Source organism: Lysinibacillus sp. FJAT-14745 (assembly GCF_001275675.1).
Taxonomy (GTDB): Bacteria; Bacillota; Bacilli; order Bacillales_A; family Planococcaceae; genus Lysinibacillus.
Window position 1 is genome coordinate 432,697 of record NZ_LITM01000006.1, and the last position, 57,116, is coordinate 489,812.

Genomic DNA, 57,116 nt, shown 5'->3' on the forward strand with positions numbered 1-57,116 from the left:
GATGCCCATCTTTTCCTCCGTTTACGTTTGGAAACAGGTCATTGATTTTGTCATCCCCGGATTTTGGTGATGAGCCGAAAAACACCTTAGATGTTATTTGTTGTGCAAAGATTAGAATATTTAGCATCGTTGATTTCTTGCGCTTTCTGATGTGCAATTTGTCACTGAATCGGAAAGGCGTTGAAGGGCATAAATGGTATGAAATACTGTTAAACAAAAAACCTGATTTCATACCGTACAATGGTTTTGTAGAGTGGGAACTCATACCTGGTTGTTGGTTACAAGTAGCAGAAGGTAATCTTACTGAAGGAAATCAATTGCTGCTAGTCAGTTATTGATACGTAGTGGTAAATCTGCAGATACTTTACTAGGTAAGTTGGAAGACGAGCTAGGGAAAATTGATCACTTTGTCGATCAAGCACTGTATTACTCGCGTCTTGATTCTTTTTCAAAAGATTATTTAATTCAAGCAATTTCGTTAGAAACTGTAACGGGAGCTAGTATGAAAAAATACGCCAAGAAGTTTATTGCAAAACGTCTTCAATTTGAACGTACAAACTTGCAGCTTCTTGTTGAGAGTGACACAAAATGGTTATCATTTATCGTGGATCAGATTGTTGCCAATTCATTAAAGTATACAAATGACTATGGGCAAATTAAGTTTATTGGAGAAGAAGACGAAAATGAAAAACGTCTTATTATTCAAGATAATGATATTGGTATTAAAGCTTAAGATATTGGACGTGTATTTGAACGCGGATTTACTGGATTAATGGGATAAATACCAAATCACTGGATTGGGCTTATATTTAGCTAAACGCCTATCCTAAAAATTAGATCATGATATCTCTATTGAATCAAAAGAGGATGAATACACTAAAGTTATCTTACATTTTCTAAATTCATTCTTTTTGTTACATAAAGGATTAAAGGTATTTTTGAAGAAATTATATAATGTAGCAGTTGCAGGCGTGTTGATTAGGAAAAAATAAGTTTATTATTGAGCGATAAAAGGATTTTTTCGTTACCACTTTCCCGATATATTTACATTTTAACTGATTTCCGCTACGGGCTACTCGACTCCCGCGGGAAAGCGAGTAGCCCGTAGCGGAAATCAGCCTCTTTGGATGTATAAAAATGGTTAATCAACACACCTGTAGCAGTTGTTAAAATTTTTTATGGAGGCGGACTATGAAGACGGAAATTATTATAACCGTAGTTATAATTTTAGGAATGGTAATCTTAATAGACAAAATATACGGAAAAATTAATATAGAAAATTATTCTCCGATTTGGGAGTATTTTTCTAAAGCACTTCTCTATGGGTTTATTGCTAGCGTTACATTATTCTATGGAAAGGAATCGCTAAGAGATGTTAATGCACTAGAATGGGCCATCATTGCAGTTTCAGCAATAGAAGGAACAGGGAACTATATTAATTATGTAAAAGAATCAAAAAGGAGAAAAGAAGAAAAAAGAAAGACTTGAGGTAATCAAACTTAGATACATAATGAAATAATTCTTCAACTTAATAGAGTCGCTGATTAAAAAGGGATTGATGCTCTTTTTGTAAGTGAAAGCAGAAGATACAGTAAGTTGGTATTTCGCTAAAGTAGAGCAGAGTCATTTTTAATTTAATTTAATTTAATTTAATTTAACCCACCAGTACCAATGAGTTGCCACATACACTCCGTACACTGTGAAGCGGTGACGTTGCTGGAGTTAGTATAAAAATTGATTAGTTCGAATTCCTATTATCGGAATTCTTTTTAGTTTGTGGAACATATTGGACTTAAGGGCAGATTAGTAGACGGTGGGGGACAGCAATAGAGGAACACTTTATTTATTGAATAAAAATATTATGTAAACTGTTAGAAGGAATTTGAAGATTTGATATGAAGTGTAATAATTTAATCAGAACATCCAAAAGAGTATGAAAATCTTACACATTTCATTGAGATTTTCTTCTTTAAATAATCGAAAGTCAAAACTGTCTATCTGCAATGACAATCATAAGATAGGTTCAAATTCCTTGTATCCTGATATCCACAAGTAAGGGGCAAACAGAAAAAATCACCCATGTCATGACGAGTGATTTTTGAAAATCTATTTCTATTAAATGTTTAAGTTCATAACAATTTGCTCGCCAATACGTCCCATTCTTCTTTCCCCGTTATCGACAAAGCCAACTTTTAAATACAAATTTTGAGCCGGAATATTTTTATGATTAACAACTAAAACAACTTCATTATATTCTTTAAATTCCCTCTTCATAAATTCAGACAATGCTAGCATCCCTTTTTTAGCGTACCCATTTCCTTGTTGTTTATGGTCAATAGATAATGCAGTCAGCAGCATAGCTTGTGGATTATGAGAGTACTCTTTTACTCTTTCTGTTGCGTGCAAGACAAAAAATCCTACAGGTATATTGTCACTCAAAATAACAATCGGATATTGTCCAACCATTTCTAGAGAAATCTCTTTTGGAAGGGCAGTAAATTGACTTTGTTCTTCCGGAAGTTCAAAGTCATTCAATATATCTACATAATTTTTTGAGAAATGTACTAATTCAATGGTGTTCGTTTTTTGCATAAAATTGCCTCCTTTTTTATCATTTTAATATCAGAACAAATGTTCGTCAAGAGACTTGGTTTATAAATGGTAAATAATGATAAAAATGATGCCGGCTAGAAACAATAGATGAGAGGATGTAATAGAACAATGAGGACGAAAGGGGTCACTAGACGACAGTAATCCTCGGTGTCAATATAGGAGATCACAATTGTTAATCAACAGGCGTGATAATCTTTAGAAGAAATGAAGGATATTTCAAACCCCACAATAAAAATGATTAGGGCACAAAAAATGAATAAAGAAAAAAATAAAAAAATTGTTGTAACGAATCAACAAATTTTTGGATATATAGATGATTGGCTTTCAAAAGACTTGATTCAGAATAGCAAAATTCTCATTAGAAAGGAGGTAAATCGTGGATAAAGAAAATATATATCAAGAATATGGGGATTTTATTTTTAGGTATTTATTAACTCTTACAAATGATGGTCAATCTGCTGAAGAATTAACGCAAGAGACGTTCTATCAAGCCATTAAGTCCATTGAAAACTTTCATAATAACGGAAAAGCAAAATTTTCAACGTGGTTATGTTCAATCGCGAAAAACGTGTGGTTACAAGAAATGAATCGCGAAAAAAACAAGCACCAGTTAGTGAACTCACTAAGTGATGAAACTCCTATATTTTATAATTTAGAAGATGAATATTTTAGAAATGAAGACAAAATTAATTTTTATAAAAAAGCTCAACAACTGAGTGAGATAAACCGTGAAATACTTTATCTCAGATTATTAGGTGATTTATCTTTTAAAGAGATTGGCTTCATTTTGGGAGGAACAGAAAACTGGGCAAGAGTAACATTTTATCGTGCAAAACAACAAATCAGAAAAGGCGGGGAAAATAATGAATCATAGCGTTTTTAGAGATTTAATCCCGAGCTACATAGAAAATTTAACAAGCGAAGAGACAAATAAACAAATAGAAAAACATATGGAACAATGTGAGGATTGCCAACAGTATGTAAAGGAAATGCAGGAAAACCTGTTGGTAGAACGTACCCATGAGCAAAAAAAGGAGGATAAAAATATCGATTATTTTAAAAAGGTGCGATCAAAAAATAGGAAAAAGATTTTCATTATTGTAGGATCACTACTATCCATTTTCCTTATTATATCCATTGGTTGTTTCTTCCTCTTTGCCCACATGTGGATAGCAGATAAAAAGGGCATACAAACAACCGTCCAACAACAAGGTACAACGGTTACATTGTCCTTTCAAACGAAAAATGACAATCGTTATCCTTTATCGATGATACATAGGGGACAGAAGTATATCTATGAGATCATTATTTATGAAAAGTGGAATGATTTTTCAGAACCAGCCAGGATTTTAAAAGATGGAAGTAATGTCACGTTTACATTTTTAGATGAAAATACATTATTACTGGACAATGGTGAAGAAAAGAAACTGACAGACGAAGACAAAATACTCATTCAATATAAAAATAGTACGGAAGAGATACTATTAAAGGATTTATACGATCCAGAAAATAAAAGAAAATAATGTGAACATGAATAAGAAAAGAATAGTTGCTACATGAATCCTAGATTATTCACCGACCAATATAAAATCCCGCAGAAAAGCTTTTTACTGCGGGATTCTCTTTTTCACTTAAAGTATTTTAATTTTTTCATTATACTTGATTCTATGCTTTCCCTCACCCTATCTAATTCCAATAGGGAAGAGGATTATTCAATTGTATGTAATCGTCCAAGTCTCCATGTACAAACAATAAAGTAACTATAATCGTTAATATTAACGATAAAATAGACATCATTCCCCATTTATCATCACCAGGGACCCTCACATTAAATCCAATTTGAGCGATAAAAAATAGGATGTTGCTCATAATCGATAGATGAATCAGTCCAGAAATATAATTATTTACCGCTCCTGTCCAAAGTGGTACTCCCCAACCCTATATCCTATCCATATATCACTATTGCAAAACTCTACAAGAGATGGTGGTGTACCTATAATTGCACCCATTGTAGCCTATTCAGATCACCATTAAATACCTTTATACAGATTTGAGAGATATTGTGTAATGAGAAAAGGGATATTAATATAGATTTAAAGAGGTGCAAAATTTGGGGGAATGAAAAATGATTTTACTTAAATATAAAGTAGAGGAAAACGAACTAACAATGCTAAAAGAAGTTTATCAATCAGTAGGATGGATGAAACATGACGAACGCATCATAAAAAAAGTTTTCAATGCAAGTACACACCAAGTTTTCGCAGTAAAAGATCATCAAATTATTGGGTTTGCGAGAGCTCTTTCAGACGGTGTATTCAATGCTGCTATTTATGATGTTGTCGTCCATAAAGATTATCAGGGAAGAGGAATTGCCAGAATGCTTTTAGAGGACATCATTCAGCAATTAGGGAATGTTTCTTGTATTCAGTTAATTGCAACAACAGGAAATGAACCTTTTTATGAAAAGATCGGCTTTAAAAAATTGAAAACGGGTATGGCTCTATACAAAAATCCTCAACTAGCCGAGGAGTATTTGGAAAGAAATAATCATTAGAACGGCGGAAGGAGGAGGAAGCTGGCATTGTTTCGATTAGGAAAATAATAACTAAAACATTATAATAATAGGGTGAAATTTGAAATAGAGGAGAATGATGTATGGGTGATTTTCTTGATTTATATCATTTAGTTGAAATAGACGAGTTTGAAGAAGTAAAAGATATTTTAAACGGGAATCCAAGCTTAGCTTTAGGTAATGATGAATATGGTTTTACTTTATTGCATGCTGCTGTAAGTGCTGAAAATCCAGAACTTATTAAATATTTAATTGACCTAGGTGTCGATGTAAATTCGAGAAATGATGAGGGGATTTCTCCATTACATATAGTACTTTACCCCGAAGTAGCTGAATGTCTATTAGATCATGGGGCATTAATAGATATTACCGCAAATGATGGAAATACCCCTTTACATACGCAAGTTTCAAATGGTGAGGAAAGTATCGATATTATTCAACTACTTCTAAAAAGAGGAGCAAATCCAGAAATCAAGAATGCTTTTGGAAAAATTGCTTTAGATATAGCTAAAAGCAGGGAAGAAACACTCATCATTAAAGAATTATTAAAAAATAGCTAAGTCCATAAAAAAAGCTGTAGCGTACGGCATCGCTACAGCTCAATATTGCTTATTGACTTGCTTAGGTTAGTCAGTAACAAGATTATATCATATTATAAGGAAAAATAAAAATAACAGCAGCAATAGAACCAAAAGAGCTTAAAGATATTCAAAAAATGACTTATGGGATGTTAAATATCAAAAGAAGTAAATTGGACCAGGATGGAAGAAGGGGAGTTTATAATGCTTTATCCATATAGAAATGACGCTAGAAAAACACTAATTCCTTATTTAAAATCGCTAGATGAAAAATTTTGGTTTATACAATCCGATACTTATCCAAACACACTTGCTTGGGTTATTGCTCATATTGCAAGTAGTGAGGATTACTGGATCAATGAAATTGCCATGAAAAATACATGTATGTTAAACCTAAACGAAAAAAGTTCAGCGAAGGAAATATTGGATGGTTATATTCAGATAAGGCATTATACTGATGAAATTTTACACTCAGTAAACTTATCCGAGCTAAATACGTTAATGGATGTACCGAACTTTAATGATGGATGGAAACCTCCTTCAGAACCAACGTTGAACTGGGTATTTAATCATGTATATATGCATGAAACTTATCATATCGGACAAATTGGACTTATAGCTCATCTTAATGGATTTCAAAAACCATTATTTTGAAGTGTGAATAAATAGGATATTAAATGTAGCGTAGTATCCGAGAATTGGCCCAAGAAGTAAAGAAACAAAATGTTCTTTGTATCTGGTTCAAGTTCAACATGAAAATTATACATAGGGACATCTTGATAATTCAGTTTGGGTCTACTAGATAGCTTACTGAATTAGATTTTCACAAATGTATATTCGTCATTAATAACTTCCAGTATTTTGATTCTATCTAATGTATGGATGAAATTAAAAAAGGTTTCGCCAATTTTTTATATATAAGATAGGAAAGTATAAAAGGGTCACTGGACCAGAGTGACCCAAGCCAACAAATCTGGGGAGCAAAGCTAAATTAGCTTTACACTACTATTATTATGATTTGATAACTATTTTGTATAGTGAATTGTCTGAGAAAAAAGATTAAAAAATAAAAAGGCCGAATAAGTTAATCGTACAGACAATTAAGATGAAAATAGATTGAGGGATTATTTGAAGAATTAGTGATGTGGTATCGGGATTAAACCGTGCTTATAGATAGTTAGAGGTTTATTACGTGACCGGATAAACTATTTACAACTGCTAAGATTATTTGAGAAAACGCTTGGTCCTAGCTTTCACTTTTGAAATTAGAGAGTCGTACTGGTACTTCAACGTTCTTCATTTTAGCCATAAGGGCATTAAATCTTCCTATCCACTTCGGACTTAACTCTTATAAAGTAATTTAGATTTGGTTGAAGAAAAGCTACCATCCATTCAAATCTTCGAAAACAGAGAAGGAGCAAATATTTTTAAAAGAAGCGATAAGGATAGATCAAAATAATTGTAAACAAACCCAGACAACGACGAAGAAATAAGGTATGCAAATTAAGTATTGAAAATACAAGTTGATGAATTACTAATATGACAAAGTCACTCATTTTGAAAATAAAGATGAGTGACTTTTCATTTTTTTAAAACAATTCTAGTTATCTGATGGAGCATCGACTTGGTCACTATTTGTTCGATACTGCAATTTTCTCTACATATGAATACACATAAGATCATATAGATAAAGGTAGCAAAAAAATAGATCTCTCCAGTCGATTGATTTGAAAATTAAGAAAATCTTCAGTTTTTTCTAAGAAATAGATTAACTTTATTGTATATACTTATAAAAACAGGAAATTAATGAAACCGTTTGAATATTTAAAACGTATTGGTAGTAGGAAAGAATATTGAAGTAGGTGAAGACGTGGCATACACCATTTACATAGTATTAACAAAAACAGGTACATTATTATCAAAAGCTATAGGTATGTATACTGGAAAAGAGATGAATCATGCGTCCATTGCTTTTGATGATGAGCTCTTTGAAATGTATAGCTTTGGACGTAGACAATTAAACAATCCTTTAAGTGGGGGTTTTTTGCAAGAGGATGCAGAAAGAGGGCTATTTGAAACAGCTGATTGTGTAATTTATCGTTGTAGAATTTCCCACTATCAATACTTAGAGATGATGAAAATCGTACGTTATATGTATTGGAATCGTGATCGCTATAAATATAATTTTATTGGGCTCTTTGGCGTTATGATGCGAAAGGAGGTACGAAGAGAGCGTGCTTATTTTTGCTCACAATTTGTAGCGACTCTTTTAAAGGTTGGTGGGCTGAAAGTTTATCAAAACCCAGCATTAATGACACCTCATTGTATCGCACAATTACCTTATTTAGAAAAAGTATATGCTGGGAAGCTAGCAGACTATTTACAAAGTGTACGTTCACCAGCAATGTTATACGGTTAAGGTGAAACCTCGAATCATTCTAATTATTTTTCACCCTCGCTAACATGAAGCCGCGGCGTATCTATCTAGATATCCTCCGAGGCTTCATACTTTACGGTCGTTCTAGGTTGATATTCATACAGATTAACATTGAATATGGTGCTTAAGTCTCGATGATTTACTCGATGTCCATCACCGATTAATGAACATAAAACTATTCCGTTATAAAATTAAAGGTAGTCAAGTTGGGTATTATTCTCTTTGGAGTATATTATATACTTTAAAGTAGAATCTGAAGTGAATATAATTTCACTTCCTTCAGCAAATGTTTTTGTAGCGAAAGCAAAGCGTCAGCTACAGAAGTCTTCCACCTCTATAGATGGTGAGATGAATACGGGTTGAAGTTACTTTTCAGCGGGTGGCCAAACAACTGCTAAAAGGGAGTTGAAAAAATACATAGGGGGCGTTATTGATGAGTGAAGAATTAAATGCATCTGGCTGGGATGCGATTGACCAGGAATTATTAAAAGTTTATGGAGAGCAAGAGCCGAAGCATTATGGAACCGTTATTCCCTATTTATTAGGGGGCGAAGATCCGCTTGAAGGAATTAGTGCGTATAAGAGTGAGACACCAGTTCCACACTGGCATTTTGTCACTTATGGATTTTCCGAGTTATATGAAAAAGAATCAGAAAATGCTGAATACAGCGGATATGGGTTTGAGTTAACATTTCGTCTTGCCCGAAATGAAGATGAGGAGGAGCCACCAGCGTGGGTGTTAAATTTGCTACAAAACATGGGAAGATATGTGTTTAACAGTGGCAATGTTTTCAGATCAGGTGATTACTTGGATGCTAATGGTCCAATTTGCCAAGGTGCGGACACGCTTTTAACGGCGCTTGCCTTTACGTTGGATCCTGAATTGCCTGCAATTGATACACCAAATGGACAAGTGGAGTTTATTCAAATGGTAGGTATTACAGGCGATGAGCTTGAGGCGATGCAAACATGGAATACAATAGGTGTGCTAAATGCTGGTCTTGAGTATATCCCGAGCTATGTTACTGATTTATCTCGGGCATCACTTTTACAGATCCCATCCATTGCAGAAGCGGTAGAAAAAGGGATGGAGAAAGAGGGCTCTAGTACCGGCTTTTTATTCGTAGACCAACTGGCTTGGGAGCAGGGTAAAAAGGGATTATTCAGCAAACAACCTAATAAGTTTACGCTAGGGGCAAAGCAAGCAGGAATAATCGGTAAACTATTACGCGGGCGGATTTTAAAAGGGGAAAACCTGACCTTAGTTAGTCAAGAAATCCGAGTTGTATTTGAGCCAGGTGAAAAATGTGGGTATAGCGTGGAGGAAGCGGATGTTACCATCACATTAAATGACAAGGCAGTTATGGAACTCAATCAAAACTTGATGCCACAAGAAAAGGAATTTGAAGTATCCTCTATACCGGGGCTTTCCATTCAAATTGCAAAAACGTATATTAAAGATCAGCAAGGAAACGTTGTGGAAACAATCGGATGATAAAATATAGTCTCCCGCTAAAACGAACAGTATATCCAAATGATGTGCTTTAGGTTCGTAGTGGGAGATTTTTTTATAAATAGTAACGAGGGAGTTTAGCAAAGAGGCACGAAGAAAATTAATCTTTTAAATAATCAAATCTAATGCTCAAAAAGATAGGTTTGAATGAACTAGAAAAAGTATTAAATGTAGGAGATTTGTGCGTATGAGAGTAGAGGCTAAGCTTCTCAAGCAGTTAAAACAATTGAAGATTGTAAGTGAGCAGACTGCAGAATGGCTAAATATTGAAATTTTTAATCCAGAACTTTTGGAGCGTGAGCAGTTAGGATATAGCATGGATCTTGAGGGTAACTCTCTTATTAATGATGAAGAGGGTTCATGGCAAGCTGATTGGCTTGTTATTGGGCATAGAAAACTGACAGGCGACCCGATTATTATAGAGACAGCCGAGCTAGGGCAACAACCAGTAGCTGTTCTCATGCATGGCATGGGAGACTGGAATGCAGGTAGTTATCTAGCAGGTTCAGTTTTAAATTTTCAAGAAGCTATACAGCAATTTATAGAGCTTATTGCTCAGAAAAATGATAATCAATCGACTTGGAAAATTACTTGTATGGAGCTTGAACAACTAATGACGAGGATTGTGTCAGCAGATGATTATGCCGATAAAGATTTATGGGAATCTCTATTAGACCCTGCTTTTCAAGCGGCTCAAGGCATGGAGGCTGATTTAATGAAACAAGTGTCAGAAATGAGTAAGTGTGGAATGACGATTAAAGAAATTGCCGGCGAGTTAAAGCTGCCATTGAAAGAAGCATATGGTTATTTGAAAAAGGTTAAAGAGCTTTAAGGTTGAAGTTGAAAAAATGAGCATCCATGTGAGATGACGGGGTACCGATTTTAAGTCAATGGCAACCTGGAGAGATATAGATAGCTACTCGCATGAAAAGATGAAGCACTACTTCGACTCCTATCTGTAAGGGGAATGACTTAAATGAAAAAACAGACGAAAAGAGCATTGAAAATCGTTGATATTGCCAAAGAGCCTTTAGAGAAAATACCGTACATTACCGCTGCATCAAAAGGAGAGGGTATTTCTTATGAATGGCTTCCTATTTATTGGGGAGAGATGCTTGAACTGCCAGAGGAGCTGGATGCGCTAATTATTGCTTCTGATTTACAAGGAATCGCAGGTCATAATCAAGAAACGATAGAAGAAGCTCCAAAGCTGCTTGGTGAGGAACTTGCGGAAGTGCTGTCCATTTTGTTTCAAATCCATTTGTCAGATTTGGACCAAGCCAAGGTGATGGTGTGCTTATGTGGGGACTTATACACTGACCTAACCAAAAGGGGTGCTAGCGGTAATCCTTTGCCTGTATGGAGAGCTTTTCAGAGTCAATTTGGATTTGTCACAGGCATCGCAGGAAATCACGATCTATTGACGAATAAGGAACAAGCTGAATTGGAATCTACCTCAGGTATCCATTACTTCTCGGAGGGGGGTACGATTATGTATGCAAATCTTGCAGTTGCAGGACTCGGAGGAATCATCGGTAGGGCGGATAAACCAAATCGGATGGGAGAAGCCGATTATTTGGCAAAACTCAGAGACATTATAAGACAAGTTCCCGACATCCTGCTACTTCATGAAAGTCCGAAGATTAGCGCACAAGGTCTGCCTGGTAATCCACATATTTGGAAGGAACTACAGAATGCTGCTGAGCTTTTGGTCTGCTGTGGCCATGTTCATTGGGATACACCACTTGTTGAAACGAATGATGGGCTACAAATTTTAAATGCGGATGGGCGTGCTTTTATTTTCACAGCGACGACGCTAGATTAGAAATGCTTTATAATGTATATGATTTTCACATAGTTTTAGGAAAGCAAAGATTAAGACAATTGGAAGAATTATAACTTGAAAGGGGTTTTAATATGGGGGCATGGGGATATAAGCCATTAGAAAGTGATGAAGGCTTGGATGTAGTAGATTTTTTAGAGGACTATATCCATAGTAATTTAGAATCAAATCATTTAGAGTTATCTGAGGTTATCAATGCGATGAAACGAGATGGGTTTTTTTGAGAGAGCTTCGATGAAATTGATTTCCTTTTCGATATAAGTGCAATGACGCTTGCAGAGCTCTATGTAATGTATCTTGATACAGGGAAATTATATGACGGTGAAGATGACTTTGAAAAAATACAGTCAATAAATGCGGATGAAGAATCATTGAAGTTTATATTAAGATCAGGCGTGTTGATTAGGAAAAAATAAGTTTATTATTGAGCGATAAAAGGATTTTTTCGTTACCGTTTTGCCAATATATTTCCATTTTAACTGATTGTAGCGTAGGGCTACTCGACTCCCGCGGGAAAGCGAGACAGACGAGACCCTGCACGGAGCGAAGCGGCTCGACGCTCGCCCGCAGGAAGCTTTGCTCTGTGCGAAAGCGAAGCGTCAGCAACAAAGCGAGTAGCCCGTAGCGGAAATCAGCCTCTTTGGATGTATAAAAATGGTTAATCAACACACCTGTATTAAGATATTTAACTGATATTAGAGCTGAAGTTCCAGATGCTGATGGTATTAGGGAAATCGTTGAATTATGGCGTGAATCAGAATGCTGGATTGAATGGAAATCTAACTTAGAATGGCTAATTAATAGAGTTGAAAAGGAAATAATCTATTCCTTAAAATAATATTGGTATAGGATACTCAGTTGTATAGAGCTAATTTCCTCCCTTGAATATTTAGATATTATCAAGGGAGGAAAAGCTTTACAAAGAAGCAGAGCTACGCAATAGCATATTTATCTCGTCTAGAGGGATGATTTTATTTCCCCCGTATACGATGTTATAGTGAAATCCCCATTCTCCTAATGCAATAAGATGATGTTGTTCATTTTTTCTTTTGATGAGAGCCCATGTTCCTAAATCGCTTTCCGTACTTGCACTTAGCAATATCCATTCGTTGTAATGGAACACATATATATCCCTAAACATCTGAAAAGAATCCAAATGACCAGAACCGACTGAATCAAACCAAATATCGCAAGCTTCTTTTACGAGAACAACATTCAGAATTCTGATTTCAATCCACGCGCATTCTTCATTTTTAGACAAAATCTGCTCAAAGCTGCAATGAACAAATGCTGAGGAATTGATTTCACTAGGATGCTCTTCCCATCCGTTAAAGTATGAGAGAGCAGGCATAAATAACATCCAAAAGCTTTCACCTACTGTCATCTGAAAAGGATAACGGACCATTACAATCCTTCTATCTCCTTTGAGAGGTGGATTGTTTGATCGTGCCCATATTTTTTCATCAAGAGCAGGTAAATTACTGGCTTGAAAATCGGACCATTCAATGCCCGCCTCAAATCCTACGATTTCGAAATTATTTTTGATTAATTTCATTTTATCAGGTATTTTATTACATGCAGAACATGGAAAGGCTATATTGTTATCAATCATTATAAATCACCATTTCATTTTGTTTTATTAATTGTAAAAGGAGAGATTGAATTTGCATTATGAATTTTGGATTATGATATCGATTTCAGAACTAGTTCATTATCCCGACGAATGGAAAGATGAATACATACCTCACCCGAACTTTAAAGCGATTATGGATGCTATTGGTATTCGTGCACCAATCGAGGATATTTACGAACGTTATTATAACCAGCCTGTACATACTGGTCATGTACTAGTCTTTTCCAATAAACATGAGCCAGGTACGTGTATTGTTTTTGACACTTATCGAGACGCAATGGACCAGAGCGATATGATTAGATTCGGATGGAGAATCAGTGGAAAAGAAGCTATTGAATCAGTGAAACAATTATCACGTCACCTTTATGATGAATGCGAAGATGCTACCGTATTCTACAAGGAAGGTCAATGTGTTCTTTATGAGGTACTGAAAGAAGAACGTTATCCTCGTAAAATTTATTATAAAAAGGTATTTAAACAGCAAATCAAAAGGTACATAGTTTGAGATAACTGTCCTGTTATCTCAAACCACACTACATGTATATACCCATTTCTTTATTTACGGGAAGATAAGTAATCCAAATACTCTAATCTAGTAAGTCCACCTGTTTGACGGTTGAATTCATCATATGTAATATCCTCTATACTTGGAAAGCGATTTATTGTGTTGAAAAGATAAGGTCGAATAAAAAGCGGCATCGTCAAAAAACGTTTTCCAGAAAACTAACCATTCTGCAATGTTCAACCTTATCGTAAAACCTTTTTCTGCTATAATTAATGACAATATAGATAGGGGTGATAAAAATGCAGATCGTCACAATTGAAGGCGTTCCATATAATTGGTTAAAGCGATTACAGGAAATTCATGCACATGTATTTGATGGAGCAAATTTACCATTAGAAAAACTTGAAAGTAAAGAGGGGCTCATTTGTTTATTAGCTATAGAAGATGAGGAAATCATAGGCTTTAAATTAGGCTATACACATCCGGATGGAGTTTTTTATAGCTGGCTAGGTGGTGTGCATGAGAAGAAACGTGGTCAAGGAATTGCCAGTCAATTAATGAAGCAACAGCATGAACATCTACTGGCACTTGGCTTTAAAAAAGTTCGTACATATGGTAGAAATGAGCGAAAAGCGATGCTTATCACTAATCTTAAACACGGATTTGATATTGTCTCAACTTTTGTGGATAAAAAAGATCGACATAAAATAGTATTTGAAAAAATATTGGAATAGGAGTTTTAACATGAAGGCATACTTAGCAAATGGATTATTTTCTTTAGGAGATCGTTTAGTCAACGAGCAGCTCGCTGCGGCAATTAGAGAGGCAGTACCAGGTATCGAATTATATGTCCCACAGGAGAATGATGCGATCAATGATAAATCGGCCTATGCAGATAGTTTGGCGATTGCGCAAGCAGATTTAGAGATGCTGCAAAATAGTGATGTATTAGTAGCCGTTTTAGATGGTGTTGAAATTGATTCTGGTGTGGCAGCAGAGATTGGTGCATTTGCGATGCTGAATCGACCAATCGTAGGCGTCTTTACAGATGTTCGTCAACAAGGCCGGGACAATATGATGAAAATAGAGGCACTTGTACGCGACGGAATTGAAAATCAGTTTGTGTATCGTAATTTATTTGTTATTGGCTTAATTAAGCGCACGGGAGTTATTACGACTTCCATTGCTGAAGCTGTTAAAGCCGTTGAAAAATATAAAAAATAGGAGGAGTTTTTGTATGCTATTATCAACAACAGATATTGTGGCTGGAAAAGAAATTGTAGAAACACTTGGCTTAGTAAAAGGTAACTCTGTACAATCAAGAAATATTGGTCGCGATATGATGGCGGGACTACGTAATATTGTTGGAGGAGAGATGAAGGAGTATGCAGAAATGCTCGTTCGCTCCCGAGAAGTTGCCACGCAAGATATGGAGGAAGAGGCAAGACGACTAGGGGCAAATGCAATTGTTGGGGTAAGATTTTCAACATCATCTGTCATGGACGGCACATCGGAGGTATTAGCATACGGAACTGCTGTAAGAGTAAAGGAATAATCCGATCAACAAGATTTTTACTTGTGTTGAAAAACAAAATGGTCAATGAAATTTTGTAAATGCTTAAAATGAGAGTAATTTCTGTTTATGGTTACTAACTTCAGTCGGAACGGAAATCACCCCTCGCTTTGCCGAAAGATTATACTTTATTTAATATGACACATTAAAACATATAGAAGGACTTCAATCACCGAGATTGAGGTCCTTTTTATCTACCATTGCGGAATTAACTGTAAAAATAAAGTGAATTATAACAAAAGTATAGTATGTAGTGCCAATAATACCATTAATATAGAAATTAAGTAGTCAAAAGGACTAATAGTGTCCAACTCTTTTTGTATAATAGAGAAGTAATTTTGAAGAAAGAGTGGGATATATGGTAGATTCACAACAAAACAAAGGCTATCGCGTCATTTCGATGTTTGACAGACTGATGGATGGTCAAGGGATTAACAAAAAACAAGAAGCATTTACACATAATGTTGGTGAAAAAACCATACAACGGGATTTGAATGAAATTCGAGCGTATCTAGAAAAAGCTAAAGTGGATTGCCATTTAGAATATGTGCGGACAGAAAATGTGTACAGGCTGACAAATAAAGGGGAAAGTATTTTGTCGAAGGAGCAAGTTTTAGCGATTGTTAAAATTCTCATCGAATCAAGAGCACTGCTAAAATCAGAAATGAGCGATATTATCGATAAGCTTATTTCAATTGTTGCGGCCGATAAGCAAGAGTTTATTCACAATATTATTTTAAACGAAAAGCATTTGTACGTAGATTTAAATCATAAAAAGTCTCTATTGCATTTAATTTGGGATCTTTCAGAGGCGGTTCAAAAAAAGAAAATCATTAAAATTGAGTATTTACGTGAAGGCGAAACAATTCCTACAGAAAAGATTTTAAAACCACTCGCCGTCATTTTCTCAGAATACTACTTTTATTTAATTGCTAATGATAATAAGCACGAAAAGGATTTGCCTATTGTCTATAGAATCGACCGAATACAACATTTTCTTGAGCTTGATAAAAAATTTAAAATACCATATGCTGAACGTTTTCAAGAAGGAGAATTTCGCAAACGTATTCAGTTTATGCACGCTGGCGAGCTGATGCGTATGAAATTTATCTTTAAAGGAACATCTCCGCTAGCTGTATTAGATCGCTTACCAACAGCAAAAATAGTATCCAATAAAGATGAGCGATATTTATTTGAAGCAGAAGTTTTTGGACATGGTATTAAAATGTGGCTGCTGAGCCAAGGGGCAAACATAGAAGTGCTAGAGCCAATTGAGCTTAGAGAAGAGATGATTGAAACGATTCAATCGATGCAGAAAAATTATCGCTACATATAAAATAAAAAATAAGGTAAAAATCCGCATAGAGTCTAATCGAAGCAGATTTTTACCGTTTAAGAATGATTTATATCTTAAAAAAGATCCTCAAAAAAGGCCATCTTAAAATCATCTGAAAGCTTGTAATCTTTCATATAGTTTTCCTCATACAAATAAACGAATAAATGCTTTGAGTCATCTAATCGAATACCAATTTCTCGTTTATCATTATTACGCAATGTTAACCAATAAGCCTCGTCATAATTTGACTTGGAGAAATAGACTTTTCGAAGCGGTTGATCTTCAAGTTGTTGCATTATTTGATTGATTGTAGCTACATCTGTAATAGTGATTGTTTTGTGATCAGAGGAACGGATCAATTCAATTTCTTTAATTTTTTCAATATCAAATCGTTCAATTACCTCCTTATCAAAAGTTGAATCGCGAGTTAAAAAGATGGTTGAAGCATATAAGATGATAAGAGGTAATAAGATGCCGATTAATATTTTATATCGTTTTTTCATGTTTAAACTCCTCGAATTCTAAAAATTCACACATATGTATTCTTTTCCACGCTATAATTGAGCATATACTGAATGGATAAAGGATGGCAATCAAATGACACATAATCATGAAGAAAAAGAGATATTGTATCCAGATGGTATATTAATGTATCGTGGCGGTGTGAAGAAAAATGACTTTGGTCATGACATTTATGATGGAAAGGGGACGCTATTTGATCAAGAAGGTGAGCTGTTATTCGAGGGAGAATTCGTCAAACATATGAAGCAAGGTAACGGCATCACGTATTTAAAAGGACAAATGATTTATCAGGGCGAATTTATTCAAAATAAAAAACAAGGTAATGGTATTTTATATAAGGATGGTCAGGCATATTACGAGGGACATTTTCGTAATGATTTAATGGAAGGTTATGGGATTTTATATTATAAGGAAGATGTTATGGCCCCATTTAAAGAGCTTCGAGCACAGTATCCGGATTTAAATCAGCCGCAATATGAGGGTGATTTTGTTCATGGCATGAAGAAAGGTAAGGGAAAACAATATTATCCAAGTGGTTTTTTGCAATATGAAGGTGATTTTATATGGAATCATATGCAAGGTGCAGGAAAGCTTTACTATGCACCAGAATCGCCAAGTGCTGAGGAGCTAGCAAATGGTGTGACATCCCTTCAGTATGAAGGTTATTTCTTTGAGGATATGAAACATGGAAAAGGGAAGAACTATTCCAGACAAGGTGTGCTTGAATCGGAGGGGCAATTTAAAGAGGACGCTATGACAGGACATGGTACTCTTTATTATGCTAATGGACAGGCTTCCTATATCGGAGATCTTGTAAATGGGGAAAAGCACGGTCGAGGAGATTATTTTAATGAAGAAGGGAAAATTATTTATAGCGGTGAATTTATTAACGGTGAACGTTTAAGAATCACACCAGAAATAGAGCGAGAGATTGAAAAGTTACAGAAGCAACTTGATGGACTTGTAGGACTTCCAAATGCCAAAAAGGAATTACATAATCTAATTAATTTCATTAAAATTCAAAGCTTGCGTGTCGACCATGGTTTAACAAGCTTCCCTATAACATATCATTTAGTGTTCTCTGGAAATCCAGGTACAGGAAAAACAACAGTGGCGCGTATCATCGGCCAAATATATAAACATCTTGGTGTACTTTCAAGCGGGCATTTTGTGGAAACAGATCGAGCAGGCTTAGTAGCAGGATATCTTGGTCAGACGGCATTGAAGGTTCAAGAAGTTGTGAATAAAGCAAAGGGTGGCGTGCTTTTTATAGATGAAGCCTATTCACTCATCAATGATAAACAGGACGCTTTTGGTAAAGAAGCGATTGATAGCCTATTAAAGTCGATGGAGGATTTACGCGATGATTTAGTTGTGATCGTTGCTGGTTATACAGAGCTTATGGATGAATTTCTGCTAGCCAATCCAGGTTTTAAATCTCGCTTCAATCATTTTGTGCAGTTTGATAATTTTAGCACAGATGAGCTTTATGATATTTTTGCCATGCTTTGTAAAAATAATGATTACCAGTACGGTGACGTATTTGCACATCATATGAAGGAGCAATTGCATCAAATTCCAGTCGAATCAATTGCAAACTTTTCGAACGGTCGTTATATCCGAAACTTATTTGAAAAGCTCGTGACCATTCAGTCAAACCGTCTAATTCAACAGAAAGACATTACGAGAGAACAATTAATGGAGTTTACAGAGAAAGATATTTTATTAGGCATTGCAGAACGTCTATTTGATAATACATTTTAATAGTTAGCTTTTTACAAATAAAGCTCATGTGCCGTGCAATGAGTTCAAAGAAATGAGAAAAAGGGGAAGAAAGATGAAAAAACTTTTAGTTATTATATTTGTATGTGCCTGTATTTTGCCGAGAGTGATAACTATTAATATTAACAACAATATTAAAGTTCATAAAGACAATGAATAAACGGTCTGAAAGCTCGATTCTTTACAGCATTATGTTTTATATAGACTATAATTACAAGCAGTTGTTAACGTTTTCTACGTTAGCTTACTGCTCTTTTTTGGGTTAATAGGGTGTGATTTTATAGTTCTTATAGTTTTTAATGAAACGGAGGAAGTGGAACAGCCAAGGGCAAAAGATATATTCTTCTAAATCGGGAAGGAGAACCAATTAAATTTTGAAACAAAAGAAGCAAAAAAAGTTAACAATAAAGAGGCATATCAGCAAAATACTGATAGACCTCTGAATTTTATGGTTTCATCATACCAGCTAAAATATCAAATAATGCTTTTGATATTTCAAAGTGTCCGAATCGTAGTCTTGAGCGGTATTCCTGCCATAAGGGTTCTTTTGAAATTAATGATAACGGAACGGGTACTGTATGTTCGAGGTAGCTCACATTTTTCCTGTAGGGCATGAATCCAGGATATAATTCTACTTGATAAGTAACTCCACTTAATACTTTTCCAATTGCCGTAAATTTTTGACAAGGGACTTTTGTTTCTAGAGTTTCTTTAGGACTATAGTAAATAATCCAATCTCCTTCTTTCATTCTATTTAAAGGAGCATTTTTACCATGACATAATTGACAAAAGCCTCCTTTAATCCCATATTTCACATGATTTTCTGATGCTACACCAATCCAATATTTAATCATAATTTTTTTCTCCAGCAGAACTAAAATCAAAGTTTGATAATGTAAGTAATTTTTCTCTAAAGAAAGCTTCCTCACTATTTAGAGAGGAAAAAAAGATATTGTCAGTTTTTTCAACTAATGGAATAGCAATTTCTAATTTATTTTGCCCTTGTTTAGTAAGGGAAATTGTATTTGCTCTAGGATCTTTTTTAGAGATATTTCTTACTACCAACTCGCTGTTTTCTAATTTTTTTATAATACTTGAAACAGTCATAACATCCATATCAGCAGCTTTGGCAATTAAAGCCTGGTTAATATCTTCATTCTTCTGTGCTAGATATGCTAAAGTTGTTAATACAACGAATTGAGGATGAGTAAGAGCAACCTCTTTCAATTGTTTTTTTATTTCCCTATGCCAAATATTGTATGATCTAATGAATAGAAAACCAATAGATGCTGAAGAATCGTCTTTGAATTTTGAAGGGAATTTGGTCATTTTTCAACCAATTCCTTTATTGAAAGTATACTCATAGGTACGTCCCTAAACACCTGGTTTAAGAAGTTAATATTTCCTTCTGTAGTTTTAGCATTTTTCAATTCAACTGTATGTTTAATAATACTTTGATCAACACCTTCGATAATTTTATGATCAAAATAGATGTCTCCTAATCCTGGGATTGAAGTTTTATCACAAAAACATTTATTTTCTTCAACACTTACCAACTCAAATACAATTGGTGGCTGGCCATCAAGCTCCATTGTTCCAGTGCTTCCCTTTACAAATTCACCATTTAGTGAAATATCTTTTAAGTCTGATTCCCACTTAAACCATTCATTCACATTTGCATACAATGGCCAAATCTTGTCTGGTGTAGTATTAACGCCTAGTTCAAAACTAAATTTCATAAACGAATCCCTTCTTTCTATCATAAGTATACTTATTGTAAGTCTACTTACGATAAAAATCAACAATAATTTCTTCATATAGAAAACATCGTTATATGGGATTTTTTTATATCCAGCTTGGATCATGTTTAATTAAGTTGAGGAAGCTAAAAAGTATTGAGAAATCACTTATTCTTTCTGAAAATTATTTGAAAAACTCGTGACAATTCAATCCAACCGTCTAATGCAACAGAAAGGTATTTTTTAAAAAGTTGTCATTGAGGTCAAGGGATTAATAAAACTTGGCCTCAGCTGTAGTTTAAATATGTTCAATAGAACAAGGTATTTTCACTCTTAGTCACCATTGTCCGCTAATATCAACAGTTCCTCGTTACTGTCAATAAGTGATCTTTTCGATATAACATTAAAATTCCTAAAAATAACAGATTGAATAATTGACAAAAAATGAAAGTAGTAGTAATCTAACACAAAAACATACGCTACCGTATTTAAGTGGAGAGATGACATGCAATTAACGAGGGAAGATTGGGTAAAAGCAGGATTACAACAATTAGCTGATGAAGGAATACATAAAGTTCGTATCGAAGCACTTGCTCGACTACTAAAAATAAGTAAAGGGAGCTTTTATCACTATTTCCGTGACCATCAAGAGCTGTTAGATTCTATGCTCGACTATTGGGAAATACATGCAACAAAGCTGATTGTCCAAAGTATGGAGCAACAGGATGCTTCATTAGAACAGCTATTACAGATTAGTTTTAATCGAGATAAAAAGATAGAGATTGGTATTTATACTTGGGCTAAATACGACTCTGCTGTTGCAGCACGTTTAGTGGATATTGAAGAACAAAGAATTTCTTGTGTTGCGAAATTGTATCAAAGAAAGGGCATAGACAATGCTGAATCAATTGATAGAGCGAGACTTGCCTATTTAACGTATGTAGGATGGATGACAAGGTTTGAAGAAAATCCAAATTTTAATATTGATAAAATGGTCGAGCTTTTAACTTCTTTTAGCGGTTAAACAGCCGCTATGTTAGTACTACGCTTTCTCACAAAAAACATCCGCTGAAATGGAAGAACTCAGGCTATGAACTTCACCCCTTGTGAAAATCGCCTGATGTGCAAGCACAAAGCCGAATCCGGACGCAGTTATGCCGAGGCATAATTGACTACACGATTATAAATGTCCCTAATATGGTTATAGAACCTACAGGGACAAAATTATTACCATAACATACGGTAGTGTATGTTTTAGGATTACGACATTGGAGGTAACTATATGAAATCAATTTTACCATTATTAGCTGTAGGGTTACTGTGGTTTATCAGTTTTTTGCATACGTATTGGGCTTTTGGCGGTCGATGGGGTTCTACGGCTGTGATTCCTGTAAGAGAAGGAGAGCATAAACCTGCATTTACTCCGAGAATATGGGGAACATTATTCGTAGCCATTCTTATTCTATTTGCTAGTATCATTATTGTTGTTCAAGGTGATTATTTGCAGAGCTTCCAAGCAAATAGTTTATCAAAAATCGGAAGTATTGTTTGTGCTTTAGTTTTTATTGTTCGGGCGATTGGTGATTTTAATTATGTTGGATTTTTTAAAAAAATAAAACATTCACAGTTTGCTAAATACGATACTTGGATCTACAGTCCATTATGTTTGTTCTTTGGATTTGTCTATATCTCACTATTGTTTTAAAATGAGTGACAACTAAGGAGAATTTATAGGAGGAAACATAATGAATCAAACAATATACTTACTTCGTCATGGTGAAACTGAATTTAATACACAAGGACGATACCAAGGAGAGCTCGATTCTCCATTAACAGAAATGGGTGTACATCAAGTACAACAAAATGCACAAATGCTGAAAAGTTTAATTGGAAATCCTAATGAATGGAAAATTTTTTCGAGCCCATTAGGAAGAGCCATGCAGAGCACTGAAATAATTTGTGAAACAATTGGATATGATTTGAAGAATGTTGAAAAAGATAATCGTTTAACCGAGGTTGCAGTGGGACAGTGGGCTGGGCTAACAACGAAAGAAATTGAAAGTTCTTGGCCCAATCTTCTTCATAACACAGACGTCTATAACTGGTATTTTAATGCGCCTAATGGAGAAGCTTATGACTCCGTAGTGAACAGACTAAATGCTTGGCTAGAAGACATTCAACATATACCGAAAGTGATTGTTGTTTCACATGGTTTAACGGGTCGTATTTTACGAGGAGTATATGCGGATCTAAAAAAGGAAGATGCACTAAAGCTTGAAGTATCTCAGGATGTATTTTTTAAATTAGCGAATAAAACCATAACGAGAATTTGCTCAGATTTCGATGATTTTTAACTTATTTCAGCGGCAAACACCCGCTGAAATAAGTTAAGCCTCCGGCGGATGTCACGGAAATCGGAAAGGAGTTCACATAGGATGTTAGCCTAAAATCATCGCATCCATGCGATAACGGCTAACTGACCTGCATCCTGCAGGCCTAAGCACAAAGCCGATTCCGGACACAATTATGCCGAGGCATAATTGATTGTCAAGCTTTAAGAATTTCTTCATAAATTTCCTACAGGAATATTCATAAATGCCTCCTATTATAATGTGTGGGGGGCGTTTTTTTATGAAAAAATTTGTCATATTTTGTTTTATATGTGCGGCTGCATTCTTTTTTTTATATACAAATGACACAACAACAGAACCAACAAAAATAGAGCTACCTTCATTACATAGTCAAAATGCATTGTTGCTGAATGAAAAAGGAGATGTATTATACGAAAAAGATGCAGATGACATTATTTATCCTGCTTCATTAACGAAAATTATGACAGCGATTGTTGCCATTGAAATGACTACTGATCTGCAGAAGCAAACAATTGTAAAACCACAAATGATTTCTAAATTTACTGCTCAAAATGCTTCCATGGCGGGCTTTAAGGCAGGAGATTTTGTCACGATAGAGGATTTATTATATGGCACACTGCTTGCTTCTGGGGCGGATGCTACAGGAACACTTGCGGATGCAATGGCAGGTAGTGAAGAAGCATTTGTGACATTAATGAATAATAAAGCGCAGGAATTAGGGATGAACGATACCCATTTTGTCAATGCCAGCGGATTACATGATCCTGCTCATGTTTCCAGTGTACGTGATATAAGTAAGCTATTTCGTTATGCCATTAAAAATCCTACCTTTTATCAAATTTTGACTTCGAAAAGTTATATGACGCATGTCCCAAATGAATTAACGATAACAAGCTCACTTTTAGCGAAAATACCAGGTGAGGAAGGCGCGATATTGGGAGGGAAAACAGGCTACACACCTGAAGCTGGTCTTTGCTTAGCCTCTATTATTGAAAAAGATGGTAAACAATATATTTTCGTGACGACGAATGCGAATGGGCAAGCTTGGACACCACCATTCCATATTGAAGATGCTCTTACAGCGTACGATGCGCTATAAGAGGAAAAAAATATGAAAAAATAATAACTTTTTAATCGTTTCAATCGTCTTATGAATAGGGTGAGCTGCATAGGTACCCGAAAAAAGGCGTTTTGGGAGCCTTTGACAAATGAAAGTTGGCAAAATAGCTAACACGGTATTCAGGCTTGGGATACAATCGATCATTGTCATTTAAGAAGGGAGGTATTACGTGCTAATTAAATAATTGGTTTTCAGCATCTATTGCCAACGCGACCACAGTGGAATTTTATGAAGAAAAGGTGAAAAATTTTTTAGAAAGACATCAACCATATGCCGTTAATCCTAGCTACCAAAATGAAATCTTTATTCACAAAAACTAGTTGATTCCTACTATTTCCTGGAATAATCTATTATTCTATAATAAGAGTCGAATCCTATACTTTTATGGAAAAAACATATGAGAAAAGACATCTATGATGAAAAGGGCGGTGTAGAACAATGAAAAAACTTTTACCATATGCTATTATTTTGACTTTTTTAATCAGTTTTGTATTTGTAGGTAATACTTCTGCAAATGCTGAGGGTAAACCAGTAATTCAATCAGTAGCGAATGACACAACAGTTCATGTAGAACCTTCCGTAGAAAGTGCCGTAATCGGTCAAATAGTGAAGGGTAGTTATGTAACAGCTACACCAGTAAGTGAGGAATGGACTCGAATTAAAGTGCAACAGCTAGAGGGGTATGTAGAAACGGCAGCTTTAGTAAGCCTTACATCTGAAAAATATGTAGTGACGAAAAAAGATGGAACAACTTTATTTACATATCCTAGTCCAAGTGCACAAAAAGCGGGACAAATTAACGAAAACAGTATGATCTTTGTATATGGATCAGCACCTGGTGGTTGGTCATTTGTCCAATATGGTCATCAAACAGGCTATGTTGCAACGAATTCTTTAAAGAAACCTGTTGCGACAAAAAAACGAGTAAATGCTGCTAATGGCGCTGTGCTTCGTTTAACTGCTAGCCCAAGTGGCGAGGTTCTTGGTACACTTGCCAATAAAACAGTCGTTCAGCAATATACAATGCTATCAGGCTGGGCCTATGTAGAAGCAGGTGAACAAAAGGGCTATGTGAAAGCTTCAGAGCTAGCAAATATCCAAATAACTGATAACAAAGTATACAATAAAGGTGTACCAGTAGCGAAAGGGGAAAAAAAGCGTGTGGCTCTAACATTTGATGATGGGCCAGATGCAAAAGTTACCCCACAAGTTTTAGCGATTTTAAAGAAATATGATGCAAAGGCTACATTTTTTATGGTTGGGCAAAATGTCTCTAAAAATTCAGCTGTCGTAAAGCAAATTTATGAGGCTGGCCATGAAATAGGCAATCATACATGGGACCATGCAAAGTTAACAGCCTTATCGACAACAAATGTTAAACAAGAGGTTGATCGAACTAGCAATGCTATTTATGCAGCGATTGGTCAGTATCCAACGGTTTTCCGTCCACCATATGGTGCAACGAATGATAAAGTTCGTTCTGTCATGACGATACCTTCTATTCTATGGTCAATCGATACGCTAGATTGGAAGCACCGCAATGCTGATAAAATATTAACGTATGTGAAAGCATCAGCAAAAGATGGCAGCATTATTTTAATGCATGATATTCATCAAACGACGGCAAATGGTTTGGAAAACGTCATTCTATACTTGCAAAAGCAAGGCTACGAATTTGTAACTGTTAGTGAAATATTACAATAATCTATAAGCGAAAAAATAAGCCGAGCAATTGTCTAATTAAGACAATTGCTCGGCTTATTGATTATTTAAATAGATTGATTGTCGTAATAATAATTGGAATACCGAAGACGTCGATTAAAAACGCTCCAACAATTGGTACGACAAGAAATGCTTTTTTAGATGGACCGAAGCGATGGACAACTGCTGACATATTGGCCATTGCATTTGGCGTTGCCCCTAAACCGTGTCCGGCAAAACCGGCAACCATAACCGCAGCATCGTAATTTTTTCCAAGAATCTTAAACAATACAAAGATACTAAATAAGACAATGAAGAATACTTGAGCGAAAACAATGATGAATAGTGGAAGTGCTAAATCAGCAATTTCCCATAATTTAATACTCATGAGCGCCATTGAAAGGAAGACACCTAGTGTCACATCGCCGATTAAAGAAATGCTTTTCATGTTAATTGCTTCAGGTTTTACTTTATCCATAATATTACGCACTAGTACAGCTACAAACATTGAACCAACATAGCCAGGTAGTACGAAACCTGTCGCTTCTGAGAATAGTGTTCCAACATATGTACCTACAGCCATACAGAACGTAATTAATAATACTTGTGTAAAGAATGAATCGGATGTAATTTGTTCATTTTTATTTTCAAAATCAACTTCTTCAGTTTCTTGTTCATCTGGCGTTAAATTATATTTACCAACTAAGTACTTTACAATAGGACCACCGATTAAGCCACCAGCAACTAAACCACATGTAGCCGCAGCCGCACCGATTGTCATGGCAGAAGAAATACCTAAGTCTTCTAAAGTTTGTCCAAATGCTGCAGCGGCACCATGGCCACCTTCCATAGAAACAGCACCAGCCATCATACCGATTAATGGATGAATACCCATTAGCGATGCAAGAGATACACCAATAACATTTTGCATTAATGCTAGGAAACCACAAGCCAACCAATAAATAATTAATAATTTTCCACCAAGCTTCACAAGTTTAAAGCTTGCTCCTAAACCAATTGTTGTGAAGAAAGTAATCATAAATAAGCTTTGTAATGACGTATCAAGCGAAATTTCTAATACGCCAGTTGTCTTTAGAATAGTTGCCAATGCGGCGAATAGTAAGCCACCAACAACAGGTGCTGGTATACAAAAACGCTTTAAAAAACCGACTTTATTAATGAGCCAGCCGCCCAATGCGAATAGTGCAACTGCTAGAAATACTGTTGTAATTTGATTAATTTCGATCATGAACCATGTCTCCTCAGTAAGTGATTTAGTGCTTCATAAACAAAATAAGCACCTAGTTTAACTGTGCGCCCATTCTCATCCAGTGAAGGATTTACCTCACAAATATCAAAAGAATGTGTATTTGGGTGTGAAGTGACTTGTTGAAGTATCATGCGTACAGTTTTTGGATCTAGTCCAAACGGTGATGGAGCACTAACACCCGGTGCAAAAGCAGCATTTAGTACATCCATACAAAGCGTTAAGAGAATATAATCATGATTGTCCATAAATTGCTGAAGATCATGCATGATTTGCGTTTTATTTTCTGACGTCATATTTTCTTCTAACACATAATTCACATGCAACTCATTGGCTTTATCAAATAGTTCTTTTGTATTACCAAAACGTTGTATGCCTAAAACAAAGTAATCGGCATGTGCATCCTGTTCTAAAATTTGACGGAACATTGTACCAGACGATGGTTGCTCATCATATGGTCGTAAATCGAAATGAGCATCGATATTGACGATCCCGATTTTTGCATCTTTAGGTAATGCTGCACGAACGCCTAAATAATGTCCGTATAGTGTTTCATGTCCACCGCCAAGCACGACACATTGTATTTTTTTATTTAGCAATGTTTTGACAATTTCACCGAGCTCGCGCTGTGCTTCTTCTAAAGCGTGGTTAAGACAAAGAACGTTACCAACATCTATAATTTGCTGTTCGTCATTAAATGTCCAAGGTAAGCTAGATAATGCTTCACGCAGAGCATTAGGTGCACTTGCTGCCCCTACACGTCCCTGATTTCGACGTACACCTTCATCACATATAAAGCCCACAATTCCGGCAAGCTGATTATCTGAAGCGCTTACATCATTAATAGGAATTCGTTTCACTTTTTGATGTAAACGGAAGCTACTCGTATTAGTCGTTGAATCTATACGGCCTTTCCATTGTTTTTGATCTGTCATTGTATACATATCTTCATCAACTCCATTTCCAATATTATTCTAGTGAAAATATTGTTATGAATAAATTATATATTCACATAATTATTATTGCTAATATATAATTAATATTAATCTATAGTTTAAAACTATAAATGAGGAGGATGTTGTTGTGGATATTAAACAATTACAATATTTTTTAGCAGTTGTGGAGCAAATGAATTTCTCGAAGGCAGCTGAAAAACTGCATATTTCTCAGCCTTCTCTAAGTAATGCTATTAAAAAATTAGAGCAAGAAATTGGCTCACCATTACTTGAAAGGAATACAAGAAATCTTCAATTAACAGAGGCAGGCGAGCTTTTATATGAACGAGCAAAAGTTATTTTAAAAAACATGGAAGTTTTAAAAATAGAAATGGATGAGGTAATTGTACGTGGCACAAGTGAAATAACGATAGGCGTGATGGAATCGATTAAGCATTGGCTCCCAAAAGTCATTACGGAGTATAAAAAGGAATATCCACAAATGATGATTCATCTAGTAGATATTTTAGGAAGTAAGCGTGTCGAAAAATCACTCAAAGGCTATAAAACCCATTTAATAATTACAAATCAGATCATGGATGATGAAGAACTAGAAGTTAACTGTATATATGAAGAGCGACTTGTAGCCGTTTTACCATTAAATCACCCACTAGCGGAGAAGGAGAAACTGACGATCGCCGATTTAAGTGATGAGCCATTTATTATTAGTACAGAAGGCTTTCAAACGAGACATGACATTTTAGATGCATTTGCAAAGGCTGACAAAAACATTAATATCCAATTTGAAATTGAACGGTTTGAAACGGCTGTATCTCTCGTTCGTGAAAATTTAGGCGTTACCATTCTACCTGAAAATTATTTAAAAGGCCCTACAGCAAAAACTATTGTACAAAAAGAAGTAGATTGCCCCAATTTACGACGAAATGTTTATGTGGTGTACTTAAAAAATCGTCATTTACCTTTGGCTATTCACGAATTGCTTACTGATATTATGAAGATAGGCAAAACACTTTAGACTATAAAAAGCTTAAAGGACAACGGTTGAAAAAACTATCGTATTTTTGGGTTATGTTAAAAATCGAACTAAACATAAAATGATTGTAGAACGTTGCTTATTTTCAATAAACTCAACCTATCATAGTCTAAGGTTGTCCAAGTTTTCTACGTAAATTATCAATATACAAGAGTGGTGATAATTTGAGAAAAATAGGAATTGGTATTCTAATAGTTTGTCTATACTGTTTTCCTTTTGTTTATTTTTCGATGTACCAAGATTTTGCTAACCGATCAATAATCAGCTACTTAATGATGATTGTAATGACTTCACTTTTTGCTTTTCTTGGGAAATTTCTATGTAACTCAATTCCTTTTATTATCGGTAATATTGTATCAGCAGTTAGTTCCTTTTACTTTATCGGTAGGATGGAAGATACGCTAGGGATAGGGTGGGATGGTGGTTATTTTAAACCCTTTTCAGCTTCTCAACTATTAGTAATTGTAAGTGTCTTGAATTTAATTCCTCAGTTCCTCGCTATGATGTTAGCCAATGGACACAAAAATAACGTTAAAGATTAAATTGATTGAGTAGAGTAACTTCTTTGAATTAGAAGGTACTCTTTTTTATGCTACTAATCTTTTTTACCTAGTGTATCAATTTTAATGAAGTGGTTCGTCACCACACTTTATGTAAAAAACGCTATGCTGATTTGACGATACATATTATGGGAAAATAGTATTTAAACTTGTGTTTTTTTAACGTAATGAGATTTTTGATCCGCTCAAAACATTGCTTTAAGTATGAATTTTCTTTATAATTCAAATTTTCATTTAATAGACATTGATTTACAAGAAATATAGCGGTAACATTTAATGTAAGAATAAAATGAATATTCATTCATTTGTCATTTTGATGTTCAAACAAAGGGGGCTTTTTTATGAATTTTGCTTATAGTGAAAAAGTAGTCGACCTACAAGAAAAGCTGACAAATTTTATGGAGCAATACATTTATCCAAATGAGGCAGTGTTTGCTGCACAGGTAGAGGCAATGGAAGATCGTTGGGGAGCGATCCCACCAATTATGGAGGAATTAAAGCACAAGGCAAAAGAAGCGGGCTTGTGGAATTTATTTTTGCCAGATAGCGAATATGGTGCAGGTTTGACGAATTTAGAATATGCACCTTTATGTGAAATTATGGGACGCTCTTTACTGGCCCCTGAAGTGTTTAATTGCAATGCGCCAGATACAGGAAATATGGAGGTGCTTGTGCGTTACGGCTCAGAACAGCAGAAAAAACAATGGTTAGAACCGTTATTACGTGGAGAAATACGTTCCTGCTTTGCGATGACTGAGCCTGCAGTGGCGTCTAGTGATGCAACAAATATCGAGGCAAGTATTGAACGTGATGGCGATGATTATATTTTAAATGGACATAAGTGGTGGACGACAGGAGCTGGTGATCCTCGCTGTAAAATCGCTATTTTTATGGGGAAACATAAAGATTCTACAGCACCTATCCATGAGCAACAGTCGATGATTTTAGTGCCGATGGATACACCTGGAGTGAAAATAGAGCGTATGCTTACTGCATTTGGCTATGATCACGCACCAGAAGGACACGGTGAGGTGACGTTTACGAATGTTCGAGTACCTGTTGAAAATATATTGTGGGGAGAAGGCAAAGGCTTTGCGATTGCGCAAGGTCGTTTAGGGCCAGGTCGTATCCATCATTGTATGCGTCTTATTGGAGCCGCTGAACGTGCATTAGAGCAAATGTGTGTGCGTGTTCAGGAGCGTCACGCTTTCCATCGACCACTCGCAGACCAAGGTGTCATGCGTGAGCGTATTGCGGAGTCCCGTATAGATATTGAGCAGGCAAGACTATTAACGCTAAAGGCAGCGTACATGATGGACACAGTAGGGAATAAAGAGGCGAAGGCAGAAATTGCGATGATTAAAGTAGTGGCGCCGAATATGGCATTAAGAGTGATTGACCGAGCAATTCAAGCATTTGGTGCTGCTGGGGTAGGACCTGATACGACGCTTGCGGCACAATGGGCAAATTCTCGCACATTACGATTAGCTGATGGACCGGATGAAGTGCATCGTAACACGGTTGCCAAGTTGGAGCTGAAAAAGCATGCTAAAAAACAAGAGGAGCTGGTGAAATGACGGTCCTAGATTTGTTTAGCTTAAAAGGGAAAACCGCCATCGTAACAGGTGGAGGACGCGGTCTTGGCGCTCAAATTGCACAAGGCTTTGCCGAAGCAGGTGCCAACGTTGTACTTTGTTCAAGAAAGGTTGAGGCATGCGAAGAGGTAGCGGCTGAATTAACTGATTTAGGTGTACGAACATTAGCTCTTGCTTGCGACGTTACAAAGCCAGAGGATATAGCGAACGTAGTGGCAAAAACGCTTGAATCATTCGGCCAAATTGATATTTTAGTCAATAACAGTGGTGCGTCTTGGGGTACTCCAGCTGTTGAAATGCCGTATGAGGCTTGGCAAAAAGTCTTCGATGTTAACGTCAATGGTACATTTTTAATGAGCCAAGCTGTTGGCAAAATAATGCTCGAACAAAAGAGCGGAAAAATTATTAATATCGCCTCGGTTGCAGGGCTTGGTGGTACATTACCTGAATTCATGGATACAATTGGCTATAATGCAAGTAAAGGTGCGGTCATCACCTTAACAAAAGATTTAGCTGTAAAATGGGGACCATATGGCGTCAATGTAAATGCGATTGCCCCAGGGTTTTTCCCAACAAAAATGTCAAAAGTCTTAATTGAGCGCGGACAAGATTATTTAATGGGAGTGACGCCGTTAAAACGTTTAGGAACTGAAAATGACCTAAAAGGCGTTGCATTATTTTTAGCCGCGGCTGCCTCAGATTATATTACGGGGGACGTCATAGTTGTAGATGGCGGTATGAGTTCAATCATTTAACTTATTTCAGCAAAAGTCTTACACCTCTATAGGTGGTGAGATGAATGATGATTTAAGTTACTTTTCAGTGGGTGACCAAACACCTGCTGAAAGAAGTTAAAGCCTCCGGCGGATGTCACGTAAATCGGAAAGGAGTTCTTTGTGCAAGCACAAAGCCGATTCCGGACACAATTATGCCGAGGCATAATTGATAGGAGGGGTACAATGGATACGATACAAGTGAGGGCAAGTGAACGTATTGATGAAGTGAAATTACATTCATTTTTAAAGAGTCAATTTCCGGAGTTACCAGAGGGGAAACTAGAAATTTCACAGTTTAGTGCTGGACATTCAAATTTGACTTATTGCCTAAAAGTAGGCGGATTTGAAATTGTTCTTCGTCGACCTCCACATGGACCAGTCGCCAAAAAAGCGCATGACATGCAACGTGAGTTTACGATTTTATCTGCATTACATCCATTTTTAGCGGCAGTACCCAAACCTTATGTGTACGTTGAAGATCGAGAGATTATCGGCAGTGATTTCTTCCTAATGGAACGCAAAAAGGGTATCGTACTTGACACCCATTTCCCAGCTGGTACTGAAAATACGGAGGATTTAGCACGGCTCATATCAGAAAAGATGGTTGATTCACTTGTTGCTCTTCATGCAATACCATATAAGGAAACGAAGCTAAAGGATATGGTGAAGCCAGAAGGATTTATGGAACGGCAGGTACATGGATGGATTGAGCGCTATGACAAAGCGAAAACGGCAGAGCATGCTGAAGTAGCAGCATTGACAAAGTGGTTAAAGGATCATGTCCCTTCTAATCAAGAAGCAACCATTATTCATTATGATTACAAACTTAATAACGCCATGTTTACAAGCGATTACTCTGAGATGATTGGCCTTTTTGATTTGGAAATGACAACTGTAGGGGATCCATTAGCAGATTTAGGTGTAGCCATGAGCTACTGGATGCATGCAGATGACCCAAAAATGCTGCTATACGCATTTGGAGAACCACCAATAACGACTTTACCAGGGTTTTATACACGTCAGGAATTCATTAACCGCTATGCAGAGAAAAGCGGGCGTGATGTTTCTGCCATCGATTATTATATTACATTTGCCTACTTTAAATTAGCAGTAATTTGTCAGCAAATCTATTATCGATACGTGAATGGTCAAACAAAAGACGATCGTTTTGCACAAATGGATAAAATGGCAGCTGCACTAATTCATCAAGCTTCCAAGGCACTATAAACTATGGTATAAATGACGGTTGCTTGTAAAGCAGCCGTTATTTCATGTCGTTGATAGGTTTTGTAGCAATCCCACATTTTTTCTCAACTCTTTCCTCTCTATATAAGGGAGAAATCAGTGAGGCAAAATTAGATTGTCACGGAAACTATGATTACTATATATTTTCCAGTGATGGTACAAACCTTTTTATTGAACATATAAGCCATTATCCAGATGGTATATTTAAATATCAATTTAAGCTGAAAGAGTATATCGAAGCTATTTCTACAGAATTTTTAAAATATCTGCAACAACTTGAAAAGAAAGGAATATTACCTTTAAAAACTCAAGAATTTGCTCATCCATTAGGTGATGTTGTATTAAATGCTTTTAATGATTTTTCATCACATATAAGCCGTTAATTTTATAAAACTATTACTAACGTGGGCAAGAGTTTAAGATCGAGCTACTGAAGTCAAAGGTAGCTTTTCTTATTGAGCTAATAGGTTCAACAAATACCCTCGTATTCTAGTGAAATAAGAGTTAATAATGAAGACCAACAGGAGGTAGATCATGAACGAGAACGAATTTTATGTTTATCATATCGTTACTAGGAATAAAATGAGCACCGGGCAGATCATTAACTTTGACAAGAACCAGAAGAATACCTTATATAGCTTCTTTTTTGAAAGGGAACAATTGAACTCTAAAGGTGAAGACTTTATTAAGATTTTATATGATCATTATACAAATGAGGGCTTGAACATTAGTAAAGAGAATGCCGAAGTAGCTATTAAGTATGTAGGACAAACAATCAGAGCTATTAGAGAAATGGTAGTAGAAATGATTAGACTACAAGAACATCCTGAATATCCTTCAAGATTGTCTTGCTTATACGCTGCTAAAAGCTATGAAGACGCTTTGAAATGGAAAGAAATATTTGATTCATACAATCGTAATGTTTTGCAGATTGTTAAACTTCGAGTTATTGGGAATTATTTTGAAGGTGATGCAAACCTTTTACCCAAGGAGGATGGGGTTCCTTTCTCTCAAAAAATTGAACAAGCTAGAGAATATTGGAAAGGTAATGTTAAAAACGAGCTTACTGAACTTTTGATAAACGGAAAAATTGAAGTGGTAGAAATTACTGATGAATACTCATCTTAAATTCTGGAAAGTCGTTAAAAATGATGTGATATATATGTGATTTGTTCAACGGTTGCGATTGTTCAATAAGAACTGTCTTCTTGTGCTAACGAAATAGGTTAGTTAAATAAGAATTAGAAATAAAAAAACTACAGTATATTGAAAAAACTACCTTTTAGTGTAAAATTACACTAAAAGGTAGTTTTTCTTTATCGGGGGTATATATAAATTGAAGAGGTTTATTATAAGCATTTTATCTTTATTTCCAGTTCCTTTCTTATTTCATTTTTACGAATATAATAGTCATCTTGCTAGGCAACAAGCTGATTTTTTGTTTCCGGTATTTCTAGTGTCCATAATTGTTGTAGGTATATCATCGAGAAACATTAAATTTCCTTTGTTCTTAGGCTTGAATTTTATTATGACCGTTATTTCTTTAATATTTGGCTGTTCTTTTATAGTTGATGATGGAGGTTGGTTTAAACCTTTTGGCAGAGATGCCGCCATTATATTTGTTTCAATTATTTATATTTTAGGGCAATTGATTATAAGAGTATTTAGCAAGCAAGGTCATACTAACAGCCAAAGTAATAAGTAAATATGAAACGAAAATAATAGTTCTTCGTTAGGATGGATTGCTTTTTCATAGGCCGCTAACGGAGTAGTAGTTCTGGAGATATAAACTGTTTAATTTTGCTAAATCAATAAAGTTTGTGAAAGAATGTACTTAAATTAGCGAGTGCTTTAAATAAGATCATTGAGTTGCATTGGTAGCTCTTGTGAGGAACTGGGAATCATAGACAGTAAAGTAGAGTTGGAACTTGATGTAACGACATTTGAAATAAATATTCTTTCTAGGATTTACAAATAATAAAAGCCATAGTTTAATTTACAAGTACCTATCCTCTAGTTTTTTGCTGTGTTGAACCCTATTCTTTATAGAAGCAACAATCTTTGAGAAAACAGCCAATAATTAAAAAAAGCATTCAGGGAACAGTTCAGCCTTGAATGCTTTTTCATTTCTATTATTTAGAATGGATTTCCTGTACATGTCCAATCTGTCGATCTGTAAGCCTGACTTTAATTCAGTGGGGAAGAGTGCCTAATTTGGTGAAAATATCTTAAATGATATCTCTGGTAATATGTCTTCCCGATATTGTCCGTAAATTAGACACCCATTTTTCTACGGGTATTGCTTGTTTTTTTCGTTTGCTGGCTTTTCATTTTTTTTGTTGAAAGGTCGGCTTTCTTTTTTCCTTTATTAGAAGAGGATTGGTTCTTTTTGTTTTCAAGCTGCTGTTTCACTGCCTCTTGTAGGCTGATTTTTTTTTTGGGTACTTCAGAATGATTATTCTCGGTCATTGGAAATGCTCCTTTTTGAATATGATAGTTAGTCTAGTATAATCTATTTTCTATCATTTGTGAAACTTTCCACTTTAACTTACAACAATTGAAGACGCTTTTTTACTAATGGTACATGATAACTCAATAAAAAGCATCTTGGTATTCATTAATAGGATACTATTTTTGACAAATCTAATTGTGCTAACAGGGGCTTTCATGCAATAAGGATTTTAAAAATAATCCAGCTTTAAGAAGTTAATTTACCACATTCAAATAAGAGCTTGTTTTGATCAAATTCTTTTCAAAACATGCTCTTTAGATTTGTTCTCTATTAAAGTTAATATCGTTGATTTAACCAAAATTTGGTTTGAATCGTCTTGGGCCAACACTATGTTGCCCCAAAGAGTCGCTCAGTCTCCACTTAACCACTGAGCATTTTTTTATTGTTAAAACCACAGATTATCCGACATTAAATATTGTATTTTAAGATATATTCTCGCACCCAATTTATTTTTTATGAAAAATATTCCCGTGAAAAAATTAAGAGAGAGCGAATGCATGTTCTTATTTTATCATGTTGATCGTATTTAACAAGTATTTTGGGTGAAAAGCGGGGATAATATCTTCAGGAACAATAATTATTTATTGTTTTACGATAAATAATTATTGACTTGGAATGAATGACAAGCTATTATGTCATTAGCAAGTTATGAAAGAGGTGCTTTATGAAACAAAAGGAATTATCAAGATGGTTAAAATTGATAATTATATTTTGTGCTTTATTTGGTTTATTGTTCTGTGTTTATGTTGGACCACAAACAGGGAAGGAAGTCTTACTGGATTCAGAAGGACTACTAGCGCTGTATAAACCATTTATTGCATTTATTTGGATAACGGGGATTCCATTTTTTATAGCATTAGCTTTAGGCTGGAAAATATGTACGGATATTGGCTCCAATCAAGATTTTACGGTCGAGAATGCGGATAGATTAAAAATAATAAGTGTGTTAGCCATGATCGAAGGTGTTTTATATGTAGCTGCGTTACTTTATATTTTTGCAATTGGTAGTTACCACACGGATGTCCTAGTAATTATGTTACTTATTTTATTCTTTGCAATCGTGATCTCTGTCTTTACTTCAATGCTTTCTTATTTAGTAAGAAAAGCAAGTGAGATAAAGCAAGATAATGATTTAACGATTTGAGGTGTGTAAACGATGGTTATCATTGTAAATCTCGATGTCATGCTGGCTAAAAGAAAAATGAGTGTTACAGAATTATCGGAAAAACTAGGCATTACAATGGCGAATGTTTCTATCTTGAAAAACGGAAAGGCAAAAGCCGTTAAATTTTCTACGTTAGAAAAAATATGCGAAGTTTTAGACTGCCAACCTGGTGACATTTTGGAATACAGAAAAAATGAAAATAATGAATAATGGGGAAGAATGATGAAAAAATATATGCTTGCAACTTTACCGATTTTAATAGGAGTTTTATGTTTATTTATGAAGGGAATTATTGGTGATGAAATATTGCCAGATGGAACACTCGTGGAAAGAAACTTCTTCTTAATTCCTTTAAGTTATTTATTTTTCTTTAGCGGTATAATTTCAATATTATTTGTTGCAATTTTTTCTACTGTTAAAAAGACAAACATAGTTAAGTAATATGAAAAGATCAGGTTCACAATCGGAAGCCTGATCTTTTCTTGTGTTATTCCCAAGTTTGATCTAGCTTATCACTGTAAAACTTAATGGCTTTGCTATAATCTTTTATCCCTTCATATTGAGTAGTGTGAATTACTGTATTTAATAAAGTTTCCATAGCCTTTGAATGTTCACTGAGATTATAGAGAGTCATCGCATAAAAAACCTTTACATGTTCGGCTTCTGGAAACTCACTTAAAGCTTGTTCAAGAATACGTTTCGACTGTTCATATTGTCCTAAAGTACGATAGGTGCTACCTAACCCTACATAAGCATCTACTAAAAATTCGGGTTTAAGCCCTAATTGAATTGCTTTTTCATAGTGAGGGACAGCCTCTTGTTCTTTTCCTAATGAATCATATGTCCATGCACATTGAAATTGGTAGTATCCATTTTCAGGCTGTTCTTGAACTAGTGCTACCATTAATTGATTTGCTTCTTCCAATCGACCATTCTCTCTTAGTGTAATAATGTGTTGTAATCGTTTATCCATTTTCTTGTATCTTCTCACTTTCTATTTTTCTTAATATTTAATAATTTTAAACTTTTGAATTAATACTGTATACTTGGTTCTAATTTTAATGAAAAATATAGGGTAATATCTGTACGAAAGCGACAACAGCGAAGCGGCTCTACGCCCATCCACAGCGGAAAGCACTATTTTGAAATTATAAAATAATAATAGAGGTAGAGGTGAATTAGAATGCTTGAGCGTTCTATGGAAAAAACACGGGAATGTAAAAAAGAAAGGGAGTGATAGAAAGAAGAGCAAATTTGATAGCTCTTCTATATAAAAAGAAAAGAGGCCGAATATAATGAATAATTATCAAAGCATCTTTAGTGAAGGATATAATTTAAAATATTGTGTGAAGGGACAAGGTAAGCCGATATTGGTAGTGGGTAGCAGTGTATATTATCCACGCTTGTTCTCGGAAAATTTATATAAACATTTTCAATTTATCTTCTTAGATCATAGAGGGTTTGTGAAGCCACCACGTTCTTTAAAAAAAGAAGATTATACTTTGGATAAAATTGTTGAGGATATCGAAACAGCAAGACAATTGTTAAAACTTGATGATTTTATCATTTTAGGACATTCTGGACATGCATTTATGGCTTTGGCATATGCCGAAAAATATCCTCAATATGTTCAGAAGGTCATTTTATTAAATTCAGCACCGACAAACAGTCAGGAGAGACAGCAACAAAGTTTTTCATTTTTTAATGAGACTGCCAGTGCTGAACGAACAAAGCAATTTGAGCACGATATTGCTTTCTTAGAGGATGATATTCACAATGATCCAGAAAGACGTTTTGTGCATATGTGTATTCGCATGGGAGCGCATAGCTTTTATGATTATACGTTCGATGCTGCTTATATGTGGGATGGCGTCTATACCAATATGGAAGTAATTGATTACCTTTGGGGTGTAGCTTTTGCTGAACGCAATCTACTCCGATCTATGGCACACCTAGATAAACCTATTTTTGTAGGGTTAGGAAAGTATGATTATTTAGTCGCTCCTGTTTCACTCTGGGATGTAATTGATTATTCATCTAAAAATGTGAAGAAGGTCATTTTTGAAAAAAGTGGCCATAATCCGATGTTTGAAGAACCGGATATTTTTGATAGGGAATTAATAAATTGGATTAACGCATAGAAAAGAATAAATGCCCAGTACTCTTGTGGCTTTGTACTAAAGTTTGATCAAAATCCTATATTAAATATAATGTACCCTATAAGATAGACACTTAAAAAAAGTCGCTCTTATAGGGTGATTTTTTACAAGGAATATAACAACTAAATGGAGCGGAACTTATGTCAAAGAAACTGATTGATAGTTATTGATCTAATTTCGAGAAGTGAACTTAAGTGCCATCTTATCTAATACAGTAGCGATTATGATCCCTACTGTATATCGAACCAAATCCTCTACAAGAAAACCTTTGCCAAGTATCAATGCCCCGAGCGTTGTCCCACGAATCTGATTAATCCAGTCTTCCTGATACAACTGGCTAAATTCAATGCCGAAACTAAACAAAAAACTGAGCCAAATGGCAGTGGGGGTGCTCTTACGCACTAGCAACAATCGAAATCCGAAATAAACCATCATAGCCCATAGCATGTCCCCTGCGTTCTGCGCGATAAATGGTGGAAGTAGTAGACTCCATTTTCTGGAGGATAAACCTAATAAGATGGTGATAATAATAGCTATTAAATAAGCTATTCGCATGTTACGGTATTGCAAGTTGCTAGGTTTATGCTCATTAGTCAACAGAATCACTCTTTCAGTTGTTAATATTAATTCATTATCTCATAAATGATGTTCGAAAGAATTATGAGTGTATGCACCTTTGACGAAGGATTTCCTAATTATTTAGTTCATCACGTATTCTTCTTGAAGCAAACCATATATTTCTAAATCTAAAACTCCTTTACCAGACCAAAACGTAGCTTGTCTTAAAAGTCCTTCTTTTGAAAAACCATTTTTCAGGAGAACTTCTTTAGATGCTTCATTTAATGGCATAACCTCAGCCTGTATGCGGTTGATATTAACTTCCTCAAATAAAAATTTGACAAGTGTTTTAAGCGCATCCGTCGCAAGGCCCTTACCCCAATAGTCCTCTGCAAGAAAGTAACCAATCGTCACCATGTTCACTTTTTGATTAAAATCCATTGCTTCTATAATGCCTACTAATTTATCGCAATGAGGCTTTTGAAAAATGCCCCATTTCACTCTGCTTTTCTTCTGATAATCCCTGTCAAAATGACCAATCATTTTACCCACTGTTTGGATATTATGTTTCGGGATTATCCCACAATATTCAAATACCTTTTCATTATCATAGATCGCAAATACTTCCTGTAAATGTACATCTTCAATTTTTTTAAGCACTAACTTTTCGGAGCTTAATAATGGGAACTCTGCAAACACTTTTTCGATATTCATAATATTCTCTCCTTATTTTTCCCCTTTTAGTTGAAAGGGCAATATTCAATTGAGTTTTGAATCCATACAAATAATCAATACCATAAATCCTTTCTATTGACATGATTAAAGGCAGACTAAAATATTTTTGGTAAATTATGATACTTTGTACATTATAAATGTATGCTGTATGTATAAGTTGATTTCTGTTCCGACTGGACGCCCCCAGGAAAGCGCCTAGTCGGAACGGAAATCAACCAAACACGGTGGTGAAATATAAATATATTGAACTAAATCACTTTATTCTGTATGATTTTACTATATTATACAGAAAGCGAGTGATTCATGATGATAGTCAGCTCTATTTTTCCAGTAAACAAATATGAGGTGTGGAAGAAATAAGAATAATAGATTCTTCTGCACGAAATCGGAGGAATTGAAATGTATAGTTATTATGGTCCTTTATGTACAGAACTTTATGATATGACTAAACCAGTTGGATATTCTATTGGTGGGGATATTGAATATTATCTGGAACGCTTAAAAGGAACTAAGGGAAAAGTACTTGAAGCGGGAGTTGGCTCTGGACGCTTCTTAATTCCGTTACTTGAAAAGGGATATGATGTTGAGGGAATCGACTACTCTCCTGAAATGTTAGATACATGCCGAAAACACTGTATAGAAAGAGGATTCAAGCCAAATCTATATGAAGGTAACTTAAGCAATTTTTCATTAGACTCAAAATATGAAGCGATTGTTATGCCGACAGGTTCGTTCTGTTTAATCGAGAATTCAAAAGATGCGATGGATGCATTAACATGTATGTATAATCATTTGATACCTGGAGGCCGCCTAATTGTAGACATGCTTTTACCTACAGACTGGCGAACAGGGGAAATTACTTCATCCTACTATGAAATTTCGCAAGAAGAAGGAATTGCAATAGAAAGAAAAGCCGTTGAAATGAACTGGATCGATCAATATACGCTAACCGTTTTGAAATATGAAAAATGGCAAAATGGTAAATTAATTGATACAGAGTTACAAAGATTTCCGTTAAGATGGTACGGAATAGAAGAATTCCAGCACATATTAACAAACATCGGTTTTTCTGATATTACTTTCTCCGCTGAATATGTTTATAACAAAAAGCCTTCAAAAGAGCATTCACTAATTACATTTGAAGCTATTCATAAATAAATAAATAAATAAATAAATAAACCTGCTAGATATTAGCTAAGAAAGTAGCTAAATATCTAGCAGGTTTTTAGAATTAATCATATTTCTTTTATTCTCATACCTTGTCCAATGTTACAGATTCCTGTACTGTGGATCGCTTAATGTTAAATTCATTCCAAATCGAGTCTTTTTCATCCAGCAATTCTTTTCCATTCCAAATGATGTCGTAAATGTCACCCTCGTAAGCAATGGCTCGACCAAATGCAAATGAAATAAAATAGTCCTTCCAGGATTGGAATGCATGGCTTCCGGCATCAGCTGCTCGCGTTATATAGCTCCACGCCTGTTCCTCGGTAATATAACCAACTATGTAGCTCCATCTTGCAATATTTACAGCTCGGTCAAAATCCCAGGCGGCAATAGTGTCCACCTTGTCAAAATCGGATTTCGCAAAGGAAAGCTTTTTCATCATCACTTCTTGGGCAGTTTTATAGCATTCCTGCGATTTTCCCACTTCTTCCTCTGTAAAAGACTGACCAGCATTCAACGCCATAAGAAGCTGATCATATCTCGTACGATGCCCATCCGTAAGCAGCCATTCTAGGGTTTCTATAGCTTCCTCTGAATTACTAACGTCCCAGTATGAAGAAAGACCTTCCTTCAAAGTTTCATGATCTACCTTCATCGATAGTATCCGTGGCGACTCAGACCGGTAAAGAGCGAGATTGGCACCGTATGCTAGTAAATGCTGTTTCTCCTTCGGTACAGGGTTAGCCATTTCCATTTCTACTCGCGATTTTTTATCATTGTTCTTAATTCGCTTGCTCGCTGTAATTAAACCTACAATAAGTAAAAACACAATCGCTACGATAATTCCTACAATATACATAAGGATCTTCAAACTATCACATTCCTCTCCATGTTTTTTATTTGGCGCAGTTTAAATTATGCATCACTCACTTTTAATAAATGACAGTAAAATTATACATTTGTAGGTAATATTATACAATGAGACTATTTTATTACTTGTTGCTGAAAGTTTGTATGACAATAGTAGTTTGGCGTAGAGGCTTCTAGAAGAGAGATTGAAAGGAACTAAAGAAAGGGGACATAAAGTGGTAGTTGGCCCTGGAAGTTTCTTAATTCCATACTTGAAAAGGGATAAAATGTTGATTCATGCTGACCGATTTGTTTTGAAACCCATTGAAATGAACTGGATTAATCAATATAACCAAAAGATTTAGCTATACCAAAGTCGCTCGTTTTGAATTACAATCCATTTTTTTCTTGCTATATTTTTACTGTATAAAGGAAAAATATGATTGTCTACAATTTAATGAAGGAAGAAGGGTTTTCCATGCATAAAGATATGAATTATGGAAGCGACTTTAAATATATTCCAGCAACTTCAATTTGGAGCGGAGATGGTATTGAAGTATTACCTGATTTATACCAGCATACGATTCAAATTGTAAATATTGTGCTTTACGGTGAACGTCATAAGAGTGAATTTGTATTAGTGGATGCTGGTATGCCAAAAAGTGCACATAACATTATTTCAATAGCAGAGGAGAGGTTTGGATCAAATAGTCGACCAAAAGCATTAATTTTGACGAACGGTCACTTTGATCATGTTGGGGCGATCATTGATCTAATTGAACATTGGGGTATGCCGGTTTATGCCCATCCTTTAGAATTACCTTATTTAACTGGTAAAAAAAATTATCCTGAACCTGATCCTGTTGTAAATGGTGGCTTAATAGCAAAAGTGTCATCCATTTTCCCGAATGAAGCTATTAACTTAGGAAACAACGTTGAGGCGCTCCCGTCCGATGGCAGTATTCCATTTATGCAAGGTTTTCGTTGGATTCATACTCCGGGTCATACGCCAGGGCATATATCTTTATTTCGCGAAGAGGATCGAGCGTTAATTGTTGGAGATGCATTTGGTACTGTTCAACAAGAGTCGCTTTACAAAGTGTTACTACAAAAAAAGGAAATTAGTGGACCGTCACGATATTTCACAACGGATTGGCAGGCTGCTTGGGATTCCGTAAAAAAATTAGAGGCACTAAAACCTTCAGTTGCTATTACAGGTCATGGATTACCGATGAAAGGGGAAGAGCTTACTAGAAACTTGCATAAATTAGCGACTGAATTTGAGCAGATTGCTTTACCTAATCACAGCAAATACCTTAATTAGTTATACGATTTTCCTGCATAAATGTGAAAAGCTGTAGCAAATAAATTTGCTACAGCCTAAATTGGTTCATGCCCCTTTGATGGCGCAATATCATTCATTTTATCATAAAAAACTTTATTATGATGTATTTTGTTTTTTTTGAATAATGATTTTATAGCGTATTAATAAATAAAAGCCTATTGACAAAAAAATGCAGAATCGTTATAGTCAATATATTCAACGTTGAATATAAAAAGGTGATTATTATGACAAGGTTATTAGTTCTTGCAATGTTGGGGTTTAAACCAATGACTGGCTATGATATTAAAGTAATGCTTGAATTAAGTGATGCTGAACGATGGGGTGGTGTGCTAATCGGCTCTATCTATAATGCCCTAAAAAAGCTTGAAAAAGATGGCTATATAGAGGTGGCTAGTATTGAATCTACAGGTCATAGGCAAAAAGCAATTTACCAAATTACTGAAAAGGGAAGGGCACATGAGCAAGAATTAGTTATCGAGGCCCTTGAAAAATCTTCTGTAGTTTATCCAACAACTTTGTATTCAGGTGTATCATTTGCGTTTAAATTGCCAACCGCTAGAGCAGTGGAAGCATTAGAAAAGCAGAAAAAGATTTTAGAACAAGAAGAAAAGGCGATCAATGCTGGTTATGAGGCAAAGCTGATTGCTATGCAAGGTGAAATGCCAGCATTAACACAACTTGCATTTGATAATATGCTTGAAATTGTTCAAGTACAATCAAAATTTGTCCATCAAGCTATTGAAATTATGAAAAAAAATAACTCTCTCGAATGAGGGAGTTAAAAAATAGCTGTATATTCAACGTTGAATATACAATATTAAGTAAGGAGAGAAAATATGAAAAAGCTCATTAGTGCTAGTCAATTAACGAAAAGTTATAAAGCTAGATGTGTCGTTGATCATATAGATGTTGACATTAAAGAAGGGGAGGTAATAGCTTTAGTGGGCACAAATGGTGCTGGGAAAACTACAACTATCGGTATGCTTCTTGGTATTATTCCTCAGGACAGTGGGACAATTGAATACTGGACATCCGACTACAAAAAGGAAATAGGTACGCAGCTTCAATCAACCCCTTTTTTCGAAGGCTATTCTGTAGAGGATAATGTGAAATTATTTGGGGCATTTTATGGAATATCGCTAACAAAAAATGAAATTGAAGAAAAACTCGCCGCTTTTGATTTATTGCAGGTCAAAAAAACGCCTGCTATCAAACTGTCATTGGGACAGCAAAAACGGCTAGCAATTATCGTAACAACTTTGCATCATCCTAAACTAGTCATTTTGGATGAACCTTCTGCTGGATTGGATCCTAGAGGCCAAAGAGAAATTCAACAGATTATTAAACGATTAAAAGATAGTGGGGTTGCCGTGTTATTTTCTTCCCACGATATGTTGGAGGTAATGAATGTAGCCGACAGACTGTTGATTATGCATCGTGGAAAAATAATGGCAAACGGCTCACCGGATAGTTTAATGGAGCACTACCAAACTCAAAATTTAGAAGAATTATTTTTTGAATTAACGAAGTGAGGAGCGAGAAAATGAAGGCTATTTTCGTATTAAATTTGAAATCTAGCATGAAGGATATGTATTTACTCTTTTGGTCAATACTAATGCCATTTGCTGCGATTATTGCGTTAAGAATTTTTTTACCGAGCTATGCAGGAAATTATGTAGAAGGAATCATTGCCGTTAGTGTATTTTTTTATTCATTTATGACCACTGCTTTTATAGCGTTATCGCAAAGAAAAAGAGGCGTTTATAATTTACTTCACGCAACACCAATGCCTTTATGGAAATATATCGTCAGTATTTCTAGTGCATGGGCTACAGTAGCGATTATTTTATCTTATATCGTGCTTTTATTCGCTATCGTTATCAACCAACTAAATTTTCCTTTGTATATTCTCTTATATATGACACCGATTATCCTAATAGCTTCATTAAGTTTTGTTTTTTTAAGCTTCTTTATTTCAAGTCTCGTGAAAAACGAGGGACATTTAAGTATGACTGCAAATGTTCTGATGATACCAATGTTACTTTGTAGTAATGCATTTTTTACAATGGAAAAAGCGCCAAACCTTATACAATATATTAGTCTAGTAAATCCATTTGAATGGTTTTTAAATGGCATTAAATCTGCATTTCTAAATAACTTTAGTACATGGGGAGAATCTTTACTTCTTTTATTGGGATGCCTAGCTGTGACACTTATCATTTCCTTAAAAACATTCAAGTATAGTGACCAATAATTGCGAAAAAAATGAAATGACCAGATCTCCAATTTGAGTCTGGTCATTTGGACAGTGGGGAGCGTCAAAGTGTAGTTATTTTATCTTTGTTAAAATTACGGAACTAGCTTGAAGGGATATAAAAGCTGTAAATGGAATAATTCATTAGGGAGGGTGATTGGATGAGTGAAACGTTAATTAGAATAGGAACAACTTATATTCCAGTCAGCAATGTAGAACGGTCATGTGAATGGTATGTAAGTAAATTGGGCGCAAAATGTAGTTATCAAGATAGTGATAAGGCTATTCTTAATTTTGCCAATCAAAGTTTTTTTCTTGTTAGATCAATGAACAATCAAAGCTCAAATTTCATTGATTGCTATGGTAAAGAACATTTTTCGATTACCTTTGAGGTTGATGGATTAAGTGCATTAGAGACTATTCAAAAAATTTTTAGAGATAAAGGAATTAGAGTTGGAGAAGTTGAAAATAGGGGGCATGCGGGAAGAAATTTTGTTTTTTACGATTTAGACGGAAATAAATTTGATGTGTGGAGTGAGCTGAGTCCTGCTTTAAAGAAAAAATACAAGGATAAAAAATTGAGTAAACCTATTGAGAAGTCCGATTCCACTAAATTTCCCGGACAATTATTTTGGCGTAGAGAAATTCTTTTATTTTGTGTGATCCAGATGGAAATACACTAGGAGTTTGTCAATTAACTATATAGAAACATTATTTTCTGAATAGTGAATTTATAGAAGGGTCACTTATTACTATAAGTGACCCTTAGTAACAAAGCTTCGGAGGTGTAAGACTAAACCAATCTTACATTACTAAAATATGATACGATGTTATTTTTGCATAGTTAATTGCCTGAGAAATAGTTTGAAAATATTAATAACTTATTTTAAAGGCATAAAAGCTGCGGGATTTAATTGTTCAGATTCTATCACGATTCCTGTTAATCCTTTATCCGTTTTTGTTTCATGCCATTCGCCCTTTTCCCAAAAAACTACATCTCCAGGCAGGACTTGAAAATATTGCTCCTGTTCATTTCTTACATATCCTTCTCCATCTAAAATTAAAAGAAGCTGGGGAACTGCCGCTTGATGATAGCCAATAACACCGTTTTCTTCTAAATACATGCACCCGATACTAGCTGATGCTTCTGTGTTAATAATGCGAGACATCATGAAATTTGATTTAAACTGTGTTATGTTTTTGCCATTCTCTTTAGACAATTGATAAAGTTTCATGTAATTCCTCCAAACTTAAATTATTTTTTCACAGCATGAACGTAATGAATTGTTTCAAAGGCTGTTAAATAATCTTTTCGATTGTCAAAATACAGCTCATTAATTGTATCTGGCGATAGGTGTTCATAAATAAGCAGGCCTGAGTTCTCTAACATTTTTTCTATTTCTTCATAAGTAAAACACGATTTCATCGGTTCACCACTTGCTGCAGCCATTTTCACCATGTTATCTACTCGATTCGAAATTCCTTTTTCTTTAAATAGTTTTTCATCTGCATAATCTAATACGATGGAACTTCCTGATGGTACATTGGCAAACAAATGATCAAGTAAGCTTGAAGTTTCCTCTTTCGTTAAATAATATGAAACGCCTAATAGACTAAAGAAAGTTTTTTTATTGTCAAAGCCGCTATCCAATAAATTTTGAGATGAAAACTTTTTTGTGAAATCCATCGATACGAAATGCACATTACTCGGCAGCTTTAAATTAACTTCAGCCAATCTTTTCTTTTTAAATTCCTGTGTTGCAGGGTGATCAATTTCAAAGATTTCTAAAATGTTTTCAAATTCCGGATGTCTTAAGCTAAACGTATCTAATCCTGCTCCGAGTATGACATATTGCTGTAAACCTAACATGACTTCATTTAGCAAAACTTTTTCACAATATGCTGCACGTGCCAAGGGTGTAGGAGAGAGTTGAGTTTGCACAATCCATTTTAAGAGCTCTTCTGTTTGTCCATTTAGTTTTTCTGCGATTTCTTTGTTAAAAAAATGGATGCCTTGAACCATATTTGTTTGAATGTCATGGAACTCTTGTTTTGTGATTAATTTTTGAGCTAGGTAGTCATCAAAAATTTTAGAGGTATCAAATTGACTATGATAAGCTCTACTAAAAGCTGAGATTAATGAAGTTAAACTGGATTCACCTTTGTTCATGCAAATACACTCCTTCAAAAAAAATAGGATTCCCCTGGCCAGGAGAATCCTATTGTACAAATAAATATCATAAAAGTAAATTATTGCATAAATTATTTTTTTTGTCAAGTTTTAAGTATCGGAAAGCAGCTAGATAAGTTAATTTCCTTAATCAAATTTTTGAATAAATATTTTACCGTTCGGCTGAATTTCTGCATAGAAAACTTCTGTGATTGATTGGATATTTTCCTTTTTTAATTCGTTATCTAACCATTCTCTACTTTTTCCAACTTCCAGTAAATTTTTTGGCAATAGCTTCCCATCTGCGATGATTTCAATGGGTATAAAAGCCGGAGGGGAAGGATAGATGTTTAAATCAATCTTTTGGGTGCTTTGAAATTCAGGCTTTTTCAGAATACTAAGCATGCCATTCGGTTCTAAAATAGCATAGTCAATTTCTGTAATTGAAAAAACTTGATACTGTCTAATCATCATTGTAAGGTCATCAATATTAATTTTAGTGTTTGCTAAAGCTTTTCTATCTATTTTTCCTTTTTTAATAATGATTGTCGGTTGTCCATCAAGTAATGTTCTTGCTTTTCCGGATTTTAGAGCGATGTAACTAATTAAAGTAGTAAGCGCACACCAAACAATTAAGCTGACTAAAAATTTTGTGTAGACAATTGTTTTTAAAACTACCATATTGGCTGCAACAGAACCAATTGTAATACCAGTTACGTAGTTAAAGAAGGTTAAGTGACTTAGTTGTTTTTTACCTAAAAACCTCGTAAGTGTTAGAAGAACAAAAAAAGTAATAATCGTTTGAACAACTACTTGTATATAACCTGTGTACAAATTCTCCCACCCCTTATCTAATCCCTAGAATACCCAATGAATTTTTAAAAGATACTCCAATAAAACAATAGAGCTGGATTCAAATTTACATTTCATTAAAGATCTAATCGTTCAAATGGATAATATGAATGTTTAATGGGAGTTGGAATATACACAACCAAATACAGATGACATGAATTTTTAATTGTAACATTAGTATTTGCTGCAACCGTACACATTCAAATAAGAGCGTGTTTTGATCAATCTTTTTCAAAACATGCTCTTTAGATTTGTCCTCCTATCAGGGTTAATATCATTAATCTTTATTACAAAACTACAGGGATTAGATTTTAAAGTTCATTCTCTTTTATTGAGTACATTCCGGTTTAAGTTGTCATTATTCAGTAAAGGACACGCCATAAATAAAATGTAGCGTATGATTCCCAGTTTTTCCATGGTAACGATATTTCTAAGATTTCATCTTTCGTAGGCTTTCGGTTCATATTGCGTAATATTTTTATCGAATTAATAAGACCCACATCATCGATAGGAAAAGCTGTCTGGAACCTGAGGCAGCGCATTAGAACATAATTGGCTGTCCAAGGGCCGATTCCTCGTATTTTAATTAAGCTTTTTTCAGCATCTTTAAAGTTCATTGTCATTAATTTTCCCCTTGATAATTCTCCGCTTGCCATTAATTTGGCAATTCCAATAATATATTCACTTTTTTTTACCGTCATTTTAATATCTGCTAGGTCGGTAGGTGTTAACTGTGCAATTCGTTCGTACGGTGGGAACACCCAATATTTTTTACCATTCCATTCGATGGAATCGCCAAATTCTTCTACAAATTGCTTCTTTAAGGAGTACGCGAAGGCTAAGTTAATTTGTTGCCCTAAAACTCCCCAACATAAAGCTTCAAATAAATCGGGAATGCCGATAACTCGCAATCCATAGAATTTTCGGGCAGGCATTTTAAGTAATGGGTCTGCTTTTGCCATTTCATAAAATGGCGTTAAATCGTTATCAAGATCAAACCACTCATGAATATATTTTACAATCTCTTCCCGTTTCCACTTTTCAATAGGTCTAGAATCATTTAAGAATTGAACAACCATTTGTTTATTATTGATGACGCTTATCTGTACTAAAGACCGAATTTCTCCAATGGCTATAACTTTTGTAATGATATCGTTCTCTATTTCATACATGCATTCATTTTTTTCCCTTGTTAGATAGCCAAGGTTAGCATTCATGTCGAAATTTTCAGGTAAGGTGATTTCAATAACCTCATTGACTTCATGCCATATCACTTTTTCATTCTCCTTATCTTATTACGATTTTCTATAGTAATTTTACTTTATCACATAATATTCTTTACTAATTTTGTTATCTTGCTATTACATTCTAAACACCTTATTTTTTTCTATTTATGAGGTTATAGTGTTAGTTATCGAATGCTAAATAGGAGTGGATAAAAATGGTCCAAGATATAAAAACACGTGTCGAAAACTTAAATTGGGATTCAATTCAAAATGAATTAGATGAGCAAGGATTTGCCAAACTTCCAGTGATTTTAACAAAAGAGGAATGTGAATTCTTCATAGAATTGTATTGTGAGGAAGAGTCATACAGAACGACCATCAATATGACGAGATATCGCTTTGGGAATGGGGATTACAAATATTTTTCCTATCCATTACCTGAAATCATCCAAAGTTTAAGAGAGTCCTTTTATTTAGAATTGGCCAAAACAGCTAATCGATGGTTGGGTTATTTAAAGAAAACAGAACAGTTTCCAGATCATCTTCAAGATTTTTTGAACACCTGTGAAGAAAATAAACAAACTAGACCGACACCTTTACTATTAAAGTATGAGACAGGCGGGTTTAATTGTTTGCATCAAGATTTATATGGCGATATATTTTTCCCGTTTCAAGTAGTATTTGTATTAAACCAACGAGATAAAGACTTTTGCGGTGGAGAATCTCTATTAGTGGAACAAATCCCTCGTGCTCAGAGTAGGGGACATGTCATTACTTTAGAACAAGGCAGTGCGCTGATCTTTCCTACTAACCATAGACCTGTTCTAGGTAAAAGAGGATATTACAAAAATACGGTTCGTCACGGAGTAAGCACGGTTACTTCTGGAGAACGATTCGGTCTTGGAATCATTTTTCACGATTCTAAATAAAGTGAAACTTTGATCAGTGGGGTTTTCTTCATCCCCCACTGATCATTAGTTAAACCAATCGGGCTTTTATGGGCTGTTCATCTCCCACCTAAACTTCTCCGATTTCTCTAAGTTTTGAGGTGGGAGTCTTACAGCCTGTTAATGCGGGATAAAAATTAAACTTCAATATCTTGCTATTCCATTCCCAGAATTGTACATTCTGAATTTATAGGGAGTATATTGAAAGGAGAGGTGAGGTAAATGTCGGATAGTATCAATAACGGGCATAAAGAGAGTCATGATCATAGAATTTCGAATGATGTAGAAATGATAACAGATGAAAAGTGGCAAGCAATTATAAATAATAATGCAGCGTATAATAATCAATTTTTCTACGCTGTAAAGTCGACAGGGATATTCTGTAAACCATCCTGTAAATCTCGCGTTCCGAAAAAAGAAAATGTATGCATTTTTCCAAACGCAGAACAAGCTCTCCGCGCAAATTTTCGCCCTTGTAAACGGTGCAAGCCCACTAATGAAAATCTGCCTGATAGTGAGTGGGTTGATTTAATTACTGAATACATTGATAAAAATTTCACAGAAAAATTAACGCTAGAATCGTTAGCAAATATTTGTCATGGGAGTCCGTATCATATGCATCGAACATTTAAAAAGATTAAAGGCTTTACGCCGGTTGAGTATATACAACAAGTTAGAGTACACGCGGCTAAAAAGTATTTGATTCAGACTAATAAAGCGATTGGTGATATCGCCATATGTGTGGGTATGGCTAATGCGCCTTATTTTATTACTTTATTTAAAAAGAAAACTGGACAGACACCAGCACAATTTCGTCAAATGAGTAAAATGGGGGAAAAGTACAATGGAAACAACGAATAAACCAACCCTTTATTGGTCTTTACTAAAGTTTAAGGATTGGCATTTTTATATTGCTTCAACTTCAAAGGGGCTTGTGTTTGTAGGTTCACAGAACAAACCATTCGAGGAATTGTTCGAATGGGCTAAGAAACGCTTTCCAGGAAGTCCTCTAGTTGAAGATGATGAAAAGCTTGAACCCTATGTCATTGAAATCACTCAGTATCTAGAAGGAAAGCGGAAAACCTTTACTGTTCCATTTGAGTACGTAGGTACGCAATTTCAGCTAGCAGTCTGGAATGCACTTTGTGAAATTCCTTATGGACAGACGACATCCTATTCCGACATTGCAAATGCTATAAATAAACCAGCAGCTGTTCGTGCTATAGGCGCGGCTATTGGAGCAAATCCGGTATTAATTACTGTACCGTGCCATCGTGTAATAGGAAAGAATGGCTCATTAACTGGCTATCGGGGCGGCTTAGAAATGAAGACACTGCTCCTGGATCTAGAAAAGCGAGCTTCATCTAGCAATGAGTAATTATTGCCGTACAAGGAATGGAGGTTCCGTCATGAAAAGTGAATTATTTTATAAAAAACCGAAAACCATTCTGAATAAAGGGACTGGCTTTCTTTCTGGCTATACGCATTCACTAAATCCTTATACAGGCTGTTCATTTGGGTGTTCCTATTGTTATGTACGCGAAATGCCTGTAGCTCTTTTTCGAGAAGGGGAATGGGGAAATTGGGTCGATGTTAAAAACGGAGCTGTGAATTTATTAAAAAAGGAGCTCCATCGCGCCAAAGCCAAAGGGAATGTAACCATTTTTATGTCATCAAGTACAGACCCGTATCAATCAATAGAGCATAAAGAAAAAGTGACGCGATCTTTACTAGAAGTTATGGTAGAAGATCCCCCTGACTTTCTATTAGTACAGACTAGAAGCCCTCTTGTAAGTCGCGATATCGATTTGCTGCAACATTTTAAAGATAAAGTTCGGGTAAGTATGACTATTGAGACAGATTCGGAAACGATACGGAAACATTTTACTCCAAAGGCACCCCCAATCCAGGCGCGCTTTAAGACATTGGAAAAATTAGCAGCTGCGGGAATACCGACCCAAGTTGCTATAGCCCCCATCTTACCGAGTGGGGAATATTTTCCTGAGAAATTGAAGCCATTCGTCAATCGGATATGTATGGATGACTACTTCATGGGCGATGGCAGTGGTGGAAAACGCACAAGAAAACTTGCTATTGAGAAAAAATATGCCCAACTTGGTTTAGAAGAATGGTATGGACCACATGTCATTAAAAAAGTATATAACCGATTTATTGAAATCTTTCCGGAAAATCACGTTTATGTGAGCCGGGCTGGATTTGAGCCGTAAAAAAATAGGAAGTGATTGCATGTTTAAAGATAATGAGAAAAGTGCTGAAAATAAAATGACGAAATTTCGGAATATTGTGATTTTAAATCAATTCTTTATAAATTTGAATTAATGGCGGTGTCTTATGAAAAATAAAAATAATTTTTACAAGCTTTGGCTAGGACAGTCTATAAGTTTGTTGAAGTGAGCTTCAGGAAGCCACTTCTTCAGAGGTGGGAGGAATGAAGTGCATTTTTCTTTATAGAACACATGTAAAAATTCATTGGAAGAGCGTTAAACCTTCAAATGGCATGAATCCGTTTTGATCAATCTTTTTTCAAAATGGTTTTTTTATTTAACGTAAAAAATGGGTTTACGAGGTATTTTTGATCAAACTTAAAACTACATATACGTTTAAACAAATTGTATCCTTTATTTTCAATAATGAACTTATTTTTATCAATAATGGAAAATATAGTGCTTGTTTTGTTAATATTGTATTGATTTGATTAAAAGGAGAGATTTTATGGATTCTAGAGTTCCTATTTCGGTTCAAAAAATTTTAAATGACTATATAACTCTATGTCAAAATAAACTACCGATTACGCTTGAAGGGTTCTATTTACATGGTTCAATTGCTCTTGACGCTTACATAAACGGTTCTAGTGATATCGACTTTATTGCAGTGGTCAATAGATCCTTAACCGAAGAAGATGCGAAAGTACTATCTGATCTTCACAAAGAATTAAATCGAAAATATAAGGATACAGGGATGGATGGATGTTATTTACTTGTTGAGGATATTGGCAAGAAACAGAGTGAGGTTAAAGGCTGTTTAAACGTAAACGAAGGCAAAACTAATTGGAGCAATGATAATATTAACCCAATTACTTGGTGGATTTTAAAAAATAAAGGGATTACCGTTTTAGGGCCGGATATAGCTACATATAACTTCAGTGTAGATGAAAGAGTGCTAAGTGATTATGTTTTAGAAAATATGAACAGTTATTGGTCGAATAGATTAAAAAAAATTAAAAAATATAAAGCATTTTTAATACCAAATAAATTAGTTGATTTAGAAGTAGAGTGGTCAATAACAGGGGTTTTACGACAATTTTACACACTGCAAGAATACGATATTGTTTCGAAAGTAGATGCTTGTAAATATGCATTACATCATTTGCCAGAAGAATTTCACAATATTGTTAACGAAGCCATCAGTATTCGAGAAGGTTCCGATATACGCTATTGTAATTCGAAAAAACAACGCATTGATGACACTATTCGATGTATGGATTATATACTTAAAGATTGTAATAGTATCAAAAAATAGTGAATTGTTTCATTTCAAACGCTACCATTTATAGGAAAATGTGATAAAATTAATTAGTCTTAAATGACAATTTCATTTAGGGGGTAGATATTATGATCAATAATTATGTTAGCGTGATAAACAAAAAGGGGAAATCGTCTTACTAAAAAATTATATAGCGTTTCCTCAAATTGAAGGGGGATAATTATTTGAATCAAGCATTACTTATTATTGATGCTCAGCAAGAATTAATCGATGGCAACGAGAAAGAAAAGACTGTTTATAAAAAAGAACAGCTTATTAGAACTATCAATTTAGTCATTGACAAAGCAAGAAAATCCAATGTTCCAGTTGTCTTTGTAAGGGATCTCGATGTAGCTGAAGGAAAAGGGCATGGGTTCGATATTCATAATGGCATTAGCGTACCTAAGGAAGCTAAGATTTTCGATAAAAAAGCATCGAATTGTTTCCATGGGACTGAACTGCTAAATCATTTGCAAAATCATGATATTAAACATGTTGTTGTAATGGGTTGTTCGACGCAGCACTGTATCGATAGTGCCGTAAGAACAGCGACTATTAGTGGTTTGGATGTCACGTTAGTGGGTGATGGACATTCAACAGCGGACAATGATGTTTTAAGTGCAGAACAAATTATAGAGCATCATAATCATACACTTCATGGTCATTACAATGTCGAACACTTTTCTGTTGTTAGAAATTCAGAAGAAGATTTGTTTCAACCTACACATGATTCGTATAGATAAGAAAAAGTATGTAAAGGCACTCATGATGGGTGCTTTTCTTTTTTTGTCATTTAACATTACCTTAAATAGAATAGATTTTGCGCAACTAAATCTACTAAGGGATCTAATATATGTACAAAATTTGATTATAAGAAAAAGTATGAACGTTTTTAGTAAGCTAAATTGCTGCCATAGTCTTTGCCTTTTAGTTGAACGCAATAACCCGTTCATTAAGCACTGACATTTGTTGTTACCTTATAAGTTTTACATAATTAATCCGAGTACAGAGATAAGGGAAAATAAGGACAGAAATTACTGGGAATTATACCATCTATTGCAAATTACATTCAGTACGTTTAATATATATTAAACATACTAAATGTAAAGAGGTGTCCAATATGGAAAACAATTTATTGAACGATCAGCAGAAGGAATTAATAGAGGATTTTGGAACTTATATAGAATCCTCAGGTGGTGCAAGGACACTTGGAAAGATATGGGGGTACTTGTTGATATCAAGTACGCCAAAGTCACTTGATGATATGGTGAGCGACTTGCAAATTAGTAAAGGCATGGCATCATTGTCCGTTCGACAAGGAGTTCAAATTTCTTTATTTCGTAAAGTAGGGATTCCTGGTAGCAAACGAGATTTCTATCAACTACATTCAGACGCATGGACATCGACTTTGCATACGAGCATTGCACAAGGTGCATTGATGGCACAATATTTGCGTAGAGCGAAGGAGCTAGTTCTTGAGGAACAAGCTGTATCTACAATCGATGAGAGTATCGAGTTTTTTGAATTTGTGATCCAAAAGACAAAGCAAATTTTAGTTCAGTGGGAAGAGCGAAAAGGTGGTAATACAAAGTAGGGGGATATTTTATGCCAAAAGTAAAAGCGAACAATATCACAATCCATTACGAAATTAAAGGTCAAGGTACGCAAATATTGTTTTTGCATGGGAGTGGAGCATCGTGGAAAATGTGGGAGCCTCAATTTGAAGCATTTTCTTCAAACTATCAAATGCTTATGCCAGATTATAGAGGACATGGTGATACAACAAAGGAATTCCCGAATAATAAATATGATCATCATATCATTGTGGAGGATATCAAATGTTTTTTAGATGTACTAGGAATTAGCAAAATTCATGTCGTCGGTTTATCGCAAGGTGGTCAATTGGCTACACTGCTAGCGATAAAATACCCAACATACGTTGATAAGCTCGTAATCTCTAATAGTTTTAGTGAGATGCCTACAATTGCGTCTAGCTGGGTGCTGTCGATATCAAATTTTATATTTAGTCTGCTTCCGTACCGAACAATAATAAATATTATGATGAAATTTTATCAGGATGATCCTTATACGCAACGGATATTAAGAGAGTCTTTTTCGATTGATAAGAAGATGTTGCTTGCGATGAAAAAAGCACCATTTCCAACGCATACAGATCAATTGCATCGAATAAAGTCGCCTACGCTTGTAATGGGTGGTGAAGGAAAAGTTACAACGGGGGTTGATGAAGGGAAAGGATCCCGAACTATTTTTAACCATATTCAAAATGCAAAACTAGCATTATTCAAAAATGCATTCGATCCTTTAAGTACGATGCGCCGAGATATTTTTAATGACATGATTAT

Annotated in this window: 66 protein-coding genes and 2 pseudogenes (1 of these 68 running past the window's edge); 51 read left to right on the top strand and 17 right to left on the bottom strand. The window is 35.2% G+C overall.

Annotation, left to right across the window (positions count from 1 at the left end; genetic code table 11):
- From AMS59_RS26300 to AMS59_RS12050, 3 genes and pseudogenes are all read left to right on the top strand, one after another.
- Positions 1-338, top strand: a pseudogene (locus tag AMS59_RS26300) (hypothetical protein); the annotation flags it as partial.
- On the top strand, positions 335-733 hold the full coding sequence (locus AMS59_RS12045) for a sensor histidine kinase (protein ID WP_234007752.1): 399 nt from the start codon (positions 335-337) through the stop codon (positions 731-733). The pseudogene AMS59_RS26300 and the gene AMS59_RS12045, both read left to right, overlap by 4 nt.
- A gap of 458 nt (positions 734-1,191) precedes the next feature.
- The gene (locus AMS59_RS12050; protein ID WP_053483982.1) at positions 1,192-1,488 is read left to right on the top strand and encodes a hypothetical protein; all 297 of its coding nucleotides are present in this window, start codon (positions 1,192-1,194) and stop codon (positions 1,486-1,488) included.
- Positions 1,489-2,115: 627 nt separating this feature from the next.
- On the opposite strand, the gene AMS59_RS12055 is transcribed toward AMS59_RS12050, so the two are convergent.
- Positions 2,116-2,592: a GNAT family N-acetyltransferase gene (locus AMS59_RS12055; RefSeq protein ID WP_053483983.1), complete on the bottom strand. Its 477-nt coding sequence runs from the start codon at positions 2,590-2,592 to the stop codon at positions 2,116-2,118.
- Positions 2,593-2,865: 273 nt separating this feature from the next.
- Between AMS59_RS12055 and AMS59_RS26695 the strand changes: the two genes are divergently transcribed.
- The 11 genes from AMS59_RS26695 (at position 2,866) to AMS59_RS25180 (ending at position 11,780) form a co-directional block, all read left to right on the top strand.
- Complete coding sequence (locus AMS59_RS26695; RefSeq protein WP_255350012.1) at positions 2,866-2,997, top strand: hypothetical protein; 132 nt, start codon at positions 2,866-2,868, stop codon at positions 2,995-2,997.
- On the top strand, positions 2,990-3,487 hold the full coding sequence (locus AMS59_RS12065; RefSeq protein WP_053483985.1) for an RNA polymerase sigma factor: 498 nt from the start codon (positions 2,990-2,992) through the stop codon (positions 3,485-3,487). Before AMS59_RS26695 ends, AMS59_RS12065 begins: the two co-directional genes overlap by 8 nt.
- Positions 3,477-4,136, top strand: a complete 660-nt coding sequence (locus AMS59_RS12070) for a zf-HC2 domain-containing protein (RefSeq protein ID WP_053483986.1) — start codon at positions 3,477-3,479, stop codon at positions 4,134-4,136. Before AMS59_RS12065 ends, AMS59_RS12070 begins: the two co-directional genes overlap by 11 nt.
- A 602-nt stretch (positions 4,137-4,738) precedes the next feature.
- A complete protein-coding gene (locus AMS59_RS12075) occupies positions 4,739-5,167 on the top strand; it encodes a GNAT family N-acetyltransferase (RefSeq protein WP_053483987.1) in 429 nt (142 codons plus the stop codon).
- A gap of 101 nt (positions 5,168-5,268) precedes the next feature.
- The gene (locus AMS59_RS12080) at positions 5,269-5,745 is read left to right on the top strand and encodes an ankyrin repeat domain-containing protein (protein WP_053483988.1); all 477 of its coding nucleotides are present in this window, start codon (positions 5,269-5,271) and stop codon (positions 5,743-5,745) included.
- A 222-nt stretch (positions 5,746-5,967) separates the two neighbouring features.
- A complete protein-coding gene (locus AMS59_RS12085) occupies positions 5,968-6,417 on the top strand; it encodes a DinB family protein (RefSeq protein WP_053483989.1) in 450 nt (149 codons plus the stop codon).
- Between the two features lie 1,216 nt (positions 6,418-7,633).
- Positions 7,634-8,182, top strand: coding sequence for a hypothetical protein (locus AMS59_RS12090; RefSeq protein WP_053484156.1), 549 nt, complete (start codon positions 7,634-7,636; stop codon positions 8,180-8,182).
- Positions 8,183-8,633: 451 nt separating this feature from the next.
- A complete protein-coding gene (locus AMS59_RS12095; protein WP_053483990.1) occupies positions 8,634-9,695 on the top strand; it encodes a suppressor of fused domain protein in 1,062 nt (353 codons plus the stop codon).
- A gap of 205 nt (positions 9,696-9,900) precedes the next feature.
- Positions 9,901-10,545: a hypothetical protein gene (locus tag AMS59_RS12100; RefSeq protein WP_053483991.1), complete on the top strand. Its 645-nt coding sequence runs from the start codon at positions 9,901-9,903 to the stop codon at positions 10,543-10,545.
- Between the two features lie 144 nt (positions 10,546-10,689).
- Positions 10,690-11,538, top strand: a complete 849-nt coding sequence (locus tag AMS59_RS12105) for a metallophosphoesterase (RefSeq protein ID WP_053483992.1) — start codon at positions 10,690-10,692, stop codon at positions 11,536-11,538.
- Positions 11,539-11,630: 92 nt separating this feature from the next.
- On the top strand, positions 11,631-11,780 hold the full coding sequence (locus AMS59_RS25180) for a DUF4259 domain-containing protein (protein WP_156304633.1): 150 nt from the start codon (positions 11,631-11,633) through the stop codon (positions 11,778-11,780).
- Between the two features lie 692 nt (positions 11,781-12,472).
- On the opposite strand, the gene AMS59_RS25835 is transcribed toward AMS59_RS25180, so the two are convergent.
- A complete protein-coding gene (locus AMS59_RS25835) occupies positions 12,473-13,168 on the bottom strand; it encodes a hypothetical protein (protein ID WP_053483993.1) in 696 nt (231 codons plus the stop codon).
- A 52-nt stretch (positions 13,169-13,220) separates the two neighbouring features.
- On the opposite strand from AMS59_RS25835, the gene AMS59_RS12115 reads away from it, so the two are divergent.
- The 5 genes from AMS59_RS12115 (at position 13,221) to AMS59_RS12135 (ending at position 16,603) form a co-directional block, all read left to right on the top strand.
- Complete coding sequence (locus AMS59_RS12115; RefSeq protein WP_053483994.1) at positions 13,221-13,694, top strand: hypothetical protein; 474 nt, start codon at positions 13,221-13,223, stop codon at positions 13,692-13,694.
- Positions 13,695-13,993: 299 nt separating this feature from the next.
- The gene (locus AMS59_RS12120) at positions 13,994-14,428 is read left to right on the top strand and encodes a GNAT family N-acetyltransferase (RefSeq protein ID WP_053483995.1); all 435 of its coding nucleotides are present in this window, start codon (positions 13,994-13,996) and stop codon (positions 14,426-14,428) included.
- A 10-nt stretch (positions 14,429-14,438) separates the two neighbouring features.
- Positions 14,439-14,918: a nucleoside 2-deoxyribosyltransferase gene (locus AMS59_RS12125; RefSeq protein WP_053483996.1), complete on the top strand. Its 480-nt coding sequence runs from the start codon at positions 14,439-14,441 to the stop codon at positions 14,916-14,918.
- A 13-nt stretch (positions 14,919-14,931) separates the two neighbouring features.
- The gene (locus AMS59_RS12130) at positions 14,932-15,249 is read left to right on the top strand and encodes a YbjQ family protein (RefSeq protein WP_053483997.1); all 318 of its coding nucleotides are present in this window, start codon (positions 14,932-14,934) and stop codon (positions 15,247-15,249) included.
- A gap of 376 nt (positions 15,250-15,625) precedes the next feature.
- The gene (locus AMS59_RS12135) at positions 15,626-16,603 is read left to right on the top strand and encodes a YafY family protein (protein WP_053483998.1); all 978 of its coding nucleotides are present in this window, start codon (positions 15,626-15,628) and stop codon (positions 16,601-16,603) included.
- A 74-nt stretch (positions 16,604-16,677) separates the two neighbouring features.
- On the opposite strand, the gene AMS59_RS12140 is transcribed toward AMS59_RS12135, so the two are convergent.
- Positions 16,678-17,106 (bottom strand): hypothetical protein, encoded by a 429-nt coding sequence (locus tag AMS59_RS12140; RefSeq protein ID WP_053483999.1) that lies wholly within the window; start codon positions 17,104-17,106, stop codon positions 16,678-16,680.
- Between the two features lie 94 nt (positions 17,107-17,200).
- On the opposite strand from AMS59_RS12140, the gene AMS59_RS12145 reads away from it, so the two are divergent.
- Positions 17,201-18,889 carry an AAA family ATPase gene (locus AMS59_RS12145; protein ID WP_053484000.1) on the top strand — a complete coding sequence of 563 codons (1,689 nt, stop codon included), beginning with the start codon at positions 17,201-17,203 and terminating at the stop codon, positions 18,887-18,889.
- A 464-nt stretch (positions 18,890-19,353) separates the two neighbouring features.
- Here AMS59_RS12145 and AMS59_RS12150 read toward each other — a convergent pair whose 3' ends face one another.
- The 3 genes from AMS59_RS12150 to AMS59_RS12160 are packed head-to-tail and all read right to left on the bottom strand — an operon-like array spanning position 19,354 to position 20,646.
- On the bottom strand, positions 19,354-19,761 hold the full coding sequence (locus AMS59_RS12150; protein ID WP_053484001.1) for an EVE domain-containing protein: 408 nt from the start codon (positions 19,759-19,761) through the stop codon (positions 19,354-19,356).
- Positions 19,754-20,236, bottom strand: coding sequence for a MarR family winged helix-turn-helix transcriptional regulator (locus AMS59_RS12155; RefSeq protein WP_053484002.1), 483 nt, complete (start codon positions 20,234-20,236; stop codon positions 19,754-19,756). Before AMS59_RS12155 ends, AMS59_RS12150 begins: the two co-directional genes overlap by 8 nt.
- Positions 20,233-20,646: a hypothetical protein gene (locus tag AMS59_RS12160; RefSeq protein ID WP_053484003.1), complete on the bottom strand. Its 414-nt coding sequence runs from the start codon at positions 20,644-20,646 to the stop codon at positions 20,233-20,235. The genes AMS59_RS12155 and AMS59_RS12160 overlap by 4 nt, the downstream gene beginning before the upstream one ends.
- Positions 20,647-21,151: 505 nt before the next feature.
- Between AMS59_RS12160 and AMS59_RS12165 the strand changes: the two genes are divergently transcribed.
- The 5 genes from AMS59_RS12165 to AMS59_RS12185 all read left to right on the top strand — a co-directional run bounded on the left by AMS59_RS12165 (position 21,152) and on the right by AMS59_RS12185 (position 25,842).
- Entirely contained in the window at positions 21,152-21,670 is a 519-nt protein-coding gene (locus AMS59_RS12165) for a TetR/AcrR family transcriptional regulator (RefSeq protein WP_053484004.1), read from the top strand.
- A 258-nt stretch (positions 21,671-21,928) separates the two neighbouring features.
- Entirely contained in the window at positions 21,929-22,351 is a 423-nt protein-coding gene (locus AMS59_RS12170) for a DUF3995 domain-containing protein (RefSeq protein ID WP_053484005.1), read from the top strand.
- A gap of 40 nt (positions 22,352-22,391) precedes the next feature.
- A complete protein-coding gene (locus AMS59_RS12175; RefSeq protein WP_053484006.1) occupies positions 22,392-23,000 on the top strand; it encodes a histidine phosphatase family protein in 609 nt (202 codons plus the stop codon).
- Positions 23,001-23,277: 277 nt separating this feature from the next.
- Complete coding sequence (locus AMS59_RS12180) at positions 23,278-24,117, top strand: D-alanyl-D-alanine carboxypeptidase family protein (protein ID WP_053484007.1); 840 nt, start codon at positions 23,278-23,280, stop codon at positions 24,115-24,117.
- 459 nt (positions 24,118-24,576) lie between these two features.
- Positions 24,577-25,842 carry a polysaccharide deacetylase family protein gene (locus AMS59_RS12185; RefSeq protein WP_053484008.1) on the top strand — a complete coding sequence of 422 codons (1,266 nt, stop codon included), beginning with the start codon at positions 24,577-24,579 and terminating at the stop codon, positions 25,840-25,842.
- A gap of 61 nt (positions 25,843-25,903) precedes the next feature.
- On the opposite strand, the gene gltS is transcribed toward AMS59_RS12185, so the two are convergent.
- Together gltS and hutG are read right to left on the bottom strand one after the other, a co-directional pair.
- Positions 25,904-27,088, bottom strand: a complete 1,185-nt coding sequence (gene gltS, locus AMS59_RS12190; RefSeq protein ID WP_053484009.1) for a sodium/glutamate symporter — start codon at positions 27,086-27,088, stop codon at positions 25,904-25,906.
- Entirely contained in the window at positions 27,085-28,050 is a 966-nt protein-coding gene (hutG, locus tag AMS59_RS12195; protein WP_053484010.1) for a formimidoylglutamase, read from the bottom strand. Before hutG ends, gltS begins: the two co-directional genes overlap by 4 nt.
- Before the next feature lie 139 nt (positions 28,051-28,189).
- Here hutG and AMS59_RS12200 point away from each other — a divergent pair, with 139 nt between their 5' ends.
- The 8 genes from AMS59_RS12200 (at position 28,190) to AMS59_RS25840 (ending at position 34,976) form a co-directional block, all read left to right on the top strand.
- Entirely contained in the window at positions 28,190-29,077 is an 888-nt protein-coding gene (locus tag AMS59_RS12200; RefSeq protein ID WP_053484011.1) for a LysR family transcriptional regulator, read from the top strand.
- Positions 29,078-29,379: 302 nt separating this feature from the next.
- Entirely contained in the window at positions 29,380-29,637 is a 258-nt protein-coding gene (locus AMS59_RS12205) for a hypothetical protein (protein ID WP_234007753.1), read from the top strand.
- Between the two features lie 359 nt (positions 29,638-29,996).
- Positions 29,997-31,232, top strand: a complete 1,236-nt coding sequence (locus AMS59_RS12210; RefSeq protein ID WP_053484013.1) for an acyl-CoA dehydrogenase family protein — start codon at positions 29,997-29,999, stop codon at positions 31,230-31,232.
- Entirely contained in the window at positions 31,229-32,005 is a 777-nt protein-coding gene (locus AMS59_RS12215; RefSeq protein ID WP_053484014.1) for an SDR family oxidoreductase, read from the top strand. Before AMS59_RS12210 ends, AMS59_RS12215 begins: the two co-directional genes overlap by 4 nt.
- A gap of 204 nt (positions 32,006-32,209) precedes the next feature.
- The gene (locus tag AMS59_RS12220) at positions 32,210-33,253 is read left to right on the top strand and encodes a phosphotransferase family protein (RefSeq protein ID WP_053484015.1); all 1,044 of its coding nucleotides are present in this window, start codon (positions 32,210-32,212) and stop codon (positions 33,251-33,253) included.
- A gap of 44 nt (positions 33,254-33,297) precedes the next feature.
- Complete coding sequence (locus AMS59_RS12225) at positions 33,298-33,654, top strand: hypothetical protein (RefSeq protein ID WP_199777735.1); 357 nt, start codon at positions 33,298-33,300, stop codon at positions 33,652-33,654.
- 151 nt (positions 33,655-33,805) lie between these two features.
- On the top strand, positions 33,806-34,399 hold the full coding sequence (locus AMS59_RS12230) for a DUF2441 domain-containing protein (RefSeq protein WP_053484016.1): 594 nt from the start codon (positions 33,806-33,808) through the stop codon (positions 34,397-34,399).
- Positions 34,400-34,607: 208 nt separating this feature from the next.
- Complete coding sequence (locus AMS59_RS25840; protein WP_199777736.1) at positions 34,608-34,976, top strand: hypothetical protein; 369 nt, start codon at positions 34,608-34,610, stop codon at positions 34,974-34,976.
- A 569-nt stretch (positions 34,977-35,545) separates the two neighbouring features.
- Here AMS59_RS25840 and AMS59_RS12240 read toward each other — a convergent pair.
- On the bottom strand, positions 35,546-35,740 hold the full coding sequence (locus tag AMS59_RS12240) for a hypothetical protein (protein ID WP_053484017.1): 195 nt from the start codon (positions 35,738-35,740) through the stop codon (positions 35,546-35,548).
- Between the two features lie 707 nt (positions 35,741-36,447).
- On the opposite strand from AMS59_RS12240, the gene AMS59_RS12245 reads away from it, so the two are divergent.
- The 3 genes from AMS59_RS12245 to AMS59_RS12255 are packed head-to-tail and all read left to right on the top strand — an operon-like array spanning position 36,448 to position 37,389.
- Complete coding sequence (locus tag AMS59_RS12245; protein ID WP_053484018.1) at positions 36,448-36,927, top strand: DUF2975 domain-containing protein; 480 nt, start codon at positions 36,448-36,450, stop codon at positions 36,925-36,927.
- Positions 36,928-36,939: 12 nt separating this feature from the next.
- Positions 36,940-37,158: a helix-turn-helix transcriptional regulator gene (locus AMS59_RS12250; RefSeq protein WP_053484019.1), complete on the top strand. Its 219-nt coding sequence runs from the start codon at positions 36,940-36,942 to the stop codon at positions 37,156-37,158.
- A 9-nt stretch (positions 37,159-37,167) separates the two neighbouring features.
- A complete protein-coding gene (locus AMS59_RS12255) occupies positions 37,168-37,389 on the top strand; it encodes a DUF3955 domain-containing protein (protein WP_053484020.1) in 222 nt (73 codons plus the stop codon).
- 46 nt (positions 37,390-37,435) lie between these two features.
- Here the strand turns inward: AMS59_RS12255 and AMS59_RS12260 are convergent, their stop codons facing one another.
- Positions 37,436-37,921: a tetratricopeptide repeat protein gene (locus tag AMS59_RS12260; protein WP_053484021.1), complete on the bottom strand. Its 486-nt coding sequence runs from the start codon at positions 37,919-37,921 to the stop codon at positions 37,436-37,438.
- 322 nt (positions 37,922-38,243) lie between these two features.
- On the opposite strand from AMS59_RS12260, the gene AMS59_RS12265 reads away from it, so the two are divergent.
- Positions 38,244-39,089 (top strand): alpha/beta fold hydrolase, encoded by an 846-nt coding sequence (locus AMS59_RS12265; protein WP_053484022.1) that lies wholly within the window; start codon positions 38,244-38,246, stop codon positions 39,087-39,089.
- A 189-nt stretch (positions 39,090-39,278) separates the two neighbouring features.
- Here the strand turns inward: AMS59_RS12265 and AMS59_RS12270 are convergent, their stop codons facing one another.
- Both AMS59_RS12270 and AMS59_RS12275 read right to left on the bottom strand, forming a co-directional pair.
- Positions 39,279-39,662, bottom strand: coding sequence for a DUF2809 domain-containing protein (locus AMS59_RS12270; RefSeq protein WP_053484157.1), 384 nt, complete (start codon positions 39,660-39,662; stop codon positions 39,279-39,281).
- A 144-nt stretch (positions 39,663-39,806) separates the two neighbouring features.
- Positions 39,807-40,379, bottom strand: a complete 573-nt coding sequence (locus AMS59_RS12275) for a GNAT family N-acetyltransferase (protein ID WP_053484023.1) — start codon at positions 40,377-40,379, stop codon at positions 39,807-39,809.
- Between the two features lie 420 nt (positions 40,380-40,799).
- Between AMS59_RS12275 and AMS59_RS12280 the strand changes: the two genes are divergently transcribed.
- Entirely contained in the window at positions 40,800-41,558 is a 759-nt protein-coding gene (locus AMS59_RS12280; RefSeq protein ID WP_053484024.1) for a bifunctional 2-polyprenyl-6-hydroxyphenol methylase/3-demethylubiquinol 3-O-methyltransferase UbiG, read from the top strand.
- A gap of 94 nt (positions 41,559-41,652) precedes the next feature.
- Here the strand turns inward: AMS59_RS12280 and AMS59_RS12285 are convergent, their stop codons facing one another.
- Positions 41,653-42,438: a DUF1266 domain-containing protein gene (locus AMS59_RS12285; RefSeq protein WP_082337477.1), complete on the bottom strand. Its 786-nt coding sequence runs from the start codon at positions 42,436-42,438 to the stop codon at positions 41,653-41,655.
- 456 nt (positions 42,439-42,894) lie between these two features.
- On the opposite strand from AMS59_RS12285, the gene AMS59_RS12290 reads away from it, so the two are divergent.
- The 5 genes and pseudogenes from AMS59_RS12290 to AMS59_RS12310 form a co-directional block, all read left to right on the top strand.
- Positions 42,895-43,740: an MBL fold metallo-hydrolase gene (locus tag AMS59_RS12290; RefSeq protein ID WP_053484025.1), complete on the top strand. Its 846-nt coding sequence runs from the start codon at positions 42,895-42,897 to the stop codon at positions 43,738-43,740.
- Between the two features lie 245 nt (positions 43,741-43,985).
- Positions 43,986-44,534, top strand: a complete 549-nt coding sequence (locus tag AMS59_RS12295; RefSeq protein ID WP_053484026.1) for a PadR family transcriptional regulator — start codon at positions 43,986-43,988, stop codon at positions 44,532-44,534.
- 63 nt (positions 44,535-44,597) lie between these two features.
- Positions 44,598-45,293, top strand: coding sequence for an ABC transporter ATP-binding protein (locus AMS59_RS12300; protein WP_053484027.1), 696 nt, complete (start codon positions 44,598-44,600; stop codon positions 45,291-45,293).
- A gap of 11 nt (positions 45,294-45,304) precedes the next feature.
- Positions 45,305-46,015 (top strand): ABC transporter permease, encoded by a 711-nt coding sequence (locus AMS59_RS12305; RefSeq protein WP_053484028.1) that lies wholly within the window; start codon positions 45,305-45,307, stop codon positions 46,013-46,015.
- A gap of 161 nt (positions 46,016-46,176) precedes the next feature.
- Positions 46,177-46,581: pseudogene (locus AMS59_RS12310) on the top strand (VOC family protein); the annotation flags it as partial.
- A 315-nt stretch (positions 46,582-46,896) separates the two neighbouring features.
- Here AMS59_RS12310 and AMS59_RS12315 read toward each other — a convergent pair.
- The 4 genes from AMS59_RS12315 to AMS59_RS12330 all read right to left on the bottom strand — a co-directional run bounded on the left by AMS59_RS12315 (position 46,897) and on the right by AMS59_RS12330 (position 50,311).
- Positions 46,897-47,250, bottom strand: a complete 354-nt coding sequence (locus AMS59_RS12315; protein ID WP_053484029.1) for a cupin domain-containing protein — start codon at positions 47,248-47,250, stop codon at positions 46,897-46,899.
- 20 nt (positions 47,251-47,270) lie between these two features.
- Entirely contained in the window at positions 47,271-48,185 is a 915-nt protein-coding gene (locus AMS59_RS12320) for a class I SAM-dependent methyltransferase (protein WP_053484030.1), read from the bottom strand.
- A 147-nt stretch (positions 48,186-48,332) separates the two neighbouring features.
- The gene (locus tag AMS59_RS12325) at positions 48,333-49,019 is read right to left on the bottom strand and encodes a DUF421 domain-containing protein (protein WP_082337478.1); all 687 of its coding nucleotides are present in this window, start codon (positions 49,017-49,019) and stop codon (positions 48,333-48,335) included.
- Positions 49,020-49,399: 380 nt separating this feature from the next.
- Complete coding sequence (locus AMS59_RS12330; RefSeq protein WP_053484031.1) at positions 49,400-50,311, bottom strand: DNA-3-methyladenine glycosylase; 912 nt, start codon at positions 50,309-50,311, stop codon at positions 49,400-49,402.
- A gap of 167 nt (positions 50,312-50,478) precedes the next feature.
- Here AMS59_RS12330 and AMS59_RS12335 point away from each other — a divergent pair, with 167 nt between their 5' ends.
- The 8 genes from AMS59_RS12335 to AMS59_RS12370 form a co-directional block, all read left to right on the top strand.
- Entirely contained in the window at positions 50,479-51,192 is a 714-nt protein-coding gene (locus tag AMS59_RS12335) for a 2OG-Fe(II) oxygenase (protein WP_053484032.1), read from the top strand.
- 240 nt (positions 51,193-51,432) lie between these two features.
- Complete coding sequence (locus AMS59_RS12340; protein WP_053484033.1) at positions 51,433-52,071, top strand: bifunctional transcriptional activator/DNA repair enzyme AdaA; 639 nt, start codon at positions 51,433-51,435, stop codon at positions 52,069-52,071.
- On the top strand, positions 52,055-52,588 hold the full coding sequence (gene adaB, locus AMS59_RS12345) for a methylated-DNA--[protein]-cysteine S-methyltransferase (protein WP_053484034.1): 534 nt from the start codon (positions 52,055-52,057) through the stop codon (positions 52,586-52,588). Before AMS59_RS12340 ends, adaB begins: the two co-directional genes overlap by 17 nt.
- A 31-nt stretch (positions 52,589-52,619) precedes the next feature.
- Positions 52,620-53,438 (top strand): spore photoproduct lyase family protein, encoded by an 819-nt coding sequence (locus AMS59_RS12350; protein ID WP_053484035.1) that lies wholly within the window; start codon positions 52,620-52,622, stop codon positions 53,436-53,438.
- Positions 53,439-53,943: 505 nt separating this feature from the next.
- Positions 53,944-54,750 carry an aminoglycoside adenylyltransferase domain-containing protein gene (locus tag AMS59_RS12355; protein ID WP_053484036.1) on the top strand — a complete coding sequence of 269 codons (807 nt, stop codon included), beginning with the start codon at positions 53,944-53,946 and terminating at the stop codon, positions 54,748-54,750.
- 188 nt (positions 54,751-54,938) lie between these two features.
- A complete protein-coding gene (locus AMS59_RS12360; RefSeq protein WP_053484037.1) occupies positions 54,939-55,496 on the top strand; it encodes a cysteine hydrolase family protein in 558 nt (185 codons plus the stop codon).
- 377 nt (positions 55,497-55,873) lie between these two features.
- Positions 55,874-56,347, top strand: a complete 474-nt coding sequence (locus AMS59_RS12365) for a GbsR/MarR family transcriptional regulator (RefSeq protein WP_053484038.1) — start codon at positions 55,874-55,876, stop codon at positions 56,345-56,347.
- An 11-nt stretch (positions 56,348-56,358) separates the two neighbouring features.
- Positions 56,359-57,116 carry the 5' portion of an alpha/beta fold hydrolase gene (locus AMS59_RS12370; RefSeq protein ID WP_053484039.1) on the top strand. Its footprint extends 61 nt past the window's final position, so the window shows 758 of its 819 coding nt (coding positions 1-758); the start codon lies at positions 56,359-56,361; its stop codon lies off the right edge, out of view.

Coding starts and splice junctions, on each gene's coding strand:
- AMS59_RS26695 (WP_255350012.1), top strand. CDS start 2,866: ATGAATAAAGAAAAAAATAAAAAAATTGTTGTAACGAATCAACAAATT.
- AMS59_RS12135 (WP_053483998.1), top strand. CDS start 15,626: ATGGTAGATTCACAACAAAACAAAGGCTATCGCGTCATTTCGATGTTT.
- adaB (WP_053484034.1), top strand. CDS start 52,055: ATGGAAACAACGAATAAACCAACCCTTTATTGGTCTTTACTAAAGTTT.
- AMS59_RS12185 (WP_053484008.1), top strand. CDS start 24,577: ATGAAAAAACTTTTACCATATGCTATTATTTTGACTTTTTTAATCAGT.
- AMS59_RS12150 (WP_053484001.1), bottom strand. CDS start 19,761: ATGATTAAATATTGGATTGGTGTAGCATCAGAAAATCATGTGAAATAT.
- AMS59_RS12075 (WP_053483987.1), top strand. CDS start 4,739: ATGATTTTACTTAAATATAAAGTAGAGGAAAACGAACTAACAATGCTA.
- AMS59_RS12070 (WP_053483986.1), top strand. CDS start 3,477: ATGAATCATAGCGTTTTTAGAGATTTAATCCCGAGCTACATAGAAAAT.
- AMS59_RS12315 (WP_053484029.1), bottom strand. CDS start 47,250: ATGAAACTTTATCAATTGTCTAAAGAGAATGGCAAAAACATAACACAG.
- AMS59_RS12290 (WP_053484025.1), top strand. CDS start 42,895: ATGCATAAAGATATGAATTATGGAAGCGACTTTAAATATATTCCAGCA.
- AMS59_RS12295 (WP_053484026.1), top strand. CDS start 43,986: ATGACAAGGTTATTAGTTCTTGCAATGTTGGGGTTTAAACCAATGACT.
- AMS59_RS12215 (WP_053484014.1), top strand. CDS start 31,229: ATGACGGTCCTAGATTTGTTTAGCTTAAAAGGGAAAACCGCCATCGTA.
- AMS59_RS12365 (WP_053484038.1), top strand. CDS start 55,874: ATGGAAAACAATTTATTGAACGATCAGCAGAAGGAATTAATAGAGGAT.
- AMS59_RS12250 (WP_053484019.1), top strand. CDS start 36,940: ATGGTTATCATTGTAAATCTCGATGTCATGCTGGCTAAAAGAAAAATG.
- AMS59_RS12355 (WP_053484036.1), top strand. CDS start 53,944: ATGGATTCTAGAGTTCCTATTTCGGTTCAAAAAATTTTAAATGACTAT.
- AMS59_RS12085 (WP_053483989.1), top strand. CDS start 5,968: ATGCTTTATCCATATAGAAATGACGCTAGAAAAACACTAATTCCTTAT.
- AMS59_RS12300 (WP_053484027.1), top strand. CDS start 44,598: ATGAAAAAGCTCATTAGTGCTAGTCAATTAACGAAAAGTTATAAAGCT.
- AMS59_RS25835 (WP_053483993.1), bottom strand. CDS start 13,168: ATGATTGATAACAATATAGCCTTTCCATGTTCTGCATGTAATAAAATA.
- AMS59_RS12165 (WP_053484004.1), top strand. CDS start 21,152: ATGCAATTAACGAGGGAAGATTGGGTAAAAGCAGGATTACAACAATTA.
- AMS59_RS12125 (WP_053483996.1), top strand. CDS start 14,439: ATGAAGGCATACTTAGCAAATGGATTATTTTCTTTAGGAGATCGTTTA.
- AMS59_RS12155 (WP_053484002.1), bottom strand. CDS start 20,236: ATGACCAAATTCCCTTCAAAATTCAAAGACGATTCTTCAGCATCTATT.
- AMS59_RS12240 (WP_053484017.1), bottom strand. CDS start 35,740: ATGACCGAGAATAATCATTCTGAAGTACCCAAAAAAAAAATCAGCCTA.
- AMS59_RS12230 (WP_053484016.1), top strand. CDS start 33,806: ATGAACGAGAACGAATTTTATGTTTATCATATCGTTACTAGGAATAAA.
- AMS59_RS12245 (WP_053484018.1), top strand. CDS start 36,448: ATGAAACAAAAGGAATTATCAAGATGGTTAAAATTGATAATTATATTT.
- AMS59_RS12180 (WP_053484007.1), top strand. CDS start 23,278: ATGAAAAAATTTGTCATATTTTGTTTTATATGTGCGGCTGCATTCTTT.
- gltS (WP_053484009.1), bottom strand. CDS start 27,088: ATGATCGAAATTAATCAAATTACAACAGTATTTCTAGCAGTTGCACTA.
- AMS59_RS12255 (WP_053484020.1), top strand. CDS start 37,168: ATGATGAAAAAATATATGCTTGCAACTTTACCGATTTTAATAGGAGTT.
- AMS59_RS12055 (WP_053483983.1), bottom strand. CDS start 2,592: ATGCAAAAAACGAACACCATTGAATTAGTACATTTCTCAAAAAATTAT.
- AMS59_RS12220 (WP_053484015.1), top strand. CDS start 32,210: ATGGATACGATACAAGTGAGGGCAAGTGAACGTATTGATGAAGTGAAA.
- AMS59_RS12280 (WP_053484024.1), top strand. CDS start 40,800: ATGTATAGTTATTATGGTCCTTTATGTACAGAACTTTATGATATGACT.
- AMS59_RS12305 (WP_053484028.1), top strand. CDS start 45,305: ATGAAGGCTATTTTCGTATTAAATTTGAAATCTAGCATGAAGGATATG.
- AMS59_RS12170 (WP_053484005.1), top strand. CDS start 21,929: ATGAAATCAATTTTACCATTATTAGCTGTAGGGTTACTGTGGTTTATC.
- AMS59_RS12140 (WP_053483999.1), bottom strand. CDS start 17,106: ATGAAAAAACGATATAAAATATTAATCGGCATCTTATTACCTCTTATC.
- AMS59_RS12335 (WP_053484032.1), top strand. CDS start 50,479: ATGGTCCAAGATATAAAAACACGTGTCGAAAACTTAAATTGGGATTCA.
- AMS59_RS12120 (WP_053483995.1), top strand. CDS start 13,994: ATGCAGATCGTCACAATTGAAGGCGTTCCATATAATTGGTTAAAGCGA.
- AMS59_RS25180 (WP_156304633.1), top strand. CDS start 11,631: ATGGGGGCATGGGGATATAAGCCATTAGAAAGTGATGAAGGCTTGGAT.
- AMS59_RS12145 (WP_053484000.1), top strand. CDS start 17,201: ATGACACATAATCATGAAGAAAAAGAGATATTGTATCCAGATGGTATA.
- AMS59_RS12050 (WP_053483982.1), top strand. CDS start 1,192: ATGAAGACGGAAATTATTATAACCGTAGTTATAATTTTAGGAATGGTA.
- AMS59_RS12105 (WP_053483992.1), top strand. CDS start 10,690: ATGAAAAAACAGACGAAAAGAGCATTGAAAATCGTTGATATTGCCAAA.
- AMS59_RS12320 (WP_053484030.1), bottom strand. CDS start 48,185: ATGAACAAAGGTGAATCCAGTTTAACTTCATTAATCTCAGCTTTTAGT.
- hutG (WP_053484010.1), bottom strand. CDS start 28,050: ATGTATACAATGACAGATCAAAAACAATGGAAAGGCCGTATAGATTCA.
- AMS59_RS12160 (WP_053484003.1), bottom strand. CDS start 20,646: ATGAAATTTAGTTTTGAACTAGGCGTTAATACTACACCAGACAAGATT.
- AMS59_RS12275 (WP_053484023.1), bottom strand. CDS start 40,379: ATGAATATCGAAAAAGTGTTTGCAGAGTTCCCATTATTAAGCTCCGAA.
- AMS59_RS12340 (WP_053484033.1), top strand. CDS start 51,433: ATGTCGGATAGTATCAATAACGGGCATAAAGAGAGTCATGATCATAGA.
- AMS59_RS12130 (WP_053483997.1), top strand. CDS start 14,932: ATGCTATTATCAACAACAGATATTGTGGCTGGAAAAGAAATTGTAGAA.
- AMS59_RS12260 (WP_053484021.1), bottom strand. CDS start 37,921: ATGGATAAACGATTACAACACATTATTACACTAAGAGAGAATGGTCGA.
- AMS59_RS12080 (WP_053483988.1), top strand. CDS start 5,269: ATGGGTGATTTTCTTGATTTATATCATTTAGTTGAAATAGACGAGTTT.
- AMS59_RS12175 (WP_053484006.1), top strand. CDS start 22,392: ATGAATCAAACAATATACTTACTTCGTCATGGTGAAACTGAATTTAAT.
- AMS59_RS12265 (WP_053484022.1), top strand. CDS start 38,244: ATGAATAATTATCAAAGCATCTTTAGTGAAGGATATAATTTAAAATAT.
- AMS59_RS12095 (WP_053483990.1), top strand. CDS start 8,634: ATGAGTGAAGAATTAAATGCATCTGGCTGGGATGCGATTGACCAGGAA.
- AMS59_RS12205 (WP_234007753.1), top strand. CDS start 29,380: ATGACTTCACTTTTTGCTTTTCTTGGGAAATTTCTATGTAACTCAATT.
- AMS59_RS12100 (WP_053483991.1), top strand. CDS start 9,901: ATGAGAGTAGAGGCTAAGCTTCTCAAGCAGTTAAAACAATTGAAGATT.
- AMS59_RS12210 (WP_053484013.1), top strand. CDS start 29,997: ATGAATTTTGCTTATAGTGAAAAAGTAGTCGACCTACAAGAAAAGCTG.
- AMS59_RS12270 (WP_053484157.1), bottom strand. CDS start 39,662: ATGCGAATAGCTTATTTAATAGCTATTATTATCACCATCTTATTAGGT.
- AMS59_RS12225 (WP_199777735.1), top strand. CDS start 33,298: ATGTCGTTGATAGGTTTTGTAGCAATCCCACATTTTTTCTCAACTCTT.
- AMS59_RS12350 (WP_053484035.1), top strand. CDS start 52,620: ATGAAAAGTGAATTATTTTATAAAAAACCGAAAACCATTCTGAATAAA.